Origin of the sequence: Reichenbachiella sp. (assembly GCF_039944555.1) — a bacterium.
In the GTDB taxonomy this organism is placed as follows: Bacteria; Bacteroidota; Bacteroidia; order Cytophagales; family Cyclobacteriaceae; genus Reichenbachiella.
In genome coordinates this window covers 865,073-922,743 of the sequence record NZ_JBDUYN010000007.1, presented here as the reverse complement: position 1 = coordinate 922,743, position 57,671 = coordinate 865,073, and the positions used below count along the sequence as shown (strand labels likewise).

At 41.7% G+C, this 57,671-nt stretch carries 52 protein-coding genes (2 of these 52 running past the window's edge); 31 read left to right on the top strand and 21 right to left on the bottom strand.

All coding sequences use genetic code 11. The features are described from left to right. From nrfA to ABJD64_RS12470, 3 genes are all read left to right on the top strand, one after another. Positions 1–631 carry the 3' end of an ammonia-forming cytochrome c nitrite reductase gene (nrfA, locus tag ABJD64_RS12480; RefSeq protein WP_348179215.1) on the top strand. The gene continues 881 nt to the left of window position 1, outside the view, so 631 of the gene's 1,512 nt are visible here — the last part of the coding sequence; its start codon lies off the left edge, out of view; its stop codon occupies positions 629–631. A gap of 29 nt (positions 632–660) precedes the next feature. Then, positions 661–3,798 (top strand): cytochrome c biogenesis protein CcsA, encoded by a 3,138-nt coding sequence (ccsA, locus tag ABJD64_RS12475; RefSeq protein ID WP_348179214.1) that lies wholly within the window; start codon positions 661–663, stop codon positions 3,796–3,798. Positions 3,799–4,060: 262 nt separating this feature from the next. Then, positions 4,061–5,257 (top strand): hypothetical protein, encoded by a 1,197-nt coding sequence (locus ABJD64_RS12470; RefSeq protein ID WP_348179213.1) that lies wholly within the window; start codon positions 4,061–4,063, stop codon positions 5,255–5,257. Positions 5,258–5,721: 464 nt separating this feature from the next. On the opposite strand, the gene ABJD64_RS12465 is transcribed toward ABJD64_RS12470, so the two are convergent. Then, positions 5,722–8,529 carry a pitrilysin family protein gene (locus ABJD64_RS12465; RefSeq protein ID WP_348179212.1) on the bottom strand — a complete coding sequence of 936 codons (2,808 nt, stop codon included), beginning with the start codon at positions 8,527–8,529 and terminating at the stop codon, positions 5,722–5,724. Positions 8,530–8,617: 88 nt separating this feature from the next. On the opposite strand from ABJD64_RS12465, the gene rsgA reads away from it, so the two are divergent. Both rsgA and ABJD64_RS12455 read left to right on the top strand, forming a co-directional pair. After that, complete coding sequence (gene rsgA, locus ABJD64_RS12460) at positions 8,618–9,685, top strand: ribosome small subunit-dependent GTPase A (RefSeq protein ID WP_348179211.1); 1,068 nt, start codon at positions 8,618–8,620, stop codon at positions 9,683–9,685. A 56-nt stretch (positions 9,686–9,741) separates the two neighbouring features. Continuing rightward, positions 9,742–10,269 carry a DinB family protein gene (locus ABJD64_RS12455; protein WP_348179210.1) on the top strand — a complete coding sequence of 176 codons (528 nt, stop codon included), beginning with the start codon at positions 9,742–9,744 and terminating at the stop codon, positions 10,267–10,269. A gap of 2 nt (positions 10,270–10,271) precedes the next feature. Here the strand turns inward: ABJD64_RS12455 and ABJD64_RS12450 are convergent, their stop codons facing one another. After that, positions 10,272–10,877, bottom strand: a complete 606-nt coding sequence (locus tag ABJD64_RS12450; RefSeq protein WP_348179209.1) for a YkgJ family cysteine cluster protein — start codon at positions 10,875–10,877, stop codon at positions 10,272–10,274. Positions 10,878–11,094: 217 nt separating this feature from the next. On the opposite strand from ABJD64_RS12450, the gene ABJD64_RS12445 reads away from it, so the two are divergent. The 3 genes from ABJD64_RS12445 to ABJD64_RS12435 all read left to right on the top strand — a co-directional run bounded on the left by ABJD64_RS12445 (position 11,095) and on the right by ABJD64_RS12435 (position 15,960). Beyond that, positions 11,095–13,125 carry an NADPH-dependent 2,4-dienoyl-CoA reductase gene (locus ABJD64_RS12445; protein ID WP_348179208.1) on the top strand — a complete coding sequence of 677 codons (2,031 nt, stop codon included), beginning with the start codon at positions 11,095–11,097 and terminating at the stop codon, positions 13,123–13,125. Positions 13,126–13,331: 206 nt separating this feature from the next. Further along, the gene (locus tag ABJD64_RS12440; protein WP_348179207.1) at positions 13,332–14,582 is read left to right on the top strand and encodes a competence/damage-inducible protein A; all 1,251 of its coding nucleotides are present in this window, start codon (positions 13,332–13,334) and stop codon (positions 14,580–14,582) included. 61 nt (positions 14,583–14,643) lie between these two features. Further along, positions 14,644–15,960, top strand: coding sequence for a dihydrolipoamide acetyltransferase family protein (locus ABJD64_RS12435; protein ID WP_348179206.1), 1,317 nt, complete (start codon positions 14,644–14,646; stop codon positions 15,958–15,960). A 59-nt stretch (positions 15,961–16,019) separates the two neighbouring features. Here the strand turns inward: ABJD64_RS12435 and ABJD64_RS12430 are convergent, their stop codons facing one another. Both ABJD64_RS12430 and ABJD64_RS12425 read right to left on the bottom strand, forming a co-directional pair. Continuing rightward, a complete protein-coding gene (locus tag ABJD64_RS12430; protein WP_348179205.1) occupies positions 16,020–16,223 on the bottom strand; it encodes a hypothetical protein in 204 nt (67 codons plus the stop codon). 225 nt (positions 16,224–16,448) lie between these two features. Further along, on the bottom strand, positions 16,449–16,832 hold the full coding sequence (locus tag ABJD64_RS12425; protein ID WP_348179204.1) for a DUF1987 domain-containing protein: 384 nt from the start codon (positions 16,830–16,832) through the stop codon (positions 16,449–16,451). A 362-nt stretch (positions 16,833–17,194) separates the two neighbouring features. Between ABJD64_RS12425 and miaA the strand changes: the two genes are divergently transcribed. After that, a complete protein-coding gene (gene miaA / locus ABJD64_RS12420) occupies positions 17,195–18,106 on the top strand; it encodes a tRNA (adenosine(37)-N6)-dimethylallyltransferase MiaA (protein WP_348179203.1) in 912 nt (303 codons plus the stop codon). Positions 18,107–18,145: 39 nt separating this feature from the next. Here miaA and ABJD64_RS12415 read toward each other — a convergent pair whose 3' ends face one another. Further along, on the bottom strand, positions 18,146–18,613 hold the full coding sequence (locus ABJD64_RS12415) for a hypothetical protein (RefSeq protein WP_348179202.1): 468 nt from the start codon (positions 18,611–18,613) through the stop codon (positions 18,146–18,148). A 55-nt stretch (positions 18,614–18,668) separates the two neighbouring features. Then, complete coding sequence (locus tag ABJD64_RS12410; RefSeq protein ID WP_348179201.1) at positions 18,669–19,142, bottom strand: NlpC/P60 family protein; 474 nt, start codon at positions 19,140–19,142, stop codon at positions 18,669–18,671. 152 nt (positions 19,143–19,294) lie between these two features. Between ABJD64_RS12410 and ABJD64_RS12405 the strand changes: the two genes are divergently transcribed. From ABJD64_RS12405 to ABJD64_RS12390, 4 genes are all read left to right on the top strand, one after another. Then, entirely contained in the window at positions 19,295–19,576 is a 282-nt protein-coding gene (locus ABJD64_RS12405; RefSeq protein WP_348179200.1) for an ATP-dependent Clp protease adaptor ClpS, read from the top strand. Between the two features lie 8 nt (positions 19,577–19,584). Continuing rightward, positions 19,585–20,202, top strand: a complete 618-nt coding sequence (gene recR / locus ABJD64_RS12400) for a recombination mediator RecR (RefSeq protein ID WP_348179199.1) — start codon at positions 19,585–19,587, stop codon at positions 20,200–20,202. Positions 20,203–20,409: 207 nt separating this feature from the next. Next, a complete protein-coding gene (locus ABJD64_RS12395; protein ID WP_348179198.1) occupies positions 20,410–21,606 on the top strand; it encodes a pyridoxal phosphate-dependent aminotransferase in 1,197 nt (398 codons plus the stop codon). 81 nt (positions 21,607–21,687) lie between these two features. Further along, the gene (locus ABJD64_RS12390) at positions 21,688–24,105 is read left to right on the top strand and encodes a response regulator (protein ID WP_348179197.1); all 2,418 of its coding nucleotides are present in this window, start codon (positions 21,688–21,690) and stop codon (positions 24,103–24,105) included. Here ABJD64_RS12390 and hemE read toward each other — a convergent pair. Then, positions 24,102–25,130, bottom strand: a complete 1,029-nt coding sequence (hemE, locus tag ABJD64_RS12385; protein WP_348179196.1) for a uroporphyrinogen decarboxylase — start codon at positions 25,128–25,130, stop codon at positions 24,102–24,104. The two genes, ABJD64_RS12390 and hemE, sit on opposite strands and share 4 nt — an antisense overlap. An 80-nt stretch (positions 25,131–25,210) precedes the next feature. Continuing rightward, positions 25,211–25,891, bottom strand: a complete 681-nt coding sequence (locus ABJD64_RS12380) for a Crp/Fnr family transcriptional regulator (RefSeq protein WP_348179195.1) — start codon at positions 25,889–25,891, stop codon at positions 25,211–25,213. A 97-nt stretch (positions 25,892–25,988) separates the two neighbouring features. Here ABJD64_RS12380 and ABJD64_RS12375 point away from each other — a divergent pair, with 97 nt between their 5' ends. From ABJD64_RS12375 to ABJD64_RS12365, 3 genes are all read left to right on the top strand, one after another. Continuing rightward, entirely contained in the window at positions 25,989–26,330 is a 342-nt protein-coding gene (locus ABJD64_RS12375) for a hypothetical protein (protein WP_348179194.1), read from the top strand. Positions 26,331–26,436: 106 nt separating this feature from the next. After that, entirely contained in the window at positions 26,437–28,149 is a 1,713-nt protein-coding gene (locus tag ABJD64_RS12370; RefSeq protein WP_348179193.1) for a SulP family inorganic anion transporter, read from the top strand. Positions 28,150–28,159: 10 nt separating this feature from the next. Then, positions 28,160–28,912 carry a DUF2490 domain-containing protein gene (locus tag ABJD64_RS12365; protein ID WP_348195124.1) on the top strand — a complete coding sequence of 251 codons (753 nt, stop codon included), beginning with the start codon at positions 28,160–28,162 and terminating at the stop codon, positions 28,910–28,912. A gap of 521 nt (positions 28,913–29,433) precedes the next feature. On the opposite strand, the gene ABJD64_RS12360 is transcribed toward ABJD64_RS12365, so the two are convergent. Together ABJD64_RS12360 and ABJD64_RS12355 are read right to left on the bottom strand one after the other, a co-directional pair. After that, positions 29,434–29,643, bottom strand: a complete 210-nt coding sequence (locus tag ABJD64_RS12360; protein WP_348179191.1) for a hypothetical protein — start codon at positions 29,641–29,643, stop codon at positions 29,434–29,436. Between the two features lie 101 nt (positions 29,644–29,744). Continuing rightward, positions 29,745–30,425: a hypothetical protein gene (locus ABJD64_RS12355; RefSeq protein WP_348179190.1), complete on the bottom strand. Its 681-nt coding sequence runs from the start codon at positions 30,423–30,425 to the stop codon at positions 29,745–29,747. Positions 30,426–30,639: 214 nt separating this feature from the next. Between ABJD64_RS12355 and ABJD64_RS12350 the strand changes: the two genes are divergently transcribed. The 4 genes from ABJD64_RS12350 (at position 30,640) to ABJD64_RS12335 (ending at position 35,110) form a co-directional block, all read left to right on the top strand. Continuing rightward, positions 30,640–32,658 (top strand): M13 family metallopeptidase, encoded by a 2,019-nt coding sequence (locus ABJD64_RS12350; protein WP_348179188.1) that lies wholly within the window; start codon positions 30,640–30,642, stop codon positions 32,656–32,658. A 355-nt stretch (positions 32,659–33,013) separates the two neighbouring features. Beyond that, positions 33,014–33,793, top strand: a complete 780-nt coding sequence (locus ABJD64_RS12345; protein WP_348179186.1) for a YHYH protein — start codon at positions 33,014–33,016, stop codon at positions 33,791–33,793. Between the two features lie 53 nt (positions 33,794–33,846). Further along, the gene (locus ABJD64_RS12340; protein WP_348179184.1) at positions 33,847–34,467 is read left to right on the top strand and encodes a hypothetical protein; all 621 of its coding nucleotides are present in this window, start codon (positions 33,847–33,849) and stop codon (positions 34,465–34,467) included. Next, a complete protein-coding gene (locus ABJD64_RS12335; RefSeq protein ID WP_348179182.1) occupies positions 34,430–35,110 on the top strand; it encodes an SCO family protein in 681 nt (226 codons plus the stop codon). Before ABJD64_RS12340 ends, ABJD64_RS12335 begins: the two co-directional genes overlap by 38 nt. Before the next feature lie 4 nt (positions 35,111–35,114). On the opposite strand, the gene ABJD64_RS12330 is transcribed toward ABJD64_RS12335, so the two are convergent. The 8 genes from ABJD64_RS12330 to ABJD64_RS12295 form a co-directional block, all read right to left on the bottom strand. Then, positions 35,115–36,359, bottom strand: a complete 1,245-nt coding sequence (locus tag ABJD64_RS12330; RefSeq protein WP_348179180.1) for a DEAD/DEAH box helicase — start codon at positions 36,357–36,359, stop codon at positions 35,115–35,117. Positions 36,360–36,483: 124 nt separating this feature from the next. Beyond that, positions 36,484–37,200, bottom strand: coding sequence for a metallophosphoesterase (locus tag ABJD64_RS12325; RefSeq protein ID WP_348179178.1), 717 nt, complete (start codon positions 37,198–37,200; stop codon positions 36,484–36,486). A gap of 55 nt (positions 37,201–37,255) precedes the next feature. Next, the gene (locus ABJD64_RS12320) at positions 37,256–38,233 is read right to left on the bottom strand and encodes a zinc-binding alcohol dehydrogenase family protein (protein WP_348179176.1); all 978 of its coding nucleotides are present in this window, start codon (positions 38,231–38,233) and stop codon (positions 37,256–37,258) included. Next, on the bottom strand, positions 38,230–38,682 hold the full coding sequence (locus ABJD64_RS12315; RefSeq protein ID WP_348179174.1) for a nuclear transport factor 2 family protein: 453 nt from the start codon (positions 38,680–38,682) through the stop codon (positions 38,230–38,232). Before ABJD64_RS12315 ends, ABJD64_RS12320 begins: the two co-directional genes overlap by 4 nt. Before the next feature lie 101 nt (positions 38,683–38,783). Beyond that, entirely contained in the window at positions 38,784–39,365 is a 582-nt protein-coding gene (locus ABJD64_RS12310) for a Crp/Fnr family transcriptional regulator (RefSeq protein WP_348179172.1), read from the bottom strand. A gap of 24 nt (positions 39,366–39,389) precedes the next feature. Continuing rightward, positions 39,390–39,677 carry a VF530 family protein gene (locus ABJD64_RS12305; RefSeq protein WP_348179170.1) on the bottom strand — a complete coding sequence of 96 codons (288 nt, stop codon included), beginning with the start codon at positions 39,675–39,677 and terminating at the stop codon, positions 39,390–39,392. Next, on the bottom strand, positions 39,670–40,131 hold the full coding sequence (locus ABJD64_RS12300) for a nuclear transport factor 2 family protein (RefSeq protein ID WP_348179168.1): 462 nt from the start codon (positions 40,129–40,131) through the stop codon (positions 39,670–39,672). Before ABJD64_RS12300 ends, ABJD64_RS12305 begins: the two co-directional genes overlap by 8 nt. A 59-nt stretch (positions 40,132–40,190) precedes the next feature. Further along, the gene (locus ABJD64_RS12295; protein WP_348179166.1) at positions 40,191–41,504 is read right to left on the bottom strand and encodes a DEAD/DEAH box helicase; all 1,314 of its coding nucleotides are present in this window, start codon (positions 41,502–41,504) and stop codon (positions 40,191–40,193) included. 147 nt (positions 41,505–41,651) lie between these two features. Between ABJD64_RS12295 and ABJD64_RS12290 the strand changes: the two genes are divergently transcribed. The 7 genes from ABJD64_RS12290 (at position 41,652) to ABJD64_RS12260 (ending at position 50,603) form a co-directional block, all read left to right on the top strand. Further along, positions 41,652–43,106, top strand: coding sequence for an SDR family NAD(P)-dependent oxidoreductase (locus ABJD64_RS12290; protein ID WP_348195122.1), 1,455 nt, complete (start codon positions 41,652–41,654; stop codon positions 43,104–43,106). 104 nt (positions 43,107–43,210) lie between these two features. Next, the gene (locus ABJD64_RS12285) at positions 43,211–43,822 is read left to right on the top strand and encodes an FKBP-type peptidyl-prolyl cis-trans isomerase (RefSeq protein ID WP_348179164.1); all 612 of its coding nucleotides are present in this window, start codon (positions 43,211–43,213) and stop codon (positions 43,820–43,822) included. A 227-nt stretch (positions 43,823–44,049) separates the two neighbouring features. Then, entirely contained in the window at positions 44,050–44,382 is a 333-nt protein-coding gene (locus ABJD64_RS12280; RefSeq protein WP_348179163.1) for a PadR family transcriptional regulator, read from the top strand. Between the two features lie 2 nt (positions 44,383–44,384). Then, complete coding sequence (locus ABJD64_RS12275; protein WP_348179161.1) at positions 44,385–47,051, top strand: ABC transporter permease; 2,667 nt, start codon at positions 44,385–44,387, stop codon at positions 47,049–47,051. Positions 47,052–47,239: 188 nt separating this feature from the next. Further along, complete coding sequence (locus tag ABJD64_RS12270; protein ID WP_348179159.1) at positions 47,240–47,698, top strand: YHS domain-containing (seleno)protein; 459 nt, start codon at positions 47,240–47,242, stop codon at positions 47,696–47,698. A gap of 27 nt (positions 47,699–47,725) precedes the next feature. Then, the gene (locus ABJD64_RS12265) at positions 47,726–48,994 is read left to right on the top strand and encodes a TAXI family TRAP transporter solute-binding subunit (RefSeq protein WP_348179157.1); all 1,269 of its coding nucleotides are present in this window, start codon (positions 47,726–47,728) and stop codon (positions 48,992–48,994) included. Between the two features lie 232 nt (positions 48,995–49,226). Next, the gene (locus ABJD64_RS12260) at positions 49,227–50,603 is read left to right on the top strand and encodes a M48 family metalloprotease (protein ID WP_348179155.1); all 1,377 of its coding nucleotides are present in this window, start codon (positions 49,227–49,229) and stop codon (positions 50,601–50,603) included. Positions 50,604–50,788: 185 nt separating this feature from the next. Here ABJD64_RS12260 and ABJD64_RS12255 read toward each other — a convergent pair whose 3' ends face one another. The 3 genes from ABJD64_RS12255 to ABJD64_RS12245 all read right to left on the bottom strand — a co-directional run bounded on the left by ABJD64_RS12255 (position 50,789) and on the right by ABJD64_RS12245 (position 53,824). After that, positions 50,789–51,316 (bottom strand): Kazal-type serine protease inhibitor family protein, encoded by a 528-nt coding sequence (locus ABJD64_RS12255; protein ID WP_348179153.1) that lies wholly within the window; start codon positions 51,314–51,316, stop codon positions 50,789–50,791. A 159-nt stretch (positions 51,317–51,475) separates the two neighbouring features. Then, positions 51,476–53,398 (bottom strand): molecular chaperone DnaK, encoded by a 1,923-nt coding sequence (gene dnaK, locus ABJD64_RS12250; protein ID WP_348179151.1) that lies wholly within the window; start codon positions 53,396–53,398, stop codon positions 51,476–51,478. Positions 53,399–53,608: 210 nt separating this feature from the next. Then, complete coding sequence (locus tag ABJD64_RS12245; RefSeq protein ID WP_348179149.1) at positions 53,609–53,824, bottom strand: hypothetical protein; 216 nt, start codon at positions 53,822–53,824, stop codon at positions 53,609–53,611. Between the two features lie 114 nt (positions 53,825–53,938). Between ABJD64_RS12245 and ABJD64_RS12240 the strand changes: the two genes are divergently transcribed. From ABJD64_RS12240 to ABJD64_RS12225, 4 genes are all read left to right on the top strand, one after another. Beyond that, complete coding sequence (locus tag ABJD64_RS12240) at positions 53,939–54,550, top strand: hypothetical protein (protein WP_348179147.1); 612 nt, start codon at positions 53,939–53,941, stop codon at positions 54,548–54,550. Between the two features lie 206 nt (positions 54,551–54,756). After that, positions 54,757–55,239, top strand: a complete 483-nt coding sequence (locus tag ABJD64_RS12235) for a DUF308 domain-containing protein (protein ID WP_348179145.1) — start codon at positions 54,757–54,759, stop codon at positions 55,237–55,239. A 223-nt stretch (positions 55,240–55,462) separates the two neighbouring features. Continuing rightward, positions 55,463–57,046, top strand: coding sequence for a peptide chain release factor 3 (locus tag ABJD64_RS12230; RefSeq protein WP_348179143.1), 1,584 nt, complete (start codon positions 55,463–55,465; stop codon positions 57,044–57,046). Between the two features lie 209 nt (positions 57,047–57,255). Then, a protein-coding gene (locus ABJD64_RS12225; protein ID WP_348179141.1) for a DUF5686 family protein crosses the window boundary here: on the top strand, positions 57,256–57,671 show its 5' end (the start). Its footprint extends 2,053 nt past the window's final position; only the first 416 of its 2,469 coding nucleotides appear in the window; it begins with the start codon at positions 57,256–57,258; its stop codon lies beyond the right edge, outside the window.

Genomic DNA, 57,671 nt, shown 5'->3' with positions numbered 1-57,671 from the left:
CAAACGGGGTGTGTCTTGTGCAGATTGCCATATGCCGTACAAGACAGAAGGTGGCCAGAAGTTTACAGATCACCATATTCGTTCTCCTTTGGACAATGTGACCAACTCATGTCAGGTTTGCCACCGTCAAGACAAAGAAGATTTGGTAGGGGATGTGTACGAAAGGCAGAAAAAAATAAAATCCAATGTCGAAGTGCTTGAACAACAGTTAGTACTTTTGCACGTAGAAGCTGGAAAGGCATGGGAACTCGGCGCCTCACAAGAAGCCATGGAGGACATCCTTATGGATGTCAGGCATGCACAATGGCGATGGGACTATGCAGTTGCTTCACACGGCGGATCGTTTCATGCGCCGGTAGAAGTGAGTAGGATAGTGGCATCAGCCATTCATATTGCTCAAAACGGACGTCTGAAGCTGGCCAGGTTGCTGTCGTCCCTTGGGTATAATGAGCTCGTTGAACTTCCTGATATTTCTACGAAAGCTAAAGCGCAGGAGTACATTGGTTTGGATATGGACAAATTGGAAAAAGAAAAAGATTATTTCAAAGAGAACATAATTCCTCAATGGCTGGAAGAAGCGAAGCAGCGGGAAAGCAAAATGGGCGTAAAAACAGTTTCATTAAACGATTGAATTGAGGAGAGGAATCATATAAAATGTTGTTGAAATTTTTAAAACCACTGTTTTCAAACAAGTTGACTACAGTGTTGTTGGCGATTTATGCCTTCACTATGGCTTACGCCACTTTTTTGGAAAATGACTTTGGTACGCAAGCTGTACTTTCTATCATCTACAAGGCATGGTGGTTTGAAGTTATCATGGGACTATTGGCTGTGAATTTTGCTGGAAACATCTGGCGATACAAGCTTTTTAGAAAAGAGAAACTGGCTGTCCTTACTTTTCATGTAGCATTTATTGTTATCCTGATCGGGGCTTTCATTACTCGATACGCCAGTTTTGAAGGGTTGATGCACATTCGGGAAGGAGACTCCGCCAACAAAATCGTGTCGCAGGATCGCTACCTCATGGTTGATGTAAAAAAAGGAGAAGAAGTGGAACACTTCGAAAAGAAACTCAACCTATCCATATTCAAACAACCCAATTTGTCAGTAACCATGGGTGCTAACGATGAGATTAACATTGAACCCAAAGCTTTTGTGCCTCAGGCAGAGCAACAGGTAATTGAATCAGAAACAGGAACTACTGTTTTGAAGTTGGTGACCACTTCGCAGCAGGGAAGAGAGAATCTATATCTCGCATCTGGCGGTGCTTTATTAATCAATAATTATCCGGTTACTTTTGACCGACCTGTAGAGGGTGCTATTAATATTTTCAGCAAAGGAGAGGAACTTTACATTCAGTCACCTTTCGAGATGAACTTCATGGTTATGGCCACACAAAATGCGGGGATGTTACCAGCCGATTCTTTGATGCCATTAAAAACGAGGGCACTTTATAGGGGAGAAAGCACCCAGTTTGTGATTCCTGAAGTTTATCAAAAGAGTGCTATTGTTTACCTACCTGCAAAGGATCAGGAAAAAGGCAGGATGCTGGAAGACCTGCTGTTCGTTAAGATCGAATCTGAAGGCAGAAACCAGGAAATACTGCTTAGTTCATTCGATGGTAATTTTAGTGAAAAGCAGCATTTGGAAGTAGGAGATTATCATGTAGATATCAGTTATGGTCCCAAACCCATTGAGATTCCATTTTCTATTGAATTAAGAGACTTTCAGTTAGACAGATATCCAGGCTCTACCAGCCCATCATCGTTTGCCAGTGAGGTCACCGTTATAGATGAGGACTCTTCTTTTCCTTATCGTATTTATATGAACAATGTGTTGGACCATAGAGGATATAGGTTTTTTCAGGCTTCTTACGACAATGATGCCCTCGGGACGGTTTTGTCTGTCAATCAGGATTTTTGGGGAACTAATATTTCTTACCTTGGCTATACACTCATGACCTTGGGAATGTTGCTGACATTATTTGGTAAGTATTCCAGGTTCCAAACAATCAATAAAAAATTGAATCAGCTAAAAGCTAAAAAAGTAGCAGCGACCCTTTTATTATTGGTCACGAGCTGGAGTATATCTCAGGCTCAGGAAGGCCATAGCAAATTTGATTATGCTCAGTCTCTGTTGAGAAACGAGATAAGCAAAGCACATGCTGAGGAATTTGGTGAGCTGCTTGTTCAAGATATGGATGGTCGAATTAAGCCTATCAACACCTTGGGCTCAGAGTTCTTAAGGAAGGTACATGGTCGTTCTTCCTTCAAAGTAAGTGCCAGTGATTATACCACCAAATTGAACAGTAATCAGGTGTTTTTGATGCTGCATGTTAACCCGTTGATTTGGCAGCAGGTGCCTGTTATCAAAGTAGACCCAAATGGCGGAAAGGAAATTATGGAAGTCATTGGAAAGAAAGAGGACAAGTATTATTCTTTCATCGACTTTTTGGACAAGGAAGGAAATTATTTGTTAGCCGATATGGTAGACGCGGCCAGTCGCAAAAAACCTGCAGTTCAGAATGCCTTCGACAAAGAGTTGATCAAGGTGGATGAGCGTTTCAATGTCTTCTTTCAGGGACTTACTGGTAATTACCTCAAGATCTTTCCAAAAGAAGGTGATCCGGCCAACACCTGGTTTAGTGACAAATTTGAAGGGCCGGAATTTGTTGGCGAAGATTCGATGTTTGTCAGGAAAATAATGCCTATGTATTATCAAAGTATCATGGGTTCACTTCGTGAAAAAGAGTGGTCTCAGGCAGATGAGACATTGGGTTATGTCAGGAAGTATCAGGAAATCAAAGGAGCAGCCGTAATTCCGGATGCTGGCATTATCAAGGCAGAATTACTGTATAACAAATTGAAGATGTTCAATCATCTTTTTTCTTTTCTTTGGTTGACGGGCTTGTCACTTTTGGCCGTCTCGATATTGCAAATTTTTAAATCTGAATCCAAGGCAATCAACATTTCGAATAAAATACTGACGGCTTTGGTGTTTATTGGCTTCCTGGCATTGACGTTTAACCTGGGGTTGCGCTGGTATGCCTCCGGTCATGCCCCATGGAGCAACGGTTATGAGATGATTATTTTGGTAGGGTGGGGTTTGCTTTTCTTTGCTTTTGTCTTCTACAAGAAATCGAACTTTGTGGTTCCACTCGGAGCACTGTTTGCCGGAACACTGTTATTTGTGGCCTTTCTCGATTGGCTCAATCCTGAGATTACCAATCTGGTGCCCGTACTCAAATCTTACTGGCTTAAAATTCACGTCGCGATCATCGTAAGTAGTTATGCTCCACTTGGGCTATCTGCCCTACTTGGTTTGATGACTTTAATTTTTATGATAGTCGACAAGAAGAAGAATATAAAAATTGACATCAGCATTAAAGAGATGACCTACATAAATGAGATGTCTATGACTATAGGTGTGTTTCTACTGGCCGTTGGCACCTTTCTTGGAGGAGTCTGGGCCAACGAGTCCTGGGGCAGATACTGGGGCTGGGATCCGAAAGAAACATGGGCTTTGATTTCGGTGATCGTTTATGCTGTGGTACTTCATTTGAGGTTAGTACCTAAAATGAACGACAGATACATCTTCAACGTCGCAAGCGTGATAGCATTCTTTTCTATTATTATGACATCTTTTGGGGTCAACTACTATTTGTCTGGCTTGCACTCCTATGCCAAAGGTGATCCGCTGCCCATCCCAACTTTTGTGTATTGGACGGTAGCTATTATTCTTTCAGTCTGTGCCTGGGCATACTTTGCACAGAAAAGGTATAAGACGAAAGCGGTTTAGTCGTGTTTATTTGAAATAGTTGCTAATAGCTAGCAATTATTCTGGAGGTCCTACTTTTAGTTTGAGATCTCTATGGTTTCGTAGTTCATAAACATTAACGTAAGTTCGAGGGCAGGATGTCATTATTTAGCATCGGACTAAACCCTTTGATATATTGATTCGGCAAAGGCGCTGAGCTTAACTTATATTTACTGAATTCAACGACGACTAAACTTTGAGAATTGTGCGATTATTTCAATTTATGTTTCTAACCATACTAACTATGAAAAGAATAAATTTTTCAATTTTAATGCTAGGTATTTCAATATCCGCATTAAGTCAAAATACTATCGGGAATTCCGGAAATGTCGGAATTGGTACGGGTGCGGCTTCTCCTGAAGAATTGTTACATATTAATTCTGATGTGGCTGATGCTGTTATTAAGATTCAAAGTGATGGCTCGCAATACGGTGCTATAAACTTTTCAAGAGAAAGATTATCGGGTGAGAATGTGGTAGGAGGATCAATCTATATGCAAAGTAATACATCAAGTAATGATGCGACACTTTCAATTGATGTGAATACTGCTACCGGACCTGGTAATATAAACGGACCTCATATCGATATAATGAGAAGAAGCTCTTATCCCACCAACTTTATTAATTTATCCAATGCTAACGTAGGGATAGGTACCTCTACTCCAGCATATACCCTTGATGTCCATGGAAATATAAGAGCAAAACAACATTTAATCACAGGTGGAGAACTTTCTAATGGAAGAATCTATATTCGTGATGTGAGTGGTAACCAAAAAATATTGCTGCAGTCTGATGGATTCAGCTATTTCAATTCAGGATACGTAGGAATTGGTACTGGAGCGCCTTCTTATCTACTTGATGTGAATGGCAGTGTTAGATTTGGAGATAGCGACGACTCAGGGTTGACTATTTCAGAATTTACCTCCGCACTCGCAGAAGTACCGGGTAGCACCTCTGGGATGCAGATAAAGGGGCCGGTTCATGCTCATGTTGTTGTTGATATTCAAGGCAATGATCAGAATGATGGCTTCTATATCAGAGTGCCTGAAACCTTACAAGTTAATCCTGTAGTGAACAAAATGGCTTTTGTGGTGAAGGCAAACGGTAATGTTGGAATTGGTGTCAATCCTAGCGATAAGCTAACAGTAGATGGTAGAATTAGAAGTGAAGAGGTAAAAGTTGAGATCGTCAATGGCCCGGATTATGTGTTTGAAGATAATTATGAACTTCTAACACTTCAAGAAACTAAGCAATATATATCGACTAACAAGCATCTTCCGGAGATCCCTTCTGCTAAGGAGATGGAGACCAATGGGGTGGACGTGGGTGAGATGAACATGAGGCTTTTGAAGAAAATTGAGGAGTTGACGCTTCATATGATACGAATAGATGAAGAACTCCAACAATTGAAGTCTGAGAATGCAGAACTAAAAAAAAGGTAGCATGGTAATGTGGAACTTTGATCCATTTTGAAAGCTCCATTAATTGTGCGGATGCTTTGCATCAAAAGCCTGACAAACAAAAAGGGTGCAGAAATCACGAAGAATTCGGCACCCTCTTCAATGTACATCGACCGAAGTTGGTGTACACCGCCAAACTACTGTAGAAAGCCTTTTAATTTTCCAGATCGACCGAAATCAAACCTTCTAATTAAAACCTCTTTGAACTTCGATTTAATTCGACGTATCTCCTTAAATCTTCCCTTCTCCGAGATTGTCTTTCGACTGACTTTTTTCTCTCATTTGGTAATTCTAAGGTAGAATTTATAACACCTTTGTGCAATAATTTTGCCTATCTCTTATCCTCAACTTTCCCACGTAATATTCACATGTTTTACACAATGCGCATGTTAGAGCTTACCATTTCATTTCAAGCCAGGTTCAACTTCTCATAGGTTTTATTTCTCTCAATTGATCAAAATAGGCTCACCGAAACCTAAAGCGCTCAGCCTTGGTAATTGTGTTTTAGCATCTCCTACCACCAGCCAAATCATTTGATCGCTATTTAGATAGTTATTGGCTAGGCCTTGAATTTGCTCTATAGTCATATTCCTGATGACTGCCTCTTGATCAGTGATGTAATTCACTGGCCAGTTGTAGGTACTGATGTTTTCGAGCATAAGGAGTTTGGCTCTGGCCGTTTCGAACGCACGTGCGTTACCTTTGATTAACGAACTTTGAGTTGTTTCAAGATCATTATTACTGTAAGTGGCACCGTATTCGTTCAAAATTTGTTTGATTAGTTGAACTGACTCAAGAGTAACATTAGTTCTCACACTACTTCCAATCACAAATGGCCCATTGTCTATTCCGCCAGCGAAGTAAGACCAAACGCGATAAGTATACCCTTTTGCTTCACGCAATTCTTGTGTGAGCCTGGAAGCAAAACCGGCGCCTCCCAGAATATAGTTCATGACAGTGGCAGGATAATAATCCGAATCAACAGAAGAAATAGCAGGATAACCAATACGGAGGTGAGACTGTTTGGCATTTGGAAAGTCATAAAAGTATAATTGAGCGTCTTCTGGTCTTTTTTGACCAGGCAAATTTGGGAGTGTCACCTGTTTGCTTGCCCATGTATTGGTTAAGGATTCAGTGGCTTTCATAACTGCCGTTTGGTTGATAGCTCCAACGATATGCATGCGGGTTATAGAAGGTGAAACTTTTTGGTAGTAGGATTTGAGATCACTCATGGTCAGCTTATCGATAGATTCAATAGTCCCCAGAAGATTGTTAGATAAGATATGCTCAGCTCCATAGAGCAATGAATCAAACGTGTTCTGTGCTACTCGCCCAGGTGAAGCAGCGTCTTGTTGAATCCAGCTAGATACTTCATTTTTAAATAGAGCCAATTCTTTTTCATCCCACCTCGGAGATACTAAAATCTCTTCTACAAGAGCGATGGTTTGACTAAAATTTTTGGCCAGTGCAGTGCCTGAGATTCGGATGTTTTCTTTTTCTGCATAGATATCAATGGTTGCGCCGATTTGCTCTATGGCCTGTTCGAGTTGTTGAGGCGTTTTGTACTGTGTTCCTTTGGTCATCATTCCGGCTACCAGATTGGACACACCTAGCTTGTCTGTGCTTTCTAGTGTTTGACCACCAGCTATCACAAGATTAAAATCAACGATTGGGACTTCATTGTTTTCTATGCCATAGATGGAAAGTCCATTGGTCAATTGAACTTCCCAGACTTGAGGAGGGCTCACGCTGGGATCGGCTCCATATGGAGGTTCTTGACTTCTATCGAAACTTGATGGTGTTTTTTCATATTCAGCTACTATTGAGGCATCAAATTCTTCCTCTGCACCTTGTGTGATCGTTTCCTCTACCACCTCGGCCTGTTTAGAGTTTTCCAAAGCAAGTGATAACTGGCCTTTGGGTACAAAGCTGGCTGCTACAAAAGGTTTGCCTTTGATATATTTTTCATAAACTCTCATGATGTCCGCTTTACTCACCTGGAGTACTTGTTCCAGATCTTTGGTGATAAATCCGGGATCATTTGCGAAGATATTATATTGCGCCAGGTTAAAGCTTTTCGCCACCACACTTGAAATACCTCTGTAAAATTCAGCTTCCTGTTGTGCCTTGATTCTTAGTAGGTCTTGATCAGAAATGCCATCACTTTCAAATCTGGCAAGTCCGGTTTTAATAGCATTAAGTATGGAATCTAAATCCACCTGATCAAAAGCCCTTACGTTCAGGTACATTTCACCGGCTAATTCAGCATTGTAATCATACATGCGCACATCAGAAGTGAGGTTTTTGTCCTCGACTAATACTTGATACAGTGGTGCGCTTTTACCTTGAGATAAATATTGAGCCAGATAAGCGAGGGGATAGCTGTCCGGGTGGTAGACCTCTACAGTTGGCCATATCATTGTCAGATCTGGTAAATTGGCAAAATTGTCTTCATGATACACTTTAACAGTGCTGTCTAGTTGGGCGGGCATCGGAGTAATGGGGTCAATAGCAGCTCCAGCAGGTATTTCGTCAAAATACTTTTTCACACAGGCCTTGGCTTGATTTGTATCGAAATCTCCTGATATAACAAGGGTGACATTATTCGGGGTGTACCATTTATTGTAGAATTCCTTGACATCATTCAAGGTGGCATTTTGTAAGTCTTCCAATGAACCAATTACCTGCCAATTGTAGGGATGACTAGAAGGATACAGGTTTTTGTTGGCGACATAGTATACATGACCATAGGGTTGATTGTCAACACGCTGGCGTTTTTCATTTTTGACTACCTGTTTTTCTTTGGCAAGTACGGGATCGGTTACTGTATTTATAAACCAACCAAGCTTATCCGCTTCGGCCCAGATCATTTTTTCTAAAGCATTTTTAGGAACAGTCTGATAGTAATTGGTACGGTCACGGTTGGTGCTGCCGTTAGCTCCTGATCCACCTATCCTGGCACTCATTTGGTCGAGCCCACCTTTACCAAGGTTTTCCGATTCTAAAAAGAGAAGGTGCTCAAAGAGGTGAGCAAATCCTGTTCTGCCTTCTTTTTCTCGAGCCGATCCTACGTGCGCGGTAATAGAAACCGCGACTACCGGGTCAGACTTATCAATATGGAAAATGACATTCAGCCCATTTTCCAGTACAAATTTTTCATAATTTACATCTAGTTGTGGTTGGGTTTCGTAAGATTCTTGCTGACAGGCAAACAAAATAAGAATAGTAAGGAAGGAAGTGATTTTTGATAGCATAAGTATTTGGGTGTTTTAAAACCATGAAATTAAATCAATTATTGGAATCAGTCCTGGTTATTATCAGAATGGCAAAATGAATAGAGGAATGGATATAAAGAACCTTGGTTTTACAGGAGAAATGAAAGCATATGGTGCTGCACATGAGTTGGAGTCCTTTGAAACTGGCCGCGTGATTGCCGAACATCGTGAGCGTTATACGGTTAAGACTGCTGAGGATGTATATGACGCCGAATTGCTGGGCAATCTGAGATTTACGGCGGAGAGTAGAGAAGATTTTCCGGCAGTGGGAGACTGGGTGGCAATTACACCCTATGACGAAGACAAAGCGCTAATTCATGCGATTTATCCACGGTATTCTATCATGGCTCGACAGGCGGTGGACAAAAAGGGAGAAAAGCAGGTCATAGCCACCAATATAGATTTTGGATTGATCGTACAGTCGGTTAATAGAGACTTTAGCATCAATCGATTAGACCGATATCTTACGATTTGCCATTCGGCTAAAATTCGACCCATCATTATTCTTAGCAAGATTGATTTGATTGGTGAGGAAGAATTGGGGACCATCTTGACACAGATCAACAGCAGAATCAAGGATATTCCAATTCTTACCGTGAGCAATCAGGAAGAGAACGGGTATGACCAGGTCATTGAACGCGTAGAATCGGGGAAAACTTACTGTCTCCTTGGGTCTTCTGGCGTGGGAAAATCTACCTTGCTCAATTATCTATCGGGACAAGAACAAATGAAGACCGGTGCCATTAGTGAAAGTATTGACAGGGGCAAGCACGTTACCAGTCATCGAGAGCTTGTTGCATTGGATGGTGGAGGTATTCTGATTGATAATCCCGGCATGCGGGAAGTCGGAATTGCCGATGCTTCTGGCGGATTGGATATGACTTTTGATGAAATAGTGGCTTTGTCAGCAGACTGCAAATACAAAGATTGTACTCATTTGCATGAAGAAGGCTGTGCCATTCTCGAAGCACTCGCTAATGGAGAACTAGAACAAAATGCTTACGACAATTACCTCAAAATGTATAAAGAAAAAATGCATTTCGAAGCCAATCAGGAGGAGAAGAAAAAGCGTGATAAGAACCTGGGTAAAATGATAAAACAGTTCAAAAAAGCCCGAAAGCAGAATAAGTATTGAAGCGTCAAGCCTGATGGCTCCGTATATGATAGACGAAACCTATTAAGTAACTCAAAATGACATTCGACCTAAATAAATCACTGGAAATTCTAAAAAAGACTCCTTCTACCTTGCAAACAATGATTGGTGGTCTTTCCGAGGACTGGACTTCTAAAAATGAAGGAGGAGACACCTGGAGCGTATATGACGTGCTTGGTCATATCATTCATGGCGAAAAGACGGACTGGATACCACGGCTTGAAATCATTTTGTCTACAAGTGGAGACAGAAGATTCAAGGTGTTCGACCGGTTTGCACAATTCGGGGATAGCAAAGGAAAGTCGCTGGACGATTTGTTGAAAGAGTTTGGTGAGTTGAGGGACAACAATCTGGAGATACTAAAATCCAAACAACTCAACGAAGAGCAATTAGACCGAAAAGGTATCCACCCCGAATTTGGAGAAGTCACAACTCGTCAATTACTTTCAACATGGGTGGTTCACGATCTCAATCATTTCTCTCAAATATCCAGAGTTATGGCGTACCAATACAAGACCGAGGTAGGGCCATGGGTTAAGTATTTGGGCATACTAAATCAAAATTGACATTAGGCTGCATTAAAACCCTTAGGGAATGGTCGGTATGCGTAATACTGCAAAACTTCCTCTATGGCCATGATCAAAGCTTTATTGATAGGAAGTATGATGTTGCCTAGTCGAAAATCAATTTGTGCGAGATGCATATAGTAATCTGAGAAGACAGGAATATACAGATCATTATCGATGGCAAGTGTTGCTTGCTTATAACTTTCCGATTGGTCCTCTTTGATGATTTTGCATGTGGCTAATTGCGTCTTTCCTTGCTTGTCTTTGCTGGCAGCATACCCAAAAAGTCGACAAATCAATCCGCGATGATGATAATCTCCACACTTTCCACTGCCATTGTTATTTAGAGAGAGCGGCAGGTACACATGACAGATCGGATCAGCTTTTTTGTTCAATTCTTCAAGAACATCTTCAATTTTTCCATTCAAAAATAGATGAAAGGCCCAGGGTAAAAATTCCAGTGGAGAGGCTTCGATATCCGGTTTGGTGCAGCACTTTCCACAACCGGAGAGGCAATGAAGACTCGTTCGGGATTTAAAGTCACTAATTTCCAGTTCAAGCTTACCAAATAATTGTTCAACTGACTTGACCTTGCGTATGATGGACATTGAATTTTAGGTAAAGCTACAGTGCGAAAAGTAAGGAAACTGATTTTTGACAAATAGCTGAGAAGAAATGTGTCTTGGAGTGGATTTTCTTTCTTTTTATTCAATAAACATAATCTCACAAGCATATGTTATGCATGCATAATAAATTGAAATTCTCTTCCTTTATTCAAGAATTCGGACTAAAATTAAGGTTCAGCAATAAACAATTTCAGACAACATGGCGCACGCTAAGTATCCACATCTCTTCGAACCATTAGATCTCGGATTTACAACTTTAAAAAATAGGGCCTTGATGGGCTCAATGCATACTGGACTTGAAGAAACCAAGAATGGATTTGAGCGTATGGCAACATATTTTGGTGAAAGGGCTAGAGGCGGAGTTGGGCTCATTGTGACAGGCGGCGTATCTCCTAATCGCCAGGGCTGGGTAGCGCCTTTTTCAGCGAGAATGACAAAGAGCAGTCATGCCAGACAACATCAGATCGTAGCAGATCGTGTACATGAGCATGGGGGTAAGATATGCATGCAAATATTACATGCAGGACGATATGGATATCACCCGATCAATGTGGCACCGTCTGCCATTAAATCTCCCATTTCACCTTTTAAGCCCTTCGGCCTATCAGAACGCGGGATTCAAACCACTATCAGTGATTTTGCCAGATGTGCAGCGCTAGCGAAGGAGGCTGGATACGATGGGGTCGAAGTTATGGGTTCAGAAGGGTATTTGATCAATCAATTCATCGCACAGCATACCAATAAACGTACTGATCGCTGGGGAGGAAGCTACGAAAACCGAATGCGTTTTCCTATAGAGATTGTCAAAGCCGTTCGAAAAGCCGTTGGAGATGATTTTATCATCATCTATCGTCTGTCCATGTTAGACTTGATTCCGCAAGGAAGTGACTGGATAGAAGTTGTACAGTTGGCCAAAGAAATTGAAAAGGCTGGAGCCACTATCATTAATACCGGTATTGGTTGGCACGAAGCACGAATTCCTACGATTGCCACTATGGTGCCTAGAGGAGCTTTTACTTGGGTGACAAAAAAAATGAAAGGAGAGGTCAATATTCCTTTGATTACCACCAACAGAATAAATAAACCAGAGGTGGCCGAACAAATCCTGGCCGACGGACACGCTGACATGGTGTCTATGGCGAGGCCTTTTCTAGCGGACGCTGACTTGATTTTAAAATCAGAACAAGGGAGGGAAGACGAAATCAATACATGCATTGGGTGTAATCAGGCTTGTTTGGATCACGTATTCAAAAACAAATTGTCTACTTGCTTGGTCAACCCACGGGCTTGTAAAGAAACCGAGTTGAACTACCTGCCAGCAAGTCAAAAGAAGAAAATAGCAGTGGTGGGAGCAGGGCCGGCAGGTTTATCATTTTCTACAATAGCTGCGGAGCGTGGGCATCAGGTAACTCTTTTCGACGCTGCAAGTGAAATTGGAGGACAATTCAATATGGCCAAGAAAATTCCTGGTAAGGAGGAATTCTACGAGACCTTGAGATATTTTGGCAGGCGGATTGAATTGACTGGTGTGAGCCTTCAATTAAATACCAGAGTAGACGCCGAGCAGTTGGCGGAAGGCGGATATGACGAAGTGATAGTGGCCACTGGCGTAACCCCACGAAATCCGGGAATTGAAGGACAGGAGCATTCAAAAGTGCTTTCTTATATTGACGTACTCAAAGATGAAATAGCAGTAGGAGACAAAGTAGCAATTATTGGAGCCGGTGGAATTGGTTTTGATGTGGCAGAATATCTAAGCCAGGAAGGAGAAAGCCCAAGTTTGAATATTGAAGACTTCATGCACGAATGGGGAGTAGATATAAAGAATGAAAAAAGAGGAGGCCTGATTGCACCTGAAATGCCTAAAGCCAGAAGGGAAATTATCATATTGCAACGATCTGATAGCAAAATGGGCGCAAGACTGGGAAAGACTACCGGGTGGATTCACCGTACGACACTGAAGCATAAGCAAGTAAAAATGCTCACTCATGTCACCTATGATAAAATTGACGATGAAGGATTACATATTACCATCGGAGGCAAGGAGAAAAAAATACTCGATGTCGATCATGTGATTCTTTGTGCGGGTCAGCTATCTGAAAATTCGTTGGTCGATGAATTGCAAGCCAAAGGCCTAAAAGTAACCAAGGTAGGTGGGGCAGATGTAGCAGCCGAACTGGATGCCAAGCGAGCTATAGATCAAGCCACCAGATTAGCAGCAGCGCTGTAATTGAATTTTATCGTCGCTTACCCTTTATCTTTTCACCTTCGACGTGTCAAATCTCTTTGAATCCGATTATCTTCGAGCGACGCCAAAGAGTGTTCAAAATTTGAAGCCGACAGGCTAGCTAATCTAGCTCATGAGAGCATGATTCAAATCATGGAGGTTCCTGCTTCGGCGGACCGATGTGGCCTGTAAGGAGAAATTATAAACACATGAAAGAGATTTTTGCAGAAGTACTCACCATTGGGGATGAGATATTGTACGGACAAATTTTAGATACCAATACCAAATGGATAAGCAGAGAATTGGATGATTTAGGGATTAAGGTTCGTAGAAAAACTGCGATTGCAGATAAAAAACAGGATATTCTTGATGCCTTGGATGAGTCCCTCAAACGCTCCGATATTGTTTTGATCACCGGGGGATTAGGCCCAACCAAAGACGACATTACCAAAAAGACCTTGGCAGAGTATTTTGATATGGAACTTGAACTTAACCCAAGTGCCCTTGAAGACGTGCAGGATATCTTTAGCCGATTCGGTAAAGAGGTCAACGAGATCAATAAGCAGCAAGCATTTCTACCTGTCGGGAGTAAGAAAATAAAAAACGAACGCGGTACGGCACCTGGGATGTGGTTCGAAAAGGGTAGAAAAGTCGTGGTATCTATGCCCGGCGTGCCTTTTGAGATGGAGGCTATGATGGCTAAGACTATCTTGCCCAAGCTTAAAAAACATTTTCCACTACCCGTAATCGTACATAAGGTCATTAAGACTATAGGCATCGGCGAGTCCTGGTTGGCTGAAGAAATCAGCGATTGGGAAGATAATCTACCAGAGCATATTGGCTTGGCCTATCTACCTGGTAAAAGTCAGGTACGTCTTCGGCTGACCGGAGTAGGAGCTGATAGAGAGCAACTCGAAGCTGAAATGGATAAGCAAATTGAGGAAATCTTGCCCAGGGTAAAAAAATACGTTTTTGGGTTTGGCGATATTCAGATAGAGGATGCCGTAGGGGAAATGCTAAAATCCAGAGAGTTGACTATTGCTACAGCTGAAAGTTGCACAGGAGGGTTTTTGGCGCATCGCCTGACGGCTGTTCCAGGGAGTTCAGAATACTATTGGGGTTCTATTATCTCCTACCATAATGACATAAAAAAGGGCGCACTCGATGTAGATGAAAAAACGCTGGAAGCACACGGTGCTGTCAGTGCGGAAACTGCCTCAGAAATGGCCGTTGGGATCCGTAAAAAGTTCAAAACAGACATAGGAATTTCAACAACTGGCATCGCCGGACCGGATGGCGGTACCAAAGAAAAACCTGTAGGAACAGTTTGGATGGCAATTTCCTTTGGTAAAAATGTAGAAACTCGAAAAATTCAGTTACCCGGAACAAGGATTCTCAATATAGAATACACGGCCGTTCACGCCCTTAATTTCCTGCGTCAAACCCTTGAAAAACAGTGATTTTTAGCCTCAAATCAAGTAACTTAGCGGCTGAATATACCCGAAACTGTAAGAAAATATTATGGCCCTAGTAGAAATGGTAATGCCCAAAATGGGCGAAAGTATAATGGAAGGAACCATCCTTTCATGGCTAAAAAAAGTAGGAGATACCATCGAACAAGATGAGTCAGTCTTAGAAGTAGCTACTGATAAGGTGGATACAGAGGTACCTTCTACACACGGTGGTGTTCTTAAAGAAATTCTGGCCAACGAAGGTGATGTGGTAGAAGTAGGTAAGCCCATTGCGATTATTGCAACAGACGGTGCTGACGCACCTTCTCCAGCAAAGCCTGAAGTTGAAGTGGTAGAAAAAGCCGAAGCTTTGGTGACGGAAGCTATTGCAGCAAATTCAGCCAGCTCACCGGCACCCGTTCTTGACAAACCCACTTCTGGCAGGTTCTATTCTCCTCTGGTCCTCAACATCAGTCGCGAAGAAAATATTCCAATGGCTGAACTGGAAGCACTTCCTGGAACCGGTAAAGAGGGTAGAGTGACCAAAAAAGATATTTTGGCTTATGTCAAAACAAGAAAAGCTAATGGGGCACCAGCTCCTGTAGCTACGCCGACTCAACAAAATGGCAGTGCAACTGCGAAGCCAGCAGCTCAGCCAGTCGCCGTTTCATTCTCAGGTGAAGATGAGATCATCGAAATGGACAGAATGCGTAAGATGATTGCCGAGCGCATGGTGGCTTCTAAACAGACTTCTCCGCATGTGACTTCTTTTGTAGAAGCCGATGTAACCGAAGTCGTAAAATGGAGAGGTAAGCACAAAAAAGCCTTTATGGATCGCGAAGGTCAGGCGTTGACATTCACCCCAATATTCATTGAGGCAGTGGTCAATGCAATCAGAGATTATCCGATGATCAACGTACAGGTCGATGGAAACAAAATCATCAAAAAAGGATCTATTAACGTTGGTATGGCAGTTGCTTTGCCATCAGGCAATTTGATTGTCCCCGTGATCCACAATGCGGATCAATTAAGCTTGAAGGGAATTACTCTAAAAGTAAATGACCTGGCTAGAAGAGGGCGTGATAATCAGCTCAAACCAGATGATTTGAGCGGAGGTACTTATACAGTTTCCAACGTAGGGTCGTTTGGTAATGTGATGGGTACGCCTATCATCATGCAGCCTCAAGTAGGTATTTTGGCCTTAGGTGCTATTGTGAAGAAGCCGAGTGTAATCGAAACTCCCCAAGGAGATTTGATAGGCATTCGCCATAAAATGTTCTTGTCGCACTCCTATGATCATAGAGTAGTGGATGGGGCTCTTGGAGGTATGTTTGTTAGAAGAGTAGCGGACTATCTGGAGAAGTTTGATTCTTCCAGATCCATTTAAATATTAAGAATCTGTAAAAAGAGAGAGGCTGTCATAAAATTGACAGCCTCTCTCTTTTTTTATACTCTTCTCCAATGCCCGGCTACCCAGGCTCTTCCTTTGGGCGTTTTTATCCAATGACCTGGTACCCATACCTTTCTTTTTGCAGGTTTGATTTTCTTTACAACTATTACGCTTGTGGGCGTATGATAGGCTCTCTTTCCTTGATGTGCGAAGGTGCTGCCAGCTACCAATATTCCTATTATTAAAAGTAAGATTCTCATGATAGAATGTTTTATGTTAGAAAATATTCGATCCTTAGACAGGCTTAAGGGAGAAAGGTTTAAATCAGATCATAAACAGGTTTCACCAGGAGGTATAAAGAGCGATCAGGTCATCTGTGTGGGAGTGGCTGGGTCATAGTGAACTCAAACTAAGCGTCAAGTGGCCAGCTTGGAATGATTCAGGTGCAAAATAGAAAACTACTTTCTAGCCTGGGTAAATAGTGCTTAATCAAATTGTGTTTCTACATAGTTGAATTCTATGCCTAGCAGGTCAGCATAATCTTCTCCTGCTTCCAGCATATCCTCATCCTCTTCTTCGTAGTACCAATTGATGGAAAGGTCGTAGCCGTTTTCTTTTACTATGTTTAGTTTTCTGAATATGTCAAAAAGACATTTAGACGAACTGGTGTTGAAATATTCGAATTTGAAGTTGGCGATCAGGTTTTGTTTGCCATTACGCCCGAATTCTTCTAAGTCAAGGATGAGCTGACTGTAAAATTGAATAGAGTTTTCAGGGCTTGATTTACCCCTTAGTTCTAGTAACCCACGATTCGGGTCAAAATATATTAATGGGGTAATCCTGGTTGGTCTAACGATTAATTTTTCCATAAATCCTCTATCATTTCCCGCAGACGAGCTAGCTGATTACATTTTTCGCACAATGTTATAAGTAAGTTCGCTAATATTCCGTTTGGCTCTGGTAGATAGGAAAAGGTAATTGACAATTACTTGTCAAAGAATCAACCTTTTCGCATAGTACATAAATACTTTCTCCGTCTGCTACTAACTAGTTCATATTTTAGTACAAGGCATACTTTCTACCTACCGGCTAATATATCCCTTTAGCGTCAAATTATGAATATAATTTTGAAAATGTTTAATTGGCGATGCTTATCAACTTGTTTTTTTGGATAAGTGATAATCATACGACTTTTTATTTGTCAGAATAGACCTTGACCTATCTTTGAAGGATGAGTGACAAAAATCTTTTGGTGGTTGTAGTGGGGCCTACGGCAGTCGGTAAGACGGCCGCCACAATCTCATTGGCTAAGCACTTTAATGGTGAAATTATATCATCCGATTCAAGGCAATTTTATAAAGAAATGGAAATTGGTACGGCCAAGCCCAATGATGAGGAATTGTCTCAGGTGACCCACCATTTTGTCAATAGCCACTCGATCAATGAAGATTACGATGCGAGTACATTCGCTGATGACGCTGAGGAGCTGCTGGAAAAACTGTTCCCAGTAAATAATGTCCAGTTCATGGTGGGTGGATCGGGGTTGTATATCAAGGCATTTTGTCATGGACTGGATGAAATGCCCGAAGCGAACATGCTGATAAGGCAAACACTCAACGATGAACTTGATGACAAAGGTTTGAATGTTTTGTTGAATGAACTACGTAATTCGGATCCTGTTTTTTTTGAGCAAGTAGATCGAAAAAACCCGCAGCGAGTTATTCGTGCGCTGGAAGTGATTCGAGGTTCAGGTAAGCCATATTCTGCGTTTCGGCTGGGCGAGGCTACAAGAACACATAATTTCAAAATATTGAAAATTGGTTTAGAAATGGATCGAACGGTGCTATACGAAAGAATAGATAGACGGATAGATGAAATGATAACACTGGGGCTTTTTGAAGAGGCTAAAAAGCTCTATCCACATCGAGAAATGAATGCTTTGCAAACGGTTGGATACAAAGAGATTTTTGATCATTTGGACGGTAAGTATGATAGAGAAGAAGCAGTCCGGCTACTCAAAAGGAACTCTAGACGATATGCCAAGCGACAACTGACTTGGTTCAGAAAAGATTCGGAGATTTCTTGGTTTACCCCCGATCAATTACAGGATATTGAAGCTTTGATCAATCAGAAAATTGTTTAAGGCTTTCAGTGTTTGTCTTTTTTTACCCGGTACAGCCTATTACCTTTCAAAACTATTAAAGAACCTTCGGTATATTTTTCTTAGCCGAGCATCGGTCTTATCATTAGTGATGATCAGCCCGTTGACCTCTCCAATAAAAATCTTTTCATACTTTGGATTTTGCCTGATATCGACTGAAAAGCTAGCGATCTGCTCTCTATCTTCAGGGTTAGGAAGTGCGACTCCGAGTGTATCTATTTCCAGTTTTAGAAAAAGGAGCATATCAGGTTCTACCGCTTGCTCAAAACCCCTCTTGGCCAGGGCTTCATGCAGTTTTCCTTGGACCAAAGATATTTGGCTGCTTTCACTTGGGTCAGCTTCTACACCATTGATGGTGAAGGCGGCCAGGCGATAGGTATTGAATGCTGATAGATCTGTCTGAAAGTAGTGATGTCGAAAAACCAGTTGGGAGTAGGCCAAAGAAGAGAATAGTAAACCAAGCGTCAGGCAAAAATAGAATTTTTTCATGTTCAGTAATTTTTGAAAAGAACAATTTAACTATTGAAATCCATAACGCTTTCCTTTATTTAATTACTCTTCTGAAGGTCTTAACGTTTTTTTTATAATAATCGGAGTTAAGATTGGACACAACAACGCCTTTGGAAGTAGATGCATGAATGAAGTATGTGCCCTTTTTGCTTACGGATGTTATCATTCCACTATGATACCATTTCTCTCGTTTAGATTTAAACTTGAAGAAAACGATGTCTCCGGTCTTAAGACCGGACCAGTTTACTTTCTTGCCATATTTGGATTGCGCCTGAGCAGTTCTGGGAATTTTATATCCAGCGCTGGCAAAAGAGTTTTGCACTAAAGCAGAGCAATCGATCCCCTTTTTAGATGATCCACCATATTTATAAGGAGTTCCTTTATAGCTATAAGCCGTTTGTACAACGTTCTGAATGTCTCGTTCTCTTTTTTTCTTTTTCTTTTGGGCAATTGCGGTACCTCCTGTCAGGAGGATTAGAACCAAAAAATAAATACCAATTTTGTACATAAAGGAGTTTTATAGTTCACAGCCACTAATTATGCCAAATTAGCTATGCTGCTGTTTTTAACGAGTATAGTTACATACTAATTTTACAATAATTAATTTTGTTGCAATTTTGTTGACTGCTATTATTGTAAACAGCTTTAAATATTAAAACTATGTCTTGGCAATTTGAGGAAGAAGAGCTGGTAGATGTACTGGAGGATAGTAAGGAAGAAGAAGGACGTACGCTTGTAGTTTTCAATGATGAGGTCAATTCGTTTGACCATGTTATTGATACCTTGATCAAGGTATGTAAGCATGAGCGCGTTCAGGCAGAGCAATGTACATACATTATCCATTTTAACGGTAAGTGTCAGGTGAAAAAAGGGACTTACGAGATTTTGAAGCCCATGAAAGAAGGAATCGTTGATGCCGGTATTAGCGCGGTGATAAATTAAAATACTGAATGGAATTTCCAAGTGAACTGATAGAGGAGGCTGTAAAGGAGATTTCCAAACTACCTGGCATTGGCAAGAAAACGGCACTTAGATTAGCCTTACATCTGCTTAAAGAAAGCGAGGCCAGTACAGAGAATCTTTCTGAAGCGCTATTGAGGTTGAGAAAAGAAACCAAGTATTGTGGAACCTGTCATGTTATTTCACATACGACCGATTGTACTTGTAGGACCATAAGCCGTGACCTGTCCGTAATCTGTGTGGTGGTAGATACTCCCGACCTTTTGGCCATTCGGTCCACCGGCCAATATCAAGGTATGTTTCATGTTTTAGGGGGAGTCATTTCACCGATTGAAGGAATCGGACCAGAAGATTTACATATTCAATCTTTAGTGGATCGAATAAAAGCGTCCAATGGCGAAGTGAAAGAAGTGATTTTGGCGCTCAGTGCCACCATGGAAGGAGACACCACCTGTTTTTATATTTCCAGGAAATTGGAAGAGACTGGGGTTAGCATATCTACCATTGCCAGAGGTATTCCTGTGGGAGGCGAACTAGAATACGCTGATGAGGTAACACTTGGCAGGAGCATTGTGACCCGCACGAGTTATTCGTCTCAGAATATTTAGCTTTTAGGTACTATGTGCTCCATTTTTATTCCTGTGATATTTCGAATATCGCATGATTATCGCTTGATCATTGTATTTGAAATCAGTTATTCGATATATTTTTGAACATATTTTAATACAGTTGTTAAAATTTTTAGTCTTAATGCCATGAGATTGGTCAGCAGCTTATCTAATTTTGCGGCATATTAATTTCAAGAAAATCAATCAATGGAACACTTATCAGATAGAATCAAAAACATGGCTGAGTCCGCCACCCTGGCGATGGCAGCCAAAGCCAGAGAATTCAAGGAAAAAGGAATTGATGTGATCAGTTTGAGTTTGGGTGAGCCAGACTTTAAAACACCAAAGCACATTCAGGTTGGTGCTAAGGAGGCTATTGATTCAGAAAAATATTTTGCTTATCCACCGGTCAATGGCTATGCAGATTTGCGCCAGGCAATTTCTGATAAATTTAAGAGAGAAAACGGATTGGACTATCCGGCCAATCAAATCGTAGTATCCAACGGGGCTAAGCAGTCTATTGTAAATGTCATGATGGCACTGATCAATCCGGGAGAGGAGGTGATTGTACTTTCTCCTTATTGGGTGAGCTATACTGCAGCAATCGAATTAGCAGAAGGCGTCCCCGTATTGGTAAAAGGTGGTATTGAGAATGATTTTAAGACTACAGCCGACCAGGTTAGGGCTGCTTTGACTGATAAGACCAGAGCAATTATTTTTTCATCACCATGTAATCCTACCGGCTCCGTATTTACCAAAGAAGAGTTGTCAGCCATCGCTGAGGTGGTTAAAGAAAAAGAAGGTGTGTATGTGATTTCTGATGAAATCTATGAGCATATCAATTTTTCTGGTGCTCATGCCAGTATTGGTGCACTACCTGGTATGCTTGACAGAACAATAACGATCAACGGCATGGCTAAAGGATTTGCTATGACCGGATGGAGAGTCGGTTATATAGGTGCACCTACCTGGATTGCGAAGGCGGCCAACAAAATGCAAGGGCAAGTCACTTCAGCAAACTGTAGTATTGCTCAACGTGCGACACTGACTGCTCTTACTTCGGACTTGGGACCAACCAAGGCCATGACCGAGCAGTATGGAAAAAGAAGAGCATTGGTTTATGATTTATTGAATGATATACCTGGTGTGAAGACAAATATGCCACAAGGTGCTTTTTATTTTTTCCCTGATGTAAGTAGTTACTTCGGAAAATCCAACGGTACAAAAATGATCAACAACGCAAGTGATCTTTGCTTGTACCTTCTGGAAAACGCTCATGTATCACTTGTGACTGGTGAAGCTTTTGGTGATGATGATTGTTTAAGATTGTCTTATGCCGCTTCTGAAGATAATCTAAAGGAAGCGCTTCGAAGAATTAAAGAGACACTAGCTAAGTTAAGCTAACAATATATCAACGAGGATTGCTTGTAGCAATCCTCTATTTCCTTCTCTTAATTCGACTGATTTAGTTAGTTTTATCCTCCAATGATTTCAGTCCGAATTTTTACTTTTCATTTGACTTCATCAAGCTTCCTAAAGATCCTTGCGCTTGGTTTTTTGATGTTTTGCTATTGGGGTTCTTCAGCACAGGAAGTTCCAATGGCGAAGAAGGGTGTATTGGACTTGAGAGAGTGGCAATTCCAAAAACACGAACCCATTAATTTAGCTGGAGAATGGGAGTTTTATTGGAAGAATATTTTATATCCTACTGATTTTGATTCACTTAAGGTGAAGCCCATTTATAGGGAATTTCCAAAATTGTGGAAGGGCGATGTGGTTGCTGGTGATACGATTGTACCGGAGGGCTATGCCACCCAACGTCTTCAGGTGGTCGTAAATTCGGTGACGCCTGAATTAGCCATTACTATTCCTCATTTTTACTGCTCTTATTTGTTGTTTTTGAATGGTGAGTACATCGGATCCAACGGCCAGGTAGGAACAACATCTAGGACTTCTACGCCACACTGGCAATACATGACAAGGGAATTTAAGGTGACCTCAGATACACTTGAAATTGTATTACAGATTTCGAATTTTCAACATTCAAGAGGAGGTAGCTTTTTTGACATCAAACTAGGTGAAAAGGTAAAAATGCAAACGATAGAAGGCCGTCAAAAAGCCTTCGACCTGATCATGTCGTCCAGTTTGTTTTTTATTGGCCTTTTCTTCATGGTTCTATTCTGGTTTGGAAGACATGAAAAACAAATATTATACTATTCGCTATTTTGTTTGTTTTATAGCTATCGATCTATAGGATCCGGCAGTTATACGCTTCATTCCCTGTATCCGGAATTACCTTGGCTTTTGACACTCAAGGCGGAGTATATTACCATGTTTATGGCCGGATTGTTCTTTTCCTACTATTCGTATTACCTCTACAAAAGAGAGACTTCCAGATTGTTTCTATTGCTTGTTACTGTGATTAGCGGTTCGTTCGTGCTTATCACGCTATTGTTTCCGGTAGGAATATTTACACAGCTCGTTGCTCCTTATTCGATTACAGTGCTCATCGGATTTGTGTATATGATATACACTTATGTATTGGCCGTAGTCAACAAGCGGGAGGGTTCACTGATGTCTTTAGTCAGCTCGTCGCTCTTATTTCTGGTTATGGGGGCAGTAATACTCGAACACTTTGGATTTATGAATAACTCAATGCTGTTCTATTTTGTCGGTTATCAGCAGTTCTTCTTTTTTCAATCGATTATTCTTTTTTATCGATACAATAGGAAGATAGAGGCTGCCAAGGAAAAAGCCGAATCTGCGGCTCGGTCACAATCAGACTTCCTATCCATGATTTCGCACGAGATCAGAACTCCATTAAATGCTGTCATTGGGCTGACCAATTATCTTATCGGGGATAAGCCTAAAAAGCAGCATGTGGATGATCTTAAGACATTGAAGTTTTCTGCTGAGCATTTGCATGTATTGATCAACGATGTGCTCGACTATAGCAAGCTTGATGCAGGCAAGATTGAATTTGAAGAGGTGGATGTTGATGTGTTGGAAATGGCTAAAAATATTGTCAAGGGGTTTGACAATAAGGCAAAAGAGAAAGATATCTATCTCAGTTTTATTCACGACGAGGACATTCCGAGTTTTATTGTTTGCGATGGTTTGCGATTGAGCCAAATCCTGACCAACCTGTTAGGCAATGCGATTAAGTTCACTGATGAAGGTGGGGTAACCTTAAGCATGAATACCGTCATGCTAACCAAAAAACGTGTTTCAATTAAGTTTTCAGTGGAGGACTCTGGCATAGGTATTCCGAAAGATAAACTCAAAACTATTTTTGATAGTTTTTCTCAGGCTTCGACCTCCACAACACGTGAATATGGAGGAACCGGTCTTGGTTTGTCTATTACCAAAAGAATTTTGGATTTGCAGAATACTAAGATTAATGTATTCAGCGTCGAAAATCAGGGCTCAAGATTCTACTTTACCCAAACGTTTGCTATCAGCGACAGTCAGGAAAAAGTGATAGAAAAAGCATCAGAATTGCACAATGAATTGGAAGGAAAGAGGATTCTCTTGGTAGAGGACAACCCGGTGAATGTAATGGTAGCCAAGAAATTCTTGTCGCGATGGGATATTGCTGTAGATGTTGCTGAAAACGGAAGGGAGGCCTTAGAGAAAACAGCTATTGAATCTTATGATCTCATTCTAATGGATTTGCAAATGCCTGAAATGGATGGGTATACGGCCTCGGAGGAACTTCGAAAGCGTGGTTACACTGTACCTATTCTGGCATTGACTGCTTCTGTCATGTTGGATGTTGGCGACCGGGTATTCAAATCGGGTATGAATGATTTTATTACCAAACCGTTTGACCCGGATGATTTGTACAACAAAATCAGATCACATATTGAGAAACAGGAGGCCTCAGAAAAAGAGGTTGACTAAGCTCGCCAGTTTTTAACGGTCTCAATAAATACCTTCACTTTTTCAGGACTGATATCCGGATAAACGCCATGGCCCAGGTTTGCGATGTGGCGATGGCCCCCAAACTCTTCCAGCATTTGAATCGTTTGTCTTTCGATTTCATCATCCGAACCGTATAGCACGCAGGGGTCCAGGTTTCCTTGCAGCGTTTTGCTGTCACCAAGTAGCCTTCTGGAAGCCGATACAGCCATGTTCCAATCCAGGCCAATGGTTTCGCAGTTAAGCGTACCCATTTTCTTTCTGGCGAAATAAGCACCTTTTGCAAACACGGTTACCGGAACCATGTCTATGGCATCACATATTTTGGAAATGTATTTTAGGCCAAATTCCTCATACTGATCAGGTGATAAAATGCCAGCCCAGGAATCAAAAATTTGAACAAGATCTGCACCACATTTAATCTGCATTTGCAGGTATTTGATGGTGCTATCAGTAATCATATCCAGCAATTGGTGCGAGAGTGCAGGTTCCGTATAGAGCATCTTCTTTGCCTTAGAAAAGGTTTTGCTTCCGGACCCTTCGACCATATAGGAGAAAATTGTCCAGGGAGCTCCTGCAAAACCGATCAAAGGTACTCGGCCATCTAATTCTTTTTTGGTGATTTTGATAGCTTCTGCTACGTAGTTCAGATCAACCTCGGGATCAGCAATTCTTATTTTTTTCAGATCTGATTCTGACTGAATGGTGTTTTCGAACCATGGACCTTTTTTCTCGATCATTTGGTAAGGCAGTCCCATGGCTTCGGGGATGACCAATATATCAGAAAAGATAATAGCCGCATCTACGCCTAAAATATCTACCGGTTGCAGCGTGACCTCTGCGGCCAGTTCCGGTGTAGTGGCCAGCTCTATGAAACCACTCACACTTTCTCGTACCTTACGATACTCAGGAAGTATCCGGCCTGCCTGGCGCATCAGCCATACGGGTACTCTTTCGGTTTCTTCTCCTCTGGCAGCTCTTAAAAGCAGATCATTTTGTAGTATCATGGGGCACATTAATTATCCGGCCGCAAAGATAATAGGGGATACGAGAAATGAGATTGAAGTAAGGAGAAATTGAGTGCCAATCAGGCATATTCTGAACTGGCAATTCTTAATAGTTTTGAAGTATGGGTACATCTGATGAAACGTCCCTCAATGCTAATCAGCTTTTCCTCCTTAAAATCTTTGAGTAATCGTCCTAAACTTTCACGGGCCGTTCCGATGAGGTTGGCCAAGTCCTCCCTGGGCAATTGAATCTCTTCCTTGTAATACTTTTCATTTAGAATGAGTAGCCATAGAGCCAGGCGCTCTCTCAACGGCTTTTGCGCCAGGACAGTGATGGTGTTGACCAATACTCCAAATTCGTGGCTCATGTTTTGAATCAGTAGTTGTTTGAGTTGTGGAATGTCATCCACGAGACGGTCAAAATTGGTTTTGCTTATAAAATCAATTTCGCAATCTTCCAGAGCCTCGCAGGAATCCTCGTAGCTTTCGTTGCACAACAGGGCATGGTAGCCCAAAAGATCTCCTTCCTTGTATACATAGAATATCTGATCTTTTCCATCTAAACCTGTTTTGAAGATTTTGGCCCTGCCCTTTTTAATCAGAAATGTCCCTGTTGGGATGCCCTGTTCGTAGAAAATCAGTTTGCCCTTTTTGAACTTCAAATGTTCTGACTTGGCTGATATGATCGAACGACTTTTTTCAGACAAAGAGGATAGGATCTTGTTGCTTTCAAAGTCAAATTTTTTCAGGTCTATTTTCATTTATTAACTCACGTGTTACGTAAAAATGTAACAATTATCACACATTAACTGTACGAATGTTCTATTTTTTAAATATTAGTCCCTCTTACTTTGTGTCATGATTCGTCAGAAACACTTATTGACTTTCATTGCATTGCTGGTCTTTTCAGCAATGACCTTCAACGATACGCAATTTATCTTCGTTGATCATGAGGAATGGATTGAGGCCAGAGAAGTTGAAAAAGAGGAAGAAGTCAAAGAAGGCGAAGAATCTGAGAAGTCAGAGTTAAAATATCTTTTCTCGGGAGGATCAGATTTCATTTCCTCTTCATGGCATCCTGAGTTTTCAAATTATTGGCAGGTGCTGCGAGATGGGAAAAGTCTAAACTCTTTAGATTTTACTCATACCAAAGTCCCACTTTTTATCATGTACTGTGCACTGAAGTTGTATGTGAGCTAGTCGTTAGTACCCGTTTTACACATTTTTCGAGAATCCATTCTTCACAGGCCTGACCGGGCCTGGGCATTGTGCTATTCTCCATATTCTAACGATTAAACATATTATCATGATAAAGGAACGTTTTTACGAATCCATCAAATACATTAAAAGAGATGCCCTTGCCGGAACTGTCGCTGGTGTCATGGCTGTGCCATTGACTGTGGGTATATGTCTCATGTCCGAATACCCCGTGATGACTGGGCTTTACACTGTGATTTTTGCAGGGTTAGTGAGTTTTATTACCTACCTGTTCAAGCCAGGCAACTATACCGGAATGCCGGGAGTAGCGGCAGGGCTGGCTCCGGCACTGGCGCTGGGCATTCATACTTTCGGTATCGAAAATATGCCCTTCGTGATCATGCTGACGGCCGTCTTTCAAGCCATTGTATGGAAGTATCGCCTTGAGCGATATATCCTGAGAATCGTACCACATTATTTGGTGGAGGGGTTGCTGGCAGGCGTAGGGCTGAAAATTGCCATGAAGTTTGTACCCTTTCTCTATGACATAGAACATGAGACGGAGGTATGGCTCAATTATGAGCGGGAAGTGATTTTAGCTCTGAGTCTGGTTTCCTTTGTTTCGTTTGTGCTGCTATACAAATACTACAAAAAGAAAATGCCGGCCCTGCCGTATTTTGTGATCATGGCAACAAGTTTCGTGCTGAGCTTTTTTATGCCATTGCCTCGAATTAGTATTGATGCCGTTCCGTTTGAATTGTCTCTCCCGCTTCCTCATTTTGGACATTTGAATTTACCCGCAATGCTGCTTTTGGCCGCTAAAATGATTGGCTATGCGATGATGTTGGGAACGATTGATGTGATCGAACAGGTGATGAGTAATGTGGCCATAGAGAAAATGGATCCGATGAAAAGAAAGGCAGATTCTAACAACAGTCTTTTGGCCATTTGGATTGCGAATTTGGGTGCTACTTTCTTTGGTGGGATGACCAACCTGGATGGGCTGGCGAAAAGTACGACCAATACTGTGGCTGGGGCAGTCACCAAACTATCGAATCTATTTACCGCCTTGGTGATTTTATTGGTGGTTCTGTTTCCTGTGGTATTGGAGCATATGCCTGAATATGCATTAGGTATCATCATGGTTTATTCTGGCTTCAAAATGATCGCGAATATTGCGCATGTTCGTTCCGAAGGACGTTATGCCCTAATCATGGCGGGTATCTGTGGCTTGCTTGTATTTGAGCTGGGGATTTTTGAAGGGTTACTCATTTTATTAGCTGTGCATGCGATCATTCAATTCATTTTCATGAAAAGAATGGGTAAAACCAATGTCGAAGTTGTGGAAACTTTCAGAGATACCTTCCGACTAGAGGGTGATCGCAAATCCATCGAACGAGAAGACCAAATTCAAGAACCTAGTGTGCCGGTACTAGATAAATGGGTAGCTGCAGTAAATGCACATGACCCCAATGGACTCGCCAGACTCTATGCCGATGAGGCCATAATGATTCCTGCATTCTCAACGAGAGTAAGGAGAAGCAAAGATCAGATCAAAGACCTGTATCGGGATTTGTTTGAAAAAGACGGACTGGAGGTGGTGCCCTATCAGGTCTCTACGCAAAAGATTAACGGGCTTAAAGTGGACAGTGGGCAGTACAAAATGAAATGGAATGCTCAGGGTTTTGAAGAAGGGAAGAATCTCCGGTTTTCATTTGTCATCCAGGATGGAAAGGTTATCAGTCATCACTCCAGCATGGAGCCTGGCGAGGAGGTGACTATTTCGCATCCTGAGGCCTATGACGCTGATTTTGTAGAGTAGCAGAATGAAGATGCTAACAATTCATTCAAAGTGCCGGAATGCCCTTTGGATTCACCTGCTGTCTTTGATAGGTATGATTGCCATTTGCAATCATACCTACGGGCAGAAAGTGTATGGCAAATCAGATGTCTGGTTGCTATTGCTGAACGGTGTGGAGATCATGGACCAGTGGAGTGTAGGCAATGAACTACACCTGAGATATGATGATGGCTTTCGGGATAAGGAGCAGTTGCTCATTCGCCCTTTTGTCAACTATAAGGCATCAGAGCAAGTGGTACTGTCCACCGGATATACCTATATCAAGACGTACCCGTATGGTAAATACCCCTTGCCGGCGGATAAACCGGAACATAATGTATGGGAGCAAATTACGCTGAAGCATTCACTGGGCAAGGCTTCGGTTAGTCACCGGTACCGAATGGAACAGCGCTTTTTGAGTACTTACAACCCGGTCAATGAGGACTATGACTTTTCGCGAACCAGTCATTCCAATCGGTTTCGGTATCGTTTGCCCCTGAAATATCCGATTGGACGGCAGTTTTTTCTCCAAGTATTTGATGAATTCTGGATTAAATCGGATAACCACCTACTCAACGCGTCTTTTGATCGGAACTGGATGTATGTCGGAATAGGAAGAAAGTTTGGATACGGTCTGACTCTCCAGTTGGCTTATTTGCATCAAAACACCAGGGTTGACACCGAAAAGTACGAAAGGCATCCTACAGCTCAACTTACTATGCAGTATGATTTGAAGCTCAATTGATAAAACCATACGAGCTTAGATTGATGGGCTTGCCAATGCTTGAAGAAAGAGAAGAATTTTGGTTTGTTAGTTAAATGTTGGCCAAACTCACTTGTCGAGGGAGAGAGGCCAGCATTTTTTTTAGGGGAAGAAAGTGGAGGAGAAAACAATGTCAAACTAAGGGTATGCCTGTGCACTACCAAATAGCACAAGGACATATCCATTTTTTAGCACCTGTCAGTTGGTATCAGTTAATTTTTTCAACAACTGGGCCGAATCTTGCCTGTTATCCCAAACCAATAGAATTTTGAGATGTTTGGGGTTGTTCTTGTAAAATAAGGAAACGGACTTGTGAATGGGCAGTTGACGAATATCACTATTCTTAAAAGATGGAGCCATTTCGGGATTATGCTGTATTTGCTCAATTCTATAATCCAGCTGGTTCAGGAATTCATCAGCTATCTGTTCATTCCACAATTCGCCAATAAATGTTGTTGTTTGCTGAAGAGATTTTCTGGCCGTTGGAGTTCAGATTACCTTTTTCATTGCTTGTCAAGGATGTCACGAGCATTGGTGTGTTCTACACAATCTTTGAGGTCTTCGGAATCCGAAATTTCAAGAAGTTCGACAATTTCTTTCGGAAGATCGTTCAAAGAAGACTTGCGAAAATCTTCAATTTGATTGATCACACGTTCGTCTTTGAGGTTCGTGATCCAATTGATAAGAGATATTTTTTTTTGCTCAATCGTCATACAGTAAAGTTAATGCATATCTGTTCGGAATACAATTGACCGGACTTACTTACAAAGGGTGGCAGCATTTTTTTGTGTAGAAATGGGCGAGAAGTATCACCCTATTGCTCCAACTCTTCGCTGATGTTGGCTCTCAAGCCATCTGCTAGTTTTGAAGCCTTACGGTAAGCATGGATGCGTTGGATTTCTTTGGTATGGATGTCATAGAGGGTGTTTTTCAGCTCTATGCTGAGAAAGGCCGAGGGGTTGATGATCTTTTTTGTCGTCCAGTCATAATGTTTGCTTACAAAGGCAAACAGTTTTTGTCTTTTCAAAGTGTTTACCTCTTCATGTCGTGCGTCAAGTGTTTCATAGTAGGCGTAATATTGGGCCATGCGCCTGCGTAAATCCAAATTGGAAATCAATAGTATTTCCCCGTTCTCGACCAGGGAGTGATAGGTCTGTACGTCCGGGTGGTAGTTGACCGGTTCGGTGAGCTTACTTACCCTGTAAGCTATAGAGTCTATGTCCTCAGACTGGCCTGAACCAATTAATCGGGAGGTCTTCTTTAAGTTGGCAATGCCTTGCTCAAAAAAATCAATGATTTGAAGATTTTCCACCGAGTCTACTGACAGATCCTCATGGATCATTTGCAGGTAAGTCTTCTCAAGGGCGAGCGATTTTTGTTCATCTGCTCGCTGATTGATGTAAAAGGCGATGGTGATGCCCAAAAATACGATGATGAACTCAATGAAATAGTTCAGCCAATCGATCTGCTGAAGTCTGGCAAGAAATTTTTTCATGGGTCGTTTTTTCTATTCACAAGTATATAAAATTATTGTTGGTTCCATTCCTTTTTTTTACGCCGGACATGGACTTTGATCACCTCGGAAAACCGCTGCAAACCGTTGTAAAATTGCTTTTACCGCTCAACCATTAATGAGCCAATCAGACAGATTCATTGATTAGATTTGAGTGAGTTCAATTACCTTGACTAGTTCTTATAAATTACTAACCATGCAAAGACTATTATACCTTTCTTTAGCCGTGATGTTGGCGACAGCCTGTGAGCAATCCTCTGATACGGAGACCAAACGTGTAGTCCTCACAGGGATAGATACTTCCTTACAGCCAGGCGATGATTTTTTCACGTATGCCAACCACATTTGGTACGATACTGCCCAGATACCAGCCAGTCAAACAGGGGTAGGTTCTTATTCTTTTTTAAATTTTCCACAGCGCATACGTCTGCAAGGAATTTTGGATAGCCTCGCGGGAAGTAAGAGTCCGGCAGGAAGCATTGCACAAAAAGTGGGCGATTTCTACGCCTCAGGCATGGACACTACAGCCATTAACCAACGGGGTTATGAACCGATCACGCCTGTGTTGGCGCGTATAGATGCTGTGACCGATGTACCTTCCATGCTGCAGTTGGTGGCGGAGGAACTACAAATGGGGGATGGGTCTATGCTGGGTTTTTATGTAGGCCCTGATGACAAGCAGAGTAATGTCAATATTGCTCAATTCTATCAAACTGGGACTGGCTTGCCCGAAAGAGATTATTATTTCAAAACAGATTCATCCACACGTGCTATTCAAGAGGCCTACAAAAAATACCTCGCTACCTTGTTTGAATTGACCGGGACTGAGGCCGCCACCGCAACGCAAAACGCCACAATTACTTATGGTATTGAAGAACAATTGGCGACGGCTCACCGAACGAATATCGAGCTTAGAGATGTGAAGGCCAACTACAACAAAATGGCAGTGGCTACGCTGGCCGAAAATCATCCTAATCTAGGCTGGACCGCTTTGCTTGGGCATTTGGGTCTACAAGTGGATTCTGTCAATGTAGGACAACCGGCTTACTATGACCAACTGAATGCCCTATTGAAATCTGTGACAATCGAAGATTGGAAGGTCTATCTGAAGGCCAATGTGTTGACTAGCTATGCGAATTACCTAAGCCAACCTTTTGCAGATGCCTCTTTTGCTTATCGCAAAAGTTTGACCGGACAGGCAGTGAGGAAACCACGTGCCGAACAAATGACCCAGGCGGTAGATCGCTCCCTTGGACATTCGCTGGCACAATTGTATGTCAAGAAATACTTTCCGGAAGAGGCCAAGCAACGCATGACGGTGTTGGTGGACAACTTGAAAAAAGCATTTGAGGCACGCATTGACAAATTGGACTGGATGAGCGATTCTACGAAGGCAAAAGCCAAAGAAAAGTTGGCCGCCTTCAATGAGAAAATCGGTTATCCGGATAAATGGAGAGATTACACGGATGTGGGGGTGAAAAGAGACACCTATTTTGAAAACCGTTTGTCTGCGAATAGAAATGCCTACCGCTACAACCTGAAGAAAGCAGGGCAGCCGGTCGACCGAACGGAATGGCTCACCACTCCGCCGACAGTAACGGCCTATAACTATCCACCGCTCAATGAAATTGTTTTTCCTGCAGGCATTTTACAATCTCCCTATTTCGATTTGTACGCTGACGATGCACTCAACTATGGAGGCATCGGTATGGTTATAGGGCACGAAATCACCCACTCCTTTGATGACCAGGGCGCGCAGTATGATAAAGATGGTAACGTGACCAACTGGTGGACGGAGACTGACTATGAAAAATTCAAAGCCAGAACCCAGCAGGTGATTGATCAATACAATTCGTTTACCGTGCTCGATTCGATATCTATCAAAGGTGCCTTGACGGTGGGAGAGAATACCGCAGATATCGCAGGAGTAGCCATTGCTTATGATGCTTTCAAATTGACGGCACAAGGCCAGGACACTACGAAACTGGACGGCTTCACACCCGATCAGCGTTTCTTCATCTCTATCGCAAGAATCTGGCGGGTCAAAACCAGGGATGAGTTCTTGCGTATGTATGTCAACACCAATTCGCACTCACCGGCCCAATGGCGCGTGAACGGACCACTGATGAACTTTACGCCTTTCTACGAAGCATTTGATGTGCAACCGGGTGATAAGATGTACAAGCCTGAGGAGGAAAGGATTACGGTTTGGTAGGGAGGGTGATGCTGTTTCTCTTAAAGTTTGATAGCCGAATCTGTGATTCCCGCTAGCCCTATTTGCTGATACATTTTTTTGGCTACTGGAAGGCAAAAAAATAAGTTTCCCGGGTTCCCAGACGCATGGGGGACCAAAAAATATATTTCCTGGATTCCCAGACGAATGGGAGAGTAAAAAATAAATTTCTCAGGGTAATTCGCGCTGTAAGAAGCTTGCCATGCCCTGTTTTAAGTTAAATTTCACAAAAAAGGCACGAGCCACGGCTACCGATAATTTTTTCGCATGACACCGGGTAGGGGATTCGATCGACTATCCGTCATATCAGTAATTCAAATACTAAAAAAGTAATACTATGAAGAAATTGAGTTTCCTTTTATCTATGACCCTGGGCCTGGCTGTTATGTATTCGTGCTCTGATGATGACGCTACCGATACAGATGACAGTGGATCAGGTGATGTAGTGGCTACGCCCACTACTGCTTTCGATGAGTTTAATACAGGTGCGGTGACCGTATCATTCAGCGGGGATGAAATCACCATTACGTCTACCGCCTTGCCAAATCATACTTCACCGTATTGGACGGCCAATGACGATTTGTACATTCAGCCGATTGTGGCCGAGGAAGAGTCTATTTCTCCGGGCAACATCACTGAGGCGAATTATACACTGACTGTTTCTGCGTCTCCGGAAGTGGCTACCACCACAACCGAAACAGGTCTGGGTGCGATCGGTATTTCTGTGACGGGTGTGCCGATTTACAATCAGTCTGAAGGCCCAACTGATGTAACAGAAGGTACGGCTTCGGGATTTGACTGGGCAGGAGGACATTCAGGGCCTACAGGTTATCACTATCACATAGAAGCTCGCGATGCAGGAGAGACTTCTCCCTTGACGATCGACGATGACGAGTTGTTGGGTATCATGTCAGATGGATTTTTGATCTATGGCAGAAAGTGTAACTCTACCGGTACTTATCCTACGGATGGTGATGCATCCAACGGTCACTATTCGACTACACAACACAGCACTGAGGAATTCTACCACTATCACATCGTGAATGATCTGTACATCAATACGTACTATTTGTTGTTTGGTGTGGACTTGCAAGGTACGCCAAGTTCCATCATGTAAAATGGCTAAATGGCTATCCTTGGCTTTGCTGAGGATGGACCATTAACAAAAATATGAGATTCAGATTCTTAGTTATCTTTTTGTTTTTTCTGATCAGTTGCGAAAATCAACCGGTCAGTTGGGAACATGCCAGTCAAGAGACCACAGCTGTGGAAATTCCTCAGGTTGAGTTTCGCATGAACGAAGTTTTTTTCAATAGAAAAAATAGCCTTTGGCAGCTTCGCTCAGATTCAACAACGGTCTCGGGATACATCATCGAAAGATTCGCCAATGATCAAATTGCCAGGCATCTTGGCGTATTCGAGGGGAAAAGGGAAGGCGTACTGACCGCCTATTATCCAAGTGGCCGGGTAAGATTTATAGAAAACTATAAAAACAATAAGTTGGATGGAGCTGTTAAACGATGGTCGAAGGAAGCTGGGTATCAGCTCTTGGCTGAGTTGTCGTACGAGGCAGGTAAACTCCATGGCGTACAAAAAATGTGGTTTCCGACAGGAGAACTACACAAGCTCATGCATATGAAGAGGGGCAAGGAAGACGGGCTGCAGCAGGCCTTTAGAAAAAATGGTGCACTATATGCCAACTATGAGGCGCGAAACGGCCGGATTTTCGGTTTAAAAAGATCAAATTTGTGTTATGAATTGGATAATCAGCAAGTGGTATACAAGGACTAGCGTCTTTGGGTGGTTGGCAGTGATGGGCTTCACTTTTGGGTGTTCGCCCGTCAAAGAAAAGACCAGCAGAGTTCCGGATCTGCCTTTTTATGACGAGGCTACCTACACGCCTCAGTGGATCAACCCAACAGAGGTAGCTGACGATTTCCATCAAATCCCTTCATTTTCACTGACCAATCAACAAGGTCAGCAGATTACTGAAAAGCATTTGGATGATAAGATTACCGTGGTCGATTTTTTCTTTACTACCTGTCCGGGTATTTGCCCAAAGATGACAAACAATATGTTGCTGGTTCAGGAGGCGTTTGCTGAAGAAGAAACCCTTCAAATCCTGTCACATTCTGTTACTCCCGACTACGACGATGTGGACGTGTTAAAGATCTATGCCGAGGCGAAAGGGGTGAAGAACGAACGGTGGCATCTGCTTACAGGGGAACAATCTACCATTTATGATCTGGGGAGAAACCACTACTTCATAGAAGAAGACCTTGGACTGGAAAAAGATCCGGAAGACTTCATTCACACCGAAAACTTTGTCCTTATCGATCAAAATCGCAGAATCCGAGGCATCTACAACGGACTCAGCAAGACGGCGATCAGTCAGTTGATAGCAGATGCTAAGACATTAATGGATAAAGGTTAGAAGATTACCTTCTACGCCTACCACCGGCCTTCTTTCTGTTGGCAAAAAACTCCTGCTTGCGGCGTTGCTTTTCTTTGTTCCATTCCTTTTTCTCTGCCTCAGTCATTGGCTTTTCGGTTTGAGGAAATGGGTTGTCTTTGATTACTCTGAGCGACTGCTTGGTCAGCTTTTCAATGGCTTTGATGCGCGAGTTTTCTTCCGGTTCGCAAAGTGAAATAGCATTTCCGGATTCACCGGCCCGACCTGACCTGCCAATCCTGTGTACATAGGTTTCCGCTTCTTCGGGTACATCGTAGTTGATCACATATTTGAGCTTGTCGATATCGATACCACGTGCTGCGATGTCGGTAGCCACCAACACCCTGATTTTACCCGCTTTGAAATCCTTCAGGGCTTTTTGGCGCTGATTTTGGGCCTTGTCGCCATGGATAGCAGCCGTGCTGATTCTGTTTTTGTGTAGGTCCCGAGCGATCCGGTCTGCCCCATGCTTGGTTCTGCTAAACACCAATACCTGATCAATTTTTTGGTCTGTTAAAATATGCAGTAATAATTTCTTCTTATCCGTACGATTGGTGTAGAACAAAAATTGTTGGATGGTCTCAGCAGTCGACGACACCGGGTTGACTTCTATCTTTTTGGGATTGGTCAGAATCTCATTGGCCAGGCTGAGAATGCTTTTAGGCATGGTGGCGGAAAAGAACAAGGACTGACGTTGGGAAGGAAGTAATTTGAGGAGCTTCTTCACATCATTCACAAAGCCCATGTCCAGCATACGATCGGCCTCATCCAGTACGAATATTTTTACATCACTTAAGCGGATATAACCCTGATCAATCAAGTCTAGCAGTCTACCGGGAGTAGCTACCAACAGATGTACCCCTCTTTTGAGTTTATCGACCTGCTGACCTTGCTTCACACCACCAAAAATCACTGCATGTTTTAAGTTGGTGTACTTACTGTACAATCGGATGTTGTCATCGATTTGGATGGCCAGTTCTCGGGTAGGGGTAACGATCAAAGACAATAGTTGTGGTTTGCCACCTCCGGACTCCATTTTATGAATCCGCTGGATGATAGGTATGGCAAAGGCAGCGGTCTTACCGGTACCTGTTTGCGCACTGCCCAGCACATCATTTTGCTCAAGAATCAGCGGAATGGCTTTTTCCTGGATGGCTGTCGGTTCGGTGTATTTTTTATCTTGGAGCGCCCTGAGTATGGGCGCTATGAGTGGCAATTCGTCAAATTTCATTCCCTGCTAAACTATGCTTTAAAGTGCTGAAATGCACTTTGGCATCTCTCTGAAGCGCAAAGGTACGCAATACTCGGACCAAACCACTGCTATTAATGGCATACATTCATCTTTTAGCCTTGTTTCAGGATTTGAACCAGATGACTTCCGAAGGTAAAATAGGATTGCTGAAGTCCAATATTCTGTACCCGAAGTCGATGTGATCAACTTCCGACTTTTCAGATTGTTTTTTCAGCTGTAAGCTTGATGCGGGCGTAATGGTTTGGCTAATATTGGCTTCCGTTTGCACGTCGTCCATATGCAGGTGACCACAATAGATATGCACCCTTCCTGAATGCCCTAGTAATATTTCTTTGATATCATCAGCTCCTTCTAATGGGTATTCCTTTTGCGGTATGGTGTTGGTTTGAAGTACAGGATGGTGAATGAAAAGGATCAGGTCTTTCCCGGTTTGAATTTCTCGCTTTAAAAAGTCCAGTTGGATTTGGGTGATAGCATCCGTTGAAGTATCCAGGCCAATCATCTTGAATACTTCACTTTCTTCACTCCAGTACCACGCCTCCTTCTTTGATATGGGTTCAAGTTGATAGGTTTGAGTGACCTCCGCAAAATCATCATGGTTGCCCAAAACCAAGCGATACTTGAATGTGAGTTCATTCATCGACTCGAACAATCTCTGATGTGCATTCATCGACCCAATGTCACCTAAGAATACGATTTCTTTAATGTTTCTCTTTTTAATATCCTTTAGAAGGATGTCCCAATTTTTCCAGGCATCTACACCATATTCAAGCGGAAAATCTTCTTCGGCATGTAGGTCAGTAATCAGAGCAGTTTGCATATGTAAGTTTGGCTATTGAGTAATGTTTGAGCATACGCATCGGCGGAAGACAGGTTTAAATTTCCACCACGAGTTTGCCTTTGGCCTTGTTGTCTTCCATATACTGATGTGCATCAGCCACTTGGTCCAGTGTGAAAATGGTATCAATATTCAAATGAATTTCTCCTCCTTCAACTTTGTCAATAAATTCCTGCAAAAGGTCTTTGGATAAATTTTTGGATTCTCCCATATAGACCGTCAATCTGCCCAAAGAAGGGATATCACCCATGGGTGTAAAACTGTTCATGGTCCATTCGCTGCCCAAGATACCAGTCATACAGACCGTGCCTTTGTAGCCAATACAGCCCAGAGAATCTTTAAGCGTCTTGGTGCCAATCAATTCAAGCACTTTGTTGACTCCATCAGGAAACAGACTTCTCAGGCCTTTTTTTACTGCCCCTTCATCGATCAGTACATGATCGGCACCGTTGTCTAGCAGGGCCTGTTTCTTGTTAGGGTTTCTGGTAGTTGAGATGACAGTAGCACCAAGACTTTTGGCCAGCTGACAAGCCAGCATACCAATAGAGGAAGTACCCCCTCTGATCAAAAGCGTTTCTCCTTTCTGCAATTCGAGCGCCTGGTGAATGGAGCCCGATACGGTTTGAAACATCTCGGGAATGGCTCCCAAAGTAGACCAGGGCAACTTGCTTTCGAAGGGAAATATGATTTCCAATGGGACCAAGGCATATTCGGCGTACCCTCCATCGAAGAATCTTCCCATACCGCCCATGATCACGGCCACTTGCTGTCCGGTTTGATAAGTGCCTGAGATATCGTTTTCCACCAGGCCGACGCATTCTATGCCCTGAATTCTGGGGAAATCCACTCCTGGAGATTCCCCTTGTCGGGTAAATATTTCAGACCTGTTTAGTCCAAAAGCTTTGACTTGAATGAGTACCCAGCCTGATTTGGGTTCAGGTTTGGGTACTTCTTTAACTTGTATGACGGATGGTGCTCCGGCCTTTGTTGTAACTGCGGCTTTCATTTGGCTCATTTCATTTTGTTGAAAATATAACGATCTATTTTCCATAAACCGTTCTCTTTTTTCAAAACAAAGAGTTCCCGGTTTTCTTCGGGCACGGTATCGCCTGTGGCATGAATCAGTGTAGTGCCCTTAGAAGTTGTTCTGGCAAAGGCATACTCCTGAACAATTTCAATTTCATCGATATAGAATTCGATGTTGAGTTGGATCTGACTGAATACGAAATCATAAGCTCCTCGTACTTGTTCTTGTCCTATGGAAGTAGGAGCTCCTGATGGCATAAATACACCATTTTTGGTGTACAGAGCCAGCGCTTTTTCCGAACTTGACTCGTTCAGTGCATCGCGATACGTGAATAGCAGTTTCTTGATTTCTTCTTGTTCTTTCATGATTTTGGATTTAGTCTGTCCTAGTGTAATGAGCGGTATAATGGCAAGAGCCAGTATCATCAATTTTTTCATAATTGCTTTGTTTTAATTGCTGAAGCAAAGATGAAGGCACATCTATTCACTGACCTTTGACCTAAGTCAAGAAAGAACCTTAAACTAGTTTAAGACTTAGATTATTTGCTTGCCTGCTGGCTTCTAATTCTACTGAGAAATTCGGGTGTGATACCTATGTAGGAAGCGATTTGAGTATTCGAGAGTCTGTTGAGCAGACGTGGGTAGTCTTTCATAAACCTGAAATAACGTTCTTCGGCGGTGGTGCTGATGGTTTGCAATAATCGGTTTTGCAGTTCTACAAACTGGTCTTCGATAATAACCCGAAAGGTTCGGTTGAACTTCAAATGATTAGTATAGAAATGCAGTAGGTCTGGTTTGGCAATTTGGATGATCTGAGCGGGTTCTACCGCCTCGATATATAGTTGGCTGGGCTGTTCCGAATGAAAACTTCCAATGTCCGTGATCCACTCGTTTTCTATGGCAAACATGAGATTGTGTTCTTTGGCCGCTTCATCTATTTTGTACATTTTGAAACATCCTTCGACCACAAAGTTGTAGAACTTACAAACCTCACCGGCGGCTAGCAAATACTGTCGTCTTTTGATTTTTCTTACCGTTGCTCTTTTATTTAAATCAGCAATTTCTTCCTCATTTAATGGGAGGTAGTCATTGAGGTGATTGATGAGTTTTTGTATGGGCATCTGACTGAAACTATGCGGCAATAATCACTTTTTTTTATAATACCTGGGTTTGCCAGGCTCTCTTTCCGGTTTGACCCTGCGACTGTAGCCTCTCTTGAGTACGTGTAGATAAAACTTTTCTACCTTCTCCCGTGCCCATGGGGTCTTCCTAAGAAATTTCAGACTGGACTTGATTGAAGGGTCGTAGGTGAAGCAGCGAATATTGACCTCTTCACCCAAATTTTCCCAACCACATTTTTCCACCAGCTCTTCGAGTATGTCAGCCAGTTTTACACCGTGGAGTGGGTTATTTACTTGTTCGTGATCACTCATTGGCTATACGGGTAGAATGCATCATTTTGAGTTTCCATGTATCTTCTTCTTTTACAGCTACTACGCTTTCCAGCCAGTGCATCTTTCTAACGACCTCACCATCTTTAGTCCATGTCGCCCAATTGTCATACGCCACCCAAATCATATCGCCGGACTTTTCCATTTTGATAAACTCAAAACGATTAGTTCGAGAGGCTCGGTTTTCATTTCTTAATGCCTGAGTGATGTAGTATCGAATGGTGTCATTGTTCCAGACTTCACCATGTTCGAGCAAAATAAAGTCTTGCGTGCAATACGTATCAATTTTGGTTGAATCATAGTCTGATAGCAAACTTTGAAATGTATCAATGACCAATTTTTTAACAGCCTCTTCTTCTTGAACTGAAGGAGCGCTTTGGCTGTAGCCAAAGGAAGAGCATGTCAAAAGAAGTAGGAGGGTTAGTATTTTTTTCATGGTTTGAAATTTTTGTTCGAAGAAAACAAATATAGCGAAATGACCAGGGGAGGTGCTTATTATTTCAATGCACTTATTCTGACCTTTTTCTTTTTGAGTCGGCTGTTGTTGAGTTGATTGATGAGGGAGTTCGCCTTTCCAGTTGGGACAGCGACAAAAGCACAGTCTTGCTTCAATTCTATCGTACCCAATTCTCCATTTTGAAGACCGCCTTGCTTCATAAACAGACCGGCAATATCACCTTTGGAAATTTTGTCTTTTCTTCCTCCGGATATGAAAAGTGTGGACCATTCACTATCAGAAAAAGGCGATGTATTACTTATAGTTTCTTCCTCAGCCTCTTCCGCAAAATCAGGCAGCCTTTCGTTTTTGCCAATAAGCAAGTAGGCCGCACCATCGCTTTGCATCCTGGCCGTTCGTCCGTTGCGATGGATGAACTCTTCCTTTTTAGGTGGCAGCTGATAATGAATGATGAAATCCAATTCCGGTACATCAATACCACGAGCAGCTAAGTCAGTGGCCAGCAGCAGGCGACTGGAGCCATTTCTGAATTTGATCAAGGCTCTTTCACGATCCATTTGCTCTAGCCCGCCATAAAAGCAGGAATGACTGATGCCACTATCTTCCAGGTAGTTGCTCACAAATTGGATGGTATCTTTAAAATTGCAGAAAATGATTCCACTACCTGTTGCGATATGCCCGAGCAACTGTTCCAATGTTTCCAATTTATCTTTTGAAGGAGATTTTACCATGGCCAACTTCAATTGACTTTTCGTGTCACTTAGAAAATTGAGGCGTTCGGGATTGGAAATGCTCATGAAATCTGGTATTTCCACTTTCTGAGTAGCAGAGGTCAGGATTTTCTTTTCGACAGAGGGTAGGGCCTCAATGATTTCTGTCATTTCGGTCTCAAATCCTACTTCGAGAGATTTATCAAATTCATCCAGCACAAGGGTTTTGATATGGTCTTTATGGACCGTTTCCCTTCGCATGTGATCGGCAATACGTCCGGGCGTACCAATCAAAATAGCCGGGGCGTGCTTCAGGTCTATTTTGTCTTTAGATCCTGCCCGACCGCCATAGACGGCATTAGTCTTGAATCCACTGCCCATTTCTCGGATGACTTGCTCGATTTGTATGGCGAGTTCGCGAGAAGGAACCAGGATCAATACCTGTACCTGTTCAGTATTTCTGTCAAGCCCTGCAAGTATGGGTAGTAGAAAGGCCAAAGTTTTGCCTGTACCTGTAGGAGAAAGCAAAATGACCTCGTTGTTGGATGAGATGGCCTGATGAGCCGCCTGTTGCATGGCATTGAGTTGATTAATACCCAGTTTGGTAAGAATGGCTTGCTCGTCTTTGTTTTTTCCTGACATTCGGCAAAGGTATCTTATTTCATCTCGGTTGAATATCTTTGCGCCTCAAATCGAATGAAGGTGGCAACAGAAAAGAAGGAAATCAGTAAAGAAGAGCTCGAAGCGTGTCTGGCGACTTTGCAAGCATTGGTGGAAGACAGTCAACCGATGGTAGATCTGACCGAAGAGCAGCGCGTGGCATTTATGAAAGCGGCGGGTGAAGTGTCGCGACCCGATCGCACAGAATTGCGCAAGCGGAGAAAGGATCTGATCAAGAAAGAAAAGTCGTTGATTCGAGAAAAAGACCGAACGGCACGTGGAGCTACCGGCATTCGTTCGGCTCGCACCGCCAAGGTATTTGAGGCACCCGATCAAATTTTGCTGCCTGCAGCTAAAGCTGAAATGGAAGGCCAGGAGTTGAATTCTCCTCGGAATTGCTATGTGTGCAAGGCTGAGTACACCAAACTGCATCCATTTTACGATACCATGTGTGAAACCTGCGGCGACCTGAACTATGCCAAACGATTTCAAACGGCTGATCTTACCGGGCAGGTTGCGCTGATGACGGGTTCGAGATTGAAAATTGGCTATCACGTTACATTGATGATGCTCAGGGCAGGGGCAACGGTGATTGCCACCACGCGCTTTCCTGCTGACTCAGCCATTCGTTTTGCGAAAGAAAGAGATTATTACAAATGGAGCGATCGATTACATATCCATGGATTGGATTTGCGTCATACGCCCAGCGTGGAATTGTTCTGTACGTACATCGAACAGACTTACGAACGGCTCGATATTCTGATTAATAATGCGGCGCAAACGGTCAGGCGCCCACCTGGCTTTTATGAACACATGATGGAAAAGGAGAATTTGCCTTTTCACGAGCATTCAATAGATGTACAGCAACTTCTTACTAGTCATCACAATTGTCTCGATCGTATTGGTGTAGTCAGTCCGTCCGGCAAGGATACTTCTTCGCTTGCCGTTTCCTGGAATGAAAAAGCTCCCGGGCTTGGGCTGCGTGCTTCCGCTCAGCTTTCTCAGATCCCTTATAGCTATGACGGAGCTTTGCAAAATGAAGAGGTGTTTCCAACCGGTAAATTGGATGTGGACCTACAGCAAGTGGATCTTAGAACAACCAACTCCTGGAGGTTGAAGCTCGGTGAGGTGCCCACACCTGAATTACTCGAGGTTCAGTTGGTGAATTCAATCGCCCCGTTCGTGCTTTGTAATCGTTTGTCATCTATGATGAAAAGAGACAACACAGGCATGAAGCACATTGTAAATGTGACCGCCATGGAGGGTAAATTCTATCGGTTCAAAAAAGAACCTCGCCATCCTCATACGAATATGGCAAAGGCCGCATTGAATATGCTTACACATACTTCAGCAGGCGAATTGGCTAAGCATGGCATTTACATGAATGCAGTCGATACCGGTTGGGTAACTGATGAGGATCCTGTACAGATTGCGAAGTTTAAAGAGGAAGTGCACGACTTTCAGCCCCCGCTAGACATTGTAGATGGAGCTGCTAGGGTAATGGATCCTGTTTTTGATGGGATCAACAGGGGGGAGCATTGGTGTGGGAAGTTTCTGAAGGATTACTTTCCTATTGATTGGTAGAAGAGATTCAAAATTCAAAATTTGAAGTTCAAGATCAATTGCGAAAGTTGTTTGGAGACCTATCTTAAAGGCCTACCTTTGCGCCCTTAATAAAAGACATTACAATGACAGAATTAAACACTGAAGAACAAAAATTCAGTTACGGACTAGGACAAAGTGTAGGGACCAACTTCATTAATGAGGGTTTCAACGAAATCTTTGACCTAGATGCATTCATGAGTGGTTTGGGCGATTCTTTTGCCGGTTCGAGCCAACTAACCGTAGAAGAGATTAATCAGGTAATCCAAAAGAAAATTGGAGAGCTAAAGGCAGCAGCTCATGGCGATGCTAAGGAAAAAGGCGAGGCTTTCTTGGCTGTAAATGCTGTAAAAGAAGGCGTGACCACATTGGCCAGCGGACTCCAGTACGAAATCATCGAATCCGGTGATGCTGCGGGTACTAAGCCTGAACTTACCAGTAACGTGACTACGCACTATACAGGTTCTTTGATCGACGGAAAGGTTTTTGACAGCTCTGTACAAAGAGGAGAGCCTGCCACTTTCCCCGTGAATGGCGTGATCGCCGGATGGACCGAAGCATTGCAGCTGATGGTGCCTGGAGACAAGTGGAAATTATTTATCCCTTTCAACCTAGCGTATGGCGAAAGAGGAGCCGGAGCAGACATTCCTCCATTTGCGGCTTTGATCTTTGATATTGAATTAATATCGATAGCCTGATAAAGTTTCAGTTTAGAAACTTAAAAGGCCTTGGTGTTGTACCGAGGCCTTTTTTTGTTCCTTTTTCTGATTTCTAAACATCTATAACGACCATTTTTGAAAACCTTTCCAGCTGATATTGCGTCTCTTTATTTATGTTTGCAAAAGTGAGGATTATACTATGATAGCTTAATCCTTTTTTATGACTAATTTTATTTGCAAAAGTGAGGTTAATAAAATAAACGATTATGAGCAGAACCCATTTAGGTGAATTTGAAGAACTGATACTATTGATTATTGCATCGCTTGGCAATGAAGGTTACGCGGTATCGGTGAGAGAAGCATTGATCAATAGTGCGGATCGCAAGGTGAATATCAGCGCGATCCATTCAGCACTATATCGATTGGAGAAAAAAGGATTTCTAAACTCTCATTTTGGAGGAGCCACCAGTACAAGAGGAGGTAAGAACAAAAGGATATTTCAGGTGACGGCTGCTGGATTTTCAGCGCTTCAGGCTTCGAAGGACTTGAAAAGTAGCATCTGGAATACAATCCCACAATTGTCTTTTTCTGGGGCATAACGATGACTAAAATAAAGACAAGCAATCCTCCTTTACTGGGAACTTATCTACTCAAAAGGATTTACGGCGACGAATTGTATGAAGAAATCTCCGGAGATTTTATCGAGGTATTCAGAGAACGCCAAAAGAAATACGGAAACTTCTCGGCCTCCCTCAGGTATATTTTGGATGCGCTTTTGTCCATTCGAAACATCGATTTAAAAAGTCAAAACTCAACAAGAACCAATAACAACACCGCAATGATTACGAATTACATCAAAATGGCACTCCGCGTGCTACAAAAACACCCAACAAACTCACTGATCAATATTCTGGGACTGGCCGTAGGTATGGGCATATGCCTAATGATCTACCAGTACATTTATTTTGAATCCAGTTTCGACAACTTTCATTCAGATGTTGAGAACACGTACAGGATCACGAAGAATTATTCGAGAAATGGAGAAGACGAAGGCACTGGCGTATACTCCAGCTATGGGCTTGGAATAAGTGTGAAGCAGGACGTGCCAGAGGTAAAGGAATATGTACGTATTCACCCTCAATATGGCGGTGCGGTATTGACTAATCCTGAGCACAATCAGCCCTATAAAGAGGACGATATGCTATTCGTAGATCCGGCCTTCTTGCGTGTATTTGATTTTCGACTAGTCTCAGGAAGTACCGAATCGGCGCTAGGTTCGAATCAGAATATTGTGATCACTGAACAAATGGCTATTAAATACTTCGGTGATAACGATCCCATGGGTAAAACTTTGAGAGTTGATGGGGGCTGGGCCGCAGGCAATTTTACTGTGACAGGTGTCCTGGAGCGTTTGCCTGGTAACAGTCATCTGCAGTTCGATTTTCTGATGCCGATTAATATTTTACTGCAAGAGCATAGCCAATATAAGGATACGGATGGATGGGGATGGAACAACTTTGTTACCTACGTAACACTGGACAAATCTGCTGATCTCGGCATTGTTGCCAGTAAGTTTGATACGGTGATCTATACCTATGACGTTGATCTGGCTGAATCCTCTACTACCGTAAATATTGCATTTCAACCAGTTACAGATATACATTTAAAATCGGACTTCTCCGGAGATCCATCCACGAACAACGGAAGCATAAGGGATGTTCGGATTTTTTCAATCATCGCCATTATCATCTTAATCATCGCCTGGGTAAATTATATCAACTTGTCCACTGCTCGAGCCATGTATAGGGCTAAGGAAGTAGGTGTGCGCAAATCCATTGGCGCCTTTCGGGGCCAGCTGGTCAGCCAGTTCATGGTTGAATCGTGTCTGGTTAATTTTCTAGCTGCAGGCCTTGCGGTCGGTATCGCCTATTTACTAATGCCTATACTCAATGATATCATTGGCAAGCAACTTGAAATGAGTTTGCTAAAAGATGTGACATTTTGGGCTGTTTTCCTTGCCGTTACAATCACTGGCTCGTTGCTTTCAGGGCTTTATCCGGCCTTCATCTTATCAGCTTTCAAACCGGCGAGCATGCTTGGCTCTGTCAAAAAGGTAGCCAAAGGTGGGATAAACTTAAGAAGAGGGTTGATTGTGTTCCAGTTTCTGACCTCTATTCTATTGATTTCCGGAACCTACTTAGTTTACAATCAGATTTCTTATATGAAGAGCCAGGAACTGGGTATTGATATGGAGAAAATTTTGGTTTTGAATGGTCCTGAAGTAAATGTGAATAGAGAAACGGCAGCTGAGAAAATGAAAACTTTTAAGAATGAAGTGGCTGCCCATCATTCTATCCTAACGGTAACCGGTTCCGGGGCTATTCCTGGCAAAGGTTACAACTGGAGAACCGGTATGTGGAAATTCGGTCAGTCAGAAGATGACAGTCAGTCGGGGAACATTGTTTTCACAGATCATAACTTTATTAATACCTATGACTTTGAATTTTTGGCGGGTCGATCCTTTACGGAAATGGCCTCCGAGGAAAATGGCTTTGTGATTAACGAGAAATCACTAAGTGTATTTGGATTAGGTACACCTGAAGAAGCGATTCAGCAAAAGTTGGTGGTCGGTGGATGGGACACGGTTAGGGTCATTGGAGTTATCAAAGATTTTCATTGGAATTCTCTGAAAGACGAGCACTCACCCTATTTATTTTCACATAGTACGAGTACTGATTTTTTATCATTCAAGGTGGACTTATCAAATATACCTGAGACTATTGCTCATATTGAGAACACTTACAATGAGGTGTTTCCAAATAATCCATTTAATTACTTTTTCCTGGATGATGAATTTAATAATCAATATCAGGCAGATCTTCAGTTTGGTAATTTGTTTACTTCATTTTCAATTCTGGCTATTTTCATTTCGTATCTGGGCCTTTTTGGTCTCGTGGCTTTTGCGGCCAACTCACGAATAAAGGAAATAGGTATCAGGAAAGCACTTGGCGCAGAAGTAAGCAATCTCATGTTCTTATTATCCAAAGAATACCTGATATTACTTTTGATTGCTAATGTGCTGGCCATACCTGTCATTGCATTTTGGAGCCGATCTTGGCTGGACGATTATGCCTATAAGATCAATTTGGGTATTGAATTTTTCGTTCTTCCCGGTCTGATCTTAGTTGTGATATCGCTGATTACTGTAAGTTACAAGACCTATGTAGCGGCCAAATCTAATCCGGTAATTGCGCTCAAGGTCGAATAGATTGCACGATTGACTAAGAATTCACAAAATCCGCTTCGAAGCATTGAAGCGGATTTTTGTTTATACGACCATTCGCTGAGGTCATGAAGAATGGAAAAATAACCCACCGTGATAAAAATATGATAATTTCGAAATGTTTTTGGAATGATTAGACTCGTATAAGTGTTGAGATCACAAACTATATGGAAATGAAGACCAAAAATTTATTAATTGCAGTAGGAGTAGTATTTTTTTTAACCTCAAATGGAATGGCGCAACCTAAGTATGCTCCACCCGAAAAGGAAGCATCATTTGATGGATATGATTTAGTCAGCTACTATCAAGGCAAAGGACCTGTACTTGGTAGCAAAACTTACAAATCAAATTATGACGGACTGACATTGCTTTTCGCGAATGCGGAAAATAAGAAAAAATTTGAGCAAGACCCTGATCGATATATGCCTGCCTACGGAGGCTACTGCGCGACAGCAGTATCCTCTAAAAAATTCATCAAACCGAATTATAAGATTTATACTGTTCAGAATGAGAAGCTTTTGTTCTTTGAGGTCAAGGGTTTTTTTAATGGAAAAACACATTGGGAGAAAAATCCTCAGATGAATGAAATCATGGCGGACAAGCATTATAGAGAGCACCTTCAAAAGAATTAATATATTCTTTGATCAAAAAAACAGACCATGATTTTCAAAAACAGATTTTTAAGTATACTGGGATCAGTAGTTCTGTCCATGCTATTTGCATCATGTGGGGATGACATTCAAAAGTATAGGATAATATATTCTGCGGAGGAGCCCATCGGACAGATATCGAAGCAAATAAAGGATATCTTAGATCAGGAGGACGAATTTTCAACTGAGCTCATTATTGGACATGGTTCGATTGCGAATGTAGATTCGCTTTTGAAGGGAAGTGCGGATCTTGCCATCATTGAAAATCACACCCCTGTGGATGGTGAGATTAAGTCAATTCTCTCTTTGTATCCTCAAATCTTGCATATTCTTTATCAAAGTGAAGAGGAGATTACGGATTTCAAACAGTTGGTTGAAAATAAGAGCATCTTTATCGGTCCTGAAGGTTCTGGTACCCACCGGTTTATGAATGATTTGTTTGTTTTTTTTGAAGTGGACATCAGTAAAGTTCAAATCGTTGATGACCCTTTCGACTGTGAGATTTATTGTGCCTTCGGGGACTTGATCAAAGAAGATAATTTACTTGGACTGGAAGACTTTCGCCTGTATAGTTTTGGCGATGTGGAAAGACAAGGCAGGGGGTCAATAGCAGAGGCTATATGTCTGAAATTCCCACAGCTGAAGCCTTTTATTATCCCCAAATATACCTACAGACAGCTGACCCCGGAGCCGGTGCTTACCATCGCTGTAGATGCAGTTTTGGTTGCCAGAAAGGATTTGCCTGAAGAATCTATCTATGAACTGACCAAGATACTGTTTCATAATCATCAGGAATTCACAGAAATCAGCCCGTTGAGTTATCTTGATTTGACGGAAAATTTTGATTTTAACAAGCTGAACTTTCCACTTCATGAAGGGGCCAGAAAATACATTGAAAAAGATAACCCTGGCTTTTTTGAGCGATATGCTGAGTTGATAGGTGTGGTTTTTTCCTTACTTTTTGCAGGAGTGTCCGGTATTATCTCTTTTACCAAGTGGAGAAAACAAGTGAAGAAAGATCGAATCGATGTGTTTTACAAGAGAATCATTGATATCAAAAATGGTATTTCGAAGTTGAAATCGCCAAGTGAGGTAAGAGGTAAAATTCTGGAACTCAGACTCGAACAGGATAAGGCCTTTGAATTGCTTATTGACGAAAAACTCACTGCAGATGAGAGCTTTAGAATTTATATGGAATTACACAAGGAGATTCTTAATTCCTTACTCTTGAGAAATAAGTTTTTGAATAAGGAAGAGGTCACTAAAGGAGTGGCTTGATCCTATGTTATTCTACCTTTCGACCAGGGTCATCTAATAGTACTTAATTCACTCGATCGTACTACTCGAAGGAAGAAAGTCTAGGTTAGTTGGTAAATCCAAGCCGAGGATTGCGCAAATCGGTACCAAGTTGAAACGAAGTATTTCCGACATTTTAGCTATTCAAGGAGAATTATTGTGAGTCAAAACTTTTGTATTAAGTTTGAATTTTTCTCAACCGTTTTCACTTGAAATGAGATATTCAGCTTTCGCAATATTCATATATATATTGTTGCCCATCGTACATGCCCAATCTCAGAATGTAATAAGGCGAACTGTTAGTTCAGATCAGGCCTATATAAATCGCCAATATCAGCACCACAACTCCATTTATCCAAAGAGAGAAAAGAGAGATGGGGTTTATTTAAACTATTGCAAGAAGGTCAATTCGGGGATGATCAAATTAATTGGCGCAGGCCAATTTTTTGATGATGCTAATCTATCTACTTATTTGAATGAGATAAAGAAAAAACTGCTGGATAGTAACGACTTGAAAACTAACCATATCCATCTAATAGTAGATCGAAGTTATATGGTCAACGCAAAAGCGCTTGGCAACTGTTCAATTATAATTAATAATGGATTATTATCAGTGTTGGATACAGAAGAAGAATTGGCCTACGTAATTGCTCATGAAATTGCACATCTGGAATTAGATCACATCTACGAAAAAGTCATCAGGGCCAAAGAGAGCGATATCAATGAGGACGCTCGAAGAATTCTACTTGGAGAAGCAAAGCGTGAACAAATGGACGAATTTAAGGAGAAAGTTTACTATACTGCCTCTTACAATAGGCAACTTGAAAAGGAAGCAGATTCGCTAGGCTTACATCTTTATTTAAATGTCTATAGAAACACCACGGCTCCGCTCAATGCTCTGAGCAAACTAAAGATGATTGGAAATCATAGTACACTTGCGGAGGAATTATTTCGACCTTTCAATTTTAAAAAGAACCCATTTGATTTTCACCTGCTCAGGGAGGATATAAGCATTTTTAGCAAAGAAAGTGATCGAGTGTTGTTTCTAGCACGGGACTCTCTTTTATCTCACCCTGAGATGGAAGAACGTAAAAATGCTCTTAGTGAACGGTTGTCCAAATTAGAACGAGACACCATAGTTCAGCAAAAAATTGATTGGATAAGTCAATCTTCAAAGTATGAGAATGTTTTCTATTCCTCGGAAAAAAAATTCTACGCTTTGGCCTTGTATGAAGCACTAAGGTTGAAACATGAATATCCCAGGGACAAAGAGATAAGTACCTATATCATCCAGCTTTTGCATAAGCTACACGATGATAAACGAGATGGTCTATTTGAGTTATATTTTTCAAGATATACTAAAGGTTATCCGCAGGATTTACTCATGGTTCATAATTTTATTCGAAACATCTCCTACCAAGAGCTAATTGGAATATCATATAATTACCTGGGTCTCACTCGGAATTTTGATGCTGATAATTCAGAGCATTATAAATTACTTATTTCCACTTGTGAGAAAATGAATCAAGAGAAACAGGCTGATTTGATCAGGCAAGCTTACTTTCAGAAGTTTAAGACCAAATTGGAATAGACAGATTCTTGGCGGAGTGCAGAAACCTTGTTTATGCTTCAAATCGCTTTGAAATAGACACTTAATATATATTTATCGAATCACCACAGCGGTGCTATGCCTCTTCGATATAGATGTCTCTTTCTTTGCACTTTATGCTTTCATCACGATTCGTAATGGATAATCCAGGTTAAACGAGGAAAAAGTCACTCACATTTCCCCGTGGTATAGAGTAATACTCCATTTCTTTTCATTCCACATTTATTTCCATAGGTCCTTCCATCACATCCGCAAACCGGAGCAAGGATCTTTTCGCAGGCTCCTCCTTTCATCTTTTCTTTTAATACAGGGTCCTTGCATGGAATTGTACCCAGAGAATTATACAAATAGTTTAGGGTTACAGAATCAATCTTGGATAGTTCATTGGTTTTAGAACAATTGCTTATATATGGAAGTTGTTCTCTTCTTTCATAGTTTGCAAATATGAGGTAGGGTTTACCCTTTTCGAAATAAAAATTCCTTTGATCAACAGCAATTAATAGATTGCCAGAACCCTTGAATACTTCCCTTACCCTTAACCCTGTTAAATCATAATTGATCATTTCATCATCGAACACTTCGTCAATCTCCGCTATTGCTATGAGTTGTCGGTCATTAATTTCCTCAGGCAGGAATATATTCTCTTCACAAGGGTCAGCTAAGTGTGTAAGGATAATAAATAAAAAAAGTGCCATGATCTATTTGGGGTTATTCTTTTGTGTTTTGATTACGTGCTTTACTAATCTAACTTAAACTTATAAAAAAAGCCTTTCCGGTTTCCCGGAAAGGCTTTGTATCTATAATGAACCTAGTTTTAGGCTAGAGATGTTGTATCACATCAGCAAATCAAAGAATTACTTCTTCTCATCCACTTCTTCGAACTCTACGTCAGAAACATCTGAATCAGCAGTTCCAGCCTCAGGTCCCGCTTGTCCGGCATCAGCTCCGGGAGCTCCACCTTCAGCACCTTGAGTAGCAGCGTACATTTCTTGAGAAGCACCTTGCCATGCAGCGTTCATTTCTTCCATTGCAGTATCTATGGCAGCTAAGTCAGCACTTTTATGAGCTTCTTTTAGCTTCTCTAGTCCAGCATTGATCTTGGCTTTGTTGTCGTCAGACAGTTTGTCACCAAATTCGTTCAATTGCTTTTCAGTTTGGAAGATCATAGAATCTGCTCCGTTGAGTTTTTCTATTTTCTCTTTTTCTGCTTTGTCGGATTCAGCATTAGCTTCTGCTTCCTGTCTCATTTTCTCGATTTCTTCTTCTGACAATCCTGAAGAAGCTTCGATTCTGATACTTTGCTCTTTATTAGTGCCTTTGTCCTTAGAAGTCACGTGCATGATACCATTGGCATCGATGTCGAAGGTCACTTCGATCTGAGGGATACCTCTTGGTGCCGGCGGAATACCATCCAGGTGAAATCTACCCAAACTTCTGTTGTCCTTCGCCATTGGTCTCTCACCTTGTACCACATGGATTTCTACAGATGGCTGATTGTCAGCTGCTGTAGAGAATGTCTCAGACTTCTTAGTAGGGATTGTAGTGTTGGCCTCGATGAGTTTGGTCATTACACCACCCATAGTTTCGATTCCTAGAGAAAGAGGTGTTACATCAAGCAACAATACATCTTTCACTTCACCGGTCAATACACCACCTTGGATGGCGGCACCTACAGCTACTACTTCATCAGGGTTAACACCTTTAGAAGGTTTTTTACCGAAGAATTTTTCTACTTCTTCCTGGATGATTGGAATTCTTGTTGATCCACCAACCAAGATTACTTCGTCGATGTCAGACTTAGAAAGTCCGGAATCTTTTAAAGCTTGTTCAACAGGCTTCATTGATCTTTTTACCAATGAATCAGCTAGTTGCTCAAACTTCGCTCTTGACAATGATCTTACCAAGTGCTTTGGTACACCATCTACAGGCATGATATATGGCAAGTTGATTTCAGTACTAGTCGAGCTAGACAATTCAATCTTTGCTTTTTCAGCAGCTTCCTTCAATCTTTGAAGAGCCATTGGGTCTTTTCTTAGGTCGATGCCTTCGTCGTTCTTGAATTCATCGGCCAACCATTGGATGATTACAGAGTCAAAGTCATCTCCACCAAGATGTACATCACCATTAGTAGATTTCACTTCAAATACGCCATCGCCCAATTCTAAGATTGAAATATCGAATGTACCACCACCAAGGTCATACACAGCGATTTTCATATCTGCATTTTTCTTATCCAATCCATAAGCTAATGCCGCAGCAGTTGGCTCATTTATGATTCTTTTTACATCAAGTCCTGCGATTGCACCGGCCTCCTTAGTAGCCTGTCTTTCTGCATCGTTGAAGTATGCAGGAACAGTCACTACTGCTTCTTTTACTTCAGTTCCCAGGTAATCTTCTGCAGTAGACTTCATTTTTTGAAGAATCACAGCAGACAATTCTTGTGGAGTATAATTTCTGTCTCCGATTTTTACTCGTACCACATCATTGTTTCCGCTTTCTACGCTGTAAGAAACGTTCTTCATTTCGTCAGAAACTTCAGCAAATTTCTTACCCATGAATCGCTTCACAGAACTGATGGTATTTTGTGGGTTGGTGATAGCCTGTCTCTTTGCCGGATCACCCACTTTTCTTTCGCCTTTACCGCCGTCCAGAAATGCTACAATAGAAGGGGTTGTTCTTCTGCCTTCGCTATTTGGGATAACGACTGGCTCATTGCCCTCCATCACAGCAACACAAGAGTTGGTAGTACCTAAATCGATTCCGATTATTTTTCCCATGATCTAATTTTATTTATCGCTTTCTTAAAATTCTTATTCTATACTGCAAAGCCTATCATCAACAGCTATGCCAAAGCAGAAAACAGACTGACGTTGTGACAGATTGTCAGAAATGTGCATAGTGAAGTGAAAGTAGCTGACGAAATGGAAGGTCAAAAACCAATGAAACTGACAGGTAATCGACTTATAGGGTAATGAAGATGCTGAAGGCTATACCTTTTTAATGAGTTTTAAGATGCCATAGACACCGATTACAATTCCAATTCCTAAGCATATATAATACGATGTTTCACTCATGGTATATGATCCGCTAAACGCATTGCCTATTACTTTCCTAAGACTTTTTGGTGAGTGTGTCTGTGCCCAGTAGATAAAGAAGACTCCAATAGCCAGGGAAGCTAAACCTGTTTTGACGTGTTTTTGCATGACGTTTAATTTTTATCAACACCAATATAATGAATCCTTAGCAGGATGCATTGGACAATTGGGGGTTTGGAATGAAACTTTGTCTATATAATAAACTAACCAACTAAGCCTGTTTTGAAACTCCTGCCCTACTTAATCTTTCTAATAGCCATTTCTCTGAATGCCTGCATCAGTAAAAAGTATGGTAGACACTTCAATAATCAATTTAATTATTCCTCAGTAGCAGAAGTTGATCTTTCGTTGGTAAATGATCAAATATTAAGTGTATCGGCTAATGAGGATTTGAAGCTGCATGAGGAAACTGATCAGAAAAATCAATCCCTTCAGGTCCAAGATCAAACAGAAGTGTTCAATACAGATCCGAATGGTCAATTAAATAAATTAAGTGTTTACAAAAAGAGCAAAGAGGACATTAGGAGAATAGAAGAGAAAGGTGATACATCTGCACGAAAAACTGAGCCTATTGGCCTTGCGTCTTTTGGTCTATTCTTACTTACCGTATTACTGGTTCTTGCAGAGGGAGCTGTAGGGCTAAGTACAGGACTTGCTGCTATTTTTATTTTAGCGACAATGATTGGTGGAGGAATAAGTCATTATCGCATAAAAAAGGATCCAAAAAAATGGAAAGGGCGCTTTTTTGGGATGTTCACAATTATTGCTGGCCTGTTGTTTCTTCTTTTGTTAGGGTTTGCGGCTTTTATAGAATCCGTTTTTGGAAGCACTTAAAAGCATTAACTCAATTTAACTTCAGGTTAGCACTTTATAATTATAACAGTTTTGACCATTTAAATTGAATCCAAAATATGCGTAATCATTTAATTAGCCTTGCTATTGTTTTGATTTGTTCACCTTCTTGTATGACAAAAAAACATGGACAGTATTTTAATAATAGCATTCATACTAATCCTCAGGTTAAAATAAGTCAAACACAGATGCCTGAATATTTAGCATCTGCAGATCAAACGACTACTCACTTAGTGAGTGATAAAAGCCACTTGTTAGACACCAAAATGCCAGATCAAAGTATTGAATTGTCGAAGGAGCAGTCAGAATCAATAGACCCGAGACGCTATCAATTTTCAATAAAAAGACAAACAAACAGAGTAAAAACACCTGATGTCAAGAATCATCAGTCCCGCAGTAAAATGTTTCCTTTGGCTGTGGTGGGTTTTCTTTCAGTGGTACTTGGAATTCTTGGAATAATCTCGATTTGGGCCACAGCCTCATCACTGACCATACCTATATTAATTCTTTTTTTTCTGGGAGGGATATTTGGTTTTATTAGTCTTAGCCAAACTAAAAGATCAAAATGGAAAGGTCGTGGTTTTGCCATTGCGGCAGTCACAATATTTCTGCTCGCAATTGGACTCCTAGCTGCCGGTTGGATTGCTATTTTTGCCAGTGGCTCACTATAAACTCAATAATAATGTACTGTTCATGAGTCCATTTATGGAGTAAGCGCCTGGCCTGCACCGCACGCCATAATCAATTGATGTCTCAGGTTTTATTCGGTCATTCTGCATTTGATAGTAGAGAAAACTAGTAACTCTATTATCTTTGCGCCCCGAAATGATTCCTTAATCGACCGGTGGTTGATTTCATCAAATCATTACTCATTATTCAATTATTCATTATTCCATGAGTCTGACAGTAGAAATAGATAGAAGAAAAACGTTTGGTATCATCAGTCACCCAGATGCAGGAAAGACTACGCTCACAGAAAAGCTGTTGCTTTTTGGAGGAGCTATAAAGACGGCCGGTGCGGTGAAGTCCAACAAAATCGATCGACATGCGACGTCTGATTTTATGGAAATTGAAAAGCAAAGAGGTATTTCTGTGGCAACCTCCGTAATGGGTTTTGATTACAAAAACCGAAGGATCAACTTGCTCGACACACCAGGTCACCAGGATTTCGCTGAGGATACTTATCGAACCTTAACAGCTGTGGATAGTGTAGTTCTGGTGGTAGACTGTGTCAAAGGAGTAGAGATTCAGACTGAGAAACTCATGGAAGTCTGTCGCATGAGAAATACGCCTGTGATGGTGTTCATTAATAAACTGGATAGAGAAGGGCAGGACCCATATGACCTGTTGGACGAAATAGAGGCCAAGCTAAATATAAAAGTGAGACCACTTAGTTGGCCAATCAGCATGGGTAAGACATTCAAGGGTGTCTATAGTTTATATGAAAAGAAATTGAAACTTTTCACAGCGAGCAAGCAACAGCTAGATACTGAGAATGATATTGCTATAACAGACATCAATGACCCCACTCTCGACGAGCTAATTGGTGAAAAATATGCTGAGACACTCAGGGAGGATGTGGAGCTAGTCGATGGAGGTTATCCCGTTTTTGATATAGAGACTTATCGCAGCGGAGAAGTAGCTCCTGTATTTTTTGGCAGCGCAGTGAACAATTTTGGAGTACAGGAGTTATTGGATTGCTTTATTGATATTGCCCCAGGTCCGGCACCAAGGTTTACAGAAGAGCGTCAAATCTTACCAGAGGAATCGAAATTTTCAGGTTTTGTGTTTAAGATCCATGCGAATATGGATCCCAAGCACAGAAATCGAATCGCATTCGTTCGAGTATGTGCAGGGCAGTTTGCAAGAGGGAGTAATTATTACCATTCCAGATTGGACAAGAAACTCAGATTTTCCAATGCTACAGCTTTTATGGCCCAAAGTAAAGAAGTGATCGATGAAGCCTATCCTGGAGACATTGTTGGCTTATACGATACAGGCAACTTAAAGATCGGGGATACATTAAGTGAGGGTGAAAAAGGAATGTATAAAGGTATACCAAGTTTTTCTCCTGAGATATTCAGAGAAGTAGTAAACATGGATGCTATGAAGACCAAACAGTTGGAAAAAGGACTAACCCAATTGATGGATGAGGGTGTTGCTCAACTTTTCACTTATGAAATGGGAGCACGGAAGGTAGTGGGTACTGTAGGAGCACTTCAGTTTGAGGTTATTCAGCACCGATTACTTCATGAATATGGAGCTACCTGTAAGTTTATGCCTATGAATTTGTTTAAAGCTTGTTGGATCAGTAGCAATGATAAAAAGAAACTGGACGAGTTTGTCGAATCAAAATATCGTCATATAGCCAAGGATAAAGATGATAAACTGGTTTTTATGGCTGAGTCCAGAGCATGGTTACAAATGGTGCAGGATAATTTTCCCGAAATAGAATTCCACTTTACCAGTGAGTTTTAAGTAATTTCACATCCTATAAAAGTTAATTGTACATTTATTTCAAAAATGTGCATCTTTTAAAATACAGCAGAGTTAAGGTTAACACTAATGAGAATAGTTACGTTTTAAGAATTTGATTGTCTTTGATGTACGTGATTTAAAAGGCTGCGAGGTCTAATAACACAAACACAAATTTTCAATCAAGGTCAATCAAACTTTTGCCATTTTACATGAATACCAATTTTATTAAAAACCTCATTCTTTTAGCTGTTTCTTGCCTTTTAGTATTGACCAGTATGGACCAGGTCCAGGCTCAAAAAATTTCAGGTCGTATATTTTCTGTAGAAGATGAAGAGGGACTCGCATTTGTGACAGTAGCTATTAGTGGCACCAGTACAGGAACTATTTCGGATATTGATGGCCGTTTTAGTCTCTCCATTCCTGCTGGTTATCAAGGAAACATTACTTTTCAGCATGTAGGGTTTATTCGAAAAGAAATGACTGTTGCTGAAATCAAAAACTCGCCACGTGTTTATTTAGAAAAGGAAGTTACTGAGCTTGAGGAATTGATTTTTGAAGCCGGTGAGAATCCAGCCAATATCTTGATGAGAAATGTCATAGACAATAGGAAAAATCATGATCCGGC

Coding starts and splice junctions, on each gene's coding strand:
- ABJD64_RS12470 (WP_348179213.1), top strand. CDS start 4,061: ATGAAAAGAATAAATTTTTCAATTTTAATGCTAGGTATTTCAATATCC.
- ABJD64_RS12465 (WP_348179212.1), bottom strand. CDS start 8,529: ATGCTATCAAAAATCACTTCCTTCCTTACTATTCTTATTTTGTTTGCC.
- rsgA (WP_348179211.1), top strand. CDS start 8,618: ATGGATATAAAGAACCTTGGTTTTACAGGAGAAATGAAAGCATATGGT.
- ABJD64_RS12455 (WP_348179210.1), top strand. CDS start 9,742: ATGACATTCGACCTAAATAAATCACTGGAAATTCTAAAAAAGACTCCT.
- ABJD64_RS12450 (WP_348179209.1), bottom strand. CDS start 10,877: ATGTCCATCATACGCAAGGTCAAGTCAGTTGAACAATTATTTGGTAAG.
- ABJD64_RS12445 (WP_348179208.1), top strand. CDS start 11,095: ATGGCGCACGCTAAGTATCCACATCTCTTCGAACCATTAGATCTCGGA.
- ABJD64_RS12440 (WP_348179207.1), top strand. CDS start 13,332: ATGAAAGAGATTTTTGCAGAAGTACTCACCATTGGGGATGAGATATTG.
- ABJD64_RS12435 (WP_348179206.1), top strand. CDS start 14,644: ATGGCCCTAGTAGAAATGGTAATGCCCAAAATGGGCGAAAGTATAATG.
- ABJD64_RS12430 (WP_348179205.1), bottom strand. CDS start 16,223: ATGAGAATCTTACTTTTAATAATAGGAATATTGGTAGCTGGCAGCACC.
- ABJD64_RS12425 (WP_348179204.1), bottom strand. CDS start 16,832: ATGGAAAAATTAATCGTTAGACCAACCAGGATTACCCCATTAATATAT.
- miaA (WP_348179203.1), top strand. CDS start 17,195: ATGAGTGACAAAAATCTTTTGGTGGTTGTAGTGGGGCCTACGGCAGTC.
- ABJD64_RS12415 (WP_348179202.1), bottom strand. CDS start 18,613: ATGAAAAAATTCTATTTTTGCCTGACGCTTGGTTTACTATTCTCTTCT.
- ABJD64_RS12410 (WP_348179201.1), bottom strand. CDS start 19,142: ATGTACAAAATTGGTATTTATTTTTTGGTTCTAATCCTCCTGACAGGA.
- ABJD64_RS12405 (WP_348179200.1), top strand. CDS start 19,295: ATGTCTTGGCAATTTGAGGAAGAAGAGCTGGTAGATGTACTGGAGGAT.
- recR (WP_348179199.1), top strand. CDS start 19,585: ATGGAATTTCCAAGTGAACTGATAGAGGAGGCTGTAAAGGAGATTTCC.
- ABJD64_RS12395 (WP_348179198.1), top strand. CDS start 20,410: ATGGAACACTTATCAGATAGAATCAAAAACATGGCTGAGTCCGCCACC.
- ABJD64_RS12390 (WP_348179197.1), top strand. CDS start 21,688: ATGATTTCAGTCCGAATTTTTACTTTTCATTTGACTTCATCAAGCTTC.
- hemE (WP_348179196.1), bottom strand. CDS start 25,130: ATGATACTACAAAATGATCTGCTTTTAAGAGCTGCCAGAGGAGAAGAA.
- ABJD64_RS12380 (WP_348179195.1), bottom strand. CDS start 25,891: ATGAAAATAGACCTGAAAAAATTTGACTTTGAAAGCAACAAGATCCTA.
- ABJD64_RS12375 (WP_348179194.1), top strand. CDS start 25,989: ATGATTCGTCAGAAACACTTATTGACTTTCATTGCATTGCTGGTCTTT.
- ABJD64_RS12370 (WP_348179193.1), top strand. CDS start 26,437: ATGATAAAGGAACGTTTTTACGAATCCATCAAATACATTAAAAGAGAT.
- ABJD64_RS12365 (WP_348195124.1), top strand. CDS start 28,160: ATGCTAACAATTCATTCAAAGTGCCGGAATGCCCTTTGGATTCACCTG.
- ABJD64_RS12360 (WP_348179191.1), bottom strand. CDS start 29,643: ATGACGATTGAGCAAAAAAAAATATCTCTTATCAATTGGATCACGAAC.
- ABJD64_RS12355 (WP_348179190.1), bottom strand. CDS start 30,425: ATGAAAAAATTTCTTGCCAGACTTCAGCAGATCGATTGGCTGAACTAT.
- ABJD64_RS12350 (WP_348179188.1), top strand. CDS start 30,640: ATGCAAAGACTATTATACCTTTCTTTAGCCGTGATGTTGGCGACAGCC.
- ABJD64_RS12345 (WP_348179186.1), top strand. CDS start 33,014: ATGAAGAAATTGAGTTTCCTTTTATCTATGACCCTGGGCCTGGCTGTT.
- ABJD64_RS12340 (WP_348179184.1), top strand. CDS start 33,847: ATGAGATTCAGATTCTTAGTTATCTTTTTGTTTTTTCTGATCAGTTGC.
- ABJD64_RS12335 (WP_348179182.1), top strand. CDS start 34,430: ATGAATTGGATAATCAGCAAGTGGTATACAAGGACTAGCGTCTTTGGG.
- ABJD64_RS12330 (WP_348179180.1), bottom strand. CDS start 36,359: ATGAAATTTGACGAATTGCCACTCATAGCGCCCATACTCAGGGCGCTC.
- ABJD64_RS12325 (WP_348179178.1), bottom strand. CDS start 37,200: ATGCAAACTGCTCTGATTACTGACCTACATGCCGAAGAAGATTTTCCG.
- ABJD64_RS12320 (WP_348179176.1), bottom strand. CDS start 38,233: ATGAGCCAAATGAAAGCCGCAGTTACAACAAAGGCCGGAGCACCATCC.
- ABJD64_RS12315 (WP_348179174.1), bottom strand. CDS start 38,682: ATGAAAAAATTGATGATACTGGCTCTTGCCATTATACCGCTCATTACA.
- ABJD64_RS12310 (WP_348179172.1), bottom strand. CDS start 39,365: ATGCCCATACAAAAACTCATCAATCACCTCAATGACTACCTCCCATTA.
- ABJD64_RS12305 (WP_348179170.1), bottom strand. CDS start 39,677: ATGAGTGATCACGAACAAGTAAATAACCCACTCCACGGTGTAAAACTG.
- ABJD64_RS12300 (WP_348179168.1), bottom strand. CDS start 40,131: ATGAAAAAAATACTAACCCTCCTACTTCTTTTGACATGCTCTTCCTTT.
- ABJD64_RS12295 (WP_348179166.1), bottom strand. CDS start 41,504: ATGTCAGGAAAAAACAAAGACGAGCAAGCCATTCTTACCAAACTGGGT.
- ABJD64_RS12290 (WP_348195122.1), top strand. CDS start 41,652: ATGGTAGATCTGACCGAAGAGCAGCGCGTGGCATTTATGAAAGCGGCG.
- ABJD64_RS12285 (WP_348179164.1), top strand. CDS start 43,211: ATGACAGAATTAAACACTGAAGAACAAAAATTCAGTTACGGACTAGGA.
- ABJD64_RS12280 (WP_348179163.1), top strand. CDS start 44,050: ATGAGCAGAACCCATTTAGGTGAATTTGAAGAACTGATACTATTGATT.
- ABJD64_RS12275 (WP_348179161.1), top strand. CDS start 44,385: ATGACTAAAATAAAGACAAGCAATCCTCCTTTACTGGGAACTTATCTA.
- ABJD64_RS12270 (WP_348179159.1), top strand. CDS start 47,240: ATGAAGACCAAAAATTTATTAATTGCAGTAGGAGTAGTATTTTTTTTA.
- ABJD64_RS12265 (WP_348179157.1), top strand. CDS start 47,726: ATGATTTTCAAAAACAGATTTTTAAGTATACTGGGATCAGTAGTTCTG.
- ABJD64_RS12260 (WP_348179155.1), top strand. CDS start 49,227: ATGAGATATTCAGCTTTCGCAATATTCATATATATATTGTTGCCCATC.
- ABJD64_RS12255 (WP_348179153.1), bottom strand. CDS start 51,316: ATGGCACTTTTTTTATTTATTATCCTTACACACTTAGCTGACCCTTGT.
- dnaK (WP_348179151.1), bottom strand. CDS start 53,398: ATGGGAAAAATAATCGGAATCGATTTAGGTACTACCAACTCTTGTGTT.
- ABJD64_RS12245 (WP_348179149.1), bottom strand. CDS start 53,824: ATGCAAAAACACGTCAAAACAGGTTTAGCTTCCCTGGCTATTGGAGTC.
- ABJD64_RS12235 (WP_348179145.1), top strand. CDS start 54,757: ATGCCTGAATATTTAGCATCTGCAGATCAAACGACTACTCACTTAGTG.
- ABJD64_RS12230 (WP_348179143.1), top strand. CDS start 55,463: ATGAGTCTGACAGTAGAAATAGATAGAAGAAAAACGTTTGGTATCATC.